General features: G+C 70.4%; 49 protein-coding genes (2 of these 49 running past the window's edge). 28 read left to right on the top strand and 21 right to left on the bottom strand.

Going from position 1 to position 57,671, the window contains the following annotated elements; translation table 11 throughout:
• The 6 genes from AC07VM_RS01080 to AC07VM_RS01055 form a co-directional block, all read left to right on the top strand.
• Window positions 1-933: the 3' portion of a thioredoxin domain-containing protein gene (locus AC07VM_RS01080; protein WP_494909641.1), read on the top strand. 870 nt of this gene lie to the left of the window's left edge; 933 of the gene's 1,803 nt are visible here — the last part of the coding sequence; the start codon falls outside the window, past its left edge; the stop codon is at window positions 931-933.
• An 86-nt stretch (window positions 934-1,019) separates the two neighbouring features.
• Entirely contained in the window at window positions 1,020-1,931 is a 912-nt protein-coding gene (locus AC07VM_RS01075; RefSeq protein WP_494909640.1) for a hypothetical protein, read from the top strand.
• The gene (locus tag AC07VM_RS01070) at window positions 1,928-2,287 is read left to right on the top strand and encodes a GntR family transcriptional regulator (protein ID WP_267415369.1); all 360 of its coding nucleotides are present in this window, start codon (window positions 1,928-1,930) and stop codon (window positions 2,285-2,287) included. Before AC07VM_RS01075 ends, AC07VM_RS01070 begins: the two co-directional genes overlap by 4 nt.
• Before the next feature lie 173 nt (window positions 2,288-2,460).
• The gene (gene hisC, locus AC07VM_RS01065) at window positions 2,461-3,528 is read left to right on the top strand and encodes a histidinol-phosphate transaminase (protein WP_494909639.1); all 1,068 of its coding nucleotides are present in this window, start codon (window positions 2,461-2,463) and stop codon (window positions 3,526-3,528) included.
• Complete coding sequence (locus AC07VM_RS01060) at window positions 3,525-4,928, top strand: amino acid permease (RefSeq protein ID WP_494909638.1); 1,404 nt, start codon at window positions 3,525-3,527, stop codon at window positions 4,926-4,928. Before hisC ends, AC07VM_RS01060 begins: the two co-directional genes overlap by 4 nt.
• 3 nt (window positions 4,929-4,931) lie before the next feature.
• Entirely contained in the window at window positions 4,932-5,414 is a 483-nt protein-coding gene (locus AC07VM_RS01055) for an Lrp/AsnC family transcriptional regulator (RefSeq protein WP_267415366.1), read from the top strand.
• Between the two features lie 4 nt (window positions 5,415-5,418).
• Here the strand turns inward: AC07VM_RS01055 and AC07VM_RS01050 are convergent, their stop codons facing one another.
• A complete protein-coding gene (locus tag AC07VM_RS01050) occupies window positions 5,419-6,972 on the bottom strand; it encodes a dolichyl-phosphate-mannose--protein mannosyltransferase (protein WP_494909637.1) in 1,554 nt (517 codons plus the stop codon).
• A gap of 62 nt (window positions 6,973-7,034) precedes the next feature.
• Between AC07VM_RS01050 and rsmI the strand changes: the two genes are divergently transcribed.
• The 7 genes from rsmI to AC07VM_RS01015 all read left to right on the top strand — a co-directional run bounded on the left by rsmI (window position 7,035) and on the right by AC07VM_RS01015 (window position 15,561).
• A complete protein-coding gene (rsmI, locus tag AC07VM_RS01045) occupies window positions 7,035-7,862 on the top strand; it encodes a 16S rRNA (cytidine(1402)-2'-O)-methyltransferase (protein WP_494909635.1) in 828 nt (275 codons plus the stop codon).
• A gap of 1 nt (window position 7,863) precedes the next feature.
• The gene (locus tag AC07VM_RS01040; protein ID WP_494909634.1) at window positions 7,864-8,961 is read left to right on the top strand and encodes a LacI family DNA-binding transcriptional regulator; all 1,098 of its coding nucleotides are present in this window, start codon (window positions 7,864-7,866) and stop codon (window positions 8,959-8,961) included.
• Window positions 8,962-9,140: 179 nt separating this feature from the next.
• Window positions 9,141-10,760, top strand: coding sequence for an ABC transporter substrate-binding protein (locus tag AC07VM_RS01035; protein WP_494909633.1), 1,620 nt, complete (start codon window positions 9,141-9,143; stop codon window positions 10,758-10,760).
• Window positions 10,757-11,737: an ABC transporter permease gene (locus AC07VM_RS01030; RefSeq protein WP_267415360.1), complete on the top strand. Its 981-nt coding sequence runs from the start codon at window positions 10,757-10,759 to the stop codon at window positions 11,735-11,737. Before AC07VM_RS01035 ends, AC07VM_RS01030 begins: the two co-directional genes overlap by 4 nt.
• Window positions 11,734-12,648: an ABC transporter permease gene (locus AC07VM_RS01025; RefSeq protein WP_267415359.1), complete on the top strand. Its 915-nt coding sequence runs from the start codon at window positions 11,734-11,736 to the stop codon at window positions 12,646-12,648. Before AC07VM_RS01030 ends, AC07VM_RS01025 begins: the two co-directional genes overlap by 4 nt.
• Window positions 12,649-12,653: 5 nt before the next feature.
• Entirely contained in the window at window positions 12,654-14,354 is a 1,701-nt protein-coding gene (locus AC07VM_RS01020; protein WP_494910739.1) for an ABC transporter ATP-binding protein, read from the top strand.
• Between the two features lie 37 nt (window positions 14,355-14,391).
• Window positions 14,392-15,561, top strand: coding sequence for a glycoside hydrolase family 1 protein (locus tag AC07VM_RS01015; protein ID WP_494909632.1), 1,170 nt, complete (start codon window positions 14,392-14,394; stop codon window positions 15,559-15,561).
• Between the two features lie 12 nt (window positions 15,562-15,573).
• On the opposite strand, the gene AC07VM_RS01010 is transcribed toward AC07VM_RS01015, so the two are convergent.
• Window positions 15,574-16,497 (bottom strand): LysR family transcriptional regulator, encoded by a 924-nt coding sequence (locus tag AC07VM_RS01010; protein WP_494909631.1) that lies wholly within the window; start codon window positions 16,495-16,497, stop codon window positions 15,574-15,576.
• A gap of 148 nt (window positions 16,498-16,645) precedes the next feature.
• Here AC07VM_RS01010 and AC07VM_RS01005 point away from each other — a divergent pair, with 148 nt between their 5' ends.
• From AC07VM_RS01005 to AC07VM_RS00970, 8 genes are all read left to right on the top strand, one after another.
• Window positions 16,646-17,800 carry a tyramine oxidase subunit B gene (locus AC07VM_RS01005; protein ID WP_267415355.1) on the top strand — a complete coding sequence of 385 codons (1,155 nt, stop codon included), beginning with the start codon at window positions 16,646-16,648 and terminating at the stop codon, window positions 17,798-17,800.
• Window positions 17,801-17,803: 3 nt separating this feature from the next.
• Window positions 17,804-18,997 carry an FAD-dependent oxidoreductase gene (locus AC07VM_RS01000; protein ID WP_494909630.1) on the top strand — a complete coding sequence of 398 codons (1,194 nt, stop codon included), beginning with the start codon at window positions 17,804-17,806 and terminating at the stop codon, window positions 18,995-18,997.
• 1 nt (window position 18,998) lies between these two features.
• Complete coding sequence (locus AC07VM_RS00995) at window positions 18,999-20,231, top strand: allantoate amidohydrolase (RefSeq protein ID WP_494909629.1); 1,233 nt, start codon at window positions 18,999-19,001, stop codon at window positions 20,229-20,231.
• 60 nt (window positions 20,232-20,291) lie between these two features.
• Window positions 20,292-21,563 carry an ammonium transporter gene (locus AC07VM_RS00990; RefSeq protein ID WP_267415350.1) on the top strand — a complete coding sequence of 424 codons (1,272 nt, stop codon included), beginning with the start codon at window positions 20,292-20,294 and terminating at the stop codon, window positions 21,561-21,563.
• A 28-nt stretch (window positions 21,564-21,591) separates the two neighbouring features.
• The gene (locus tag AC07VM_RS00985) at window positions 21,592-21,933 is read left to right on the top strand and encodes a P-II family nitrogen regulator (protein WP_267415348.1); all 342 of its coding nucleotides are present in this window, start codon (window positions 21,592-21,594) and stop codon (window positions 21,931-21,933) included.
• A 5-nt stretch (window positions 21,934-21,938) separates the two neighbouring features.
• Window positions 21,939-22,526: a HutD/Ves family protein gene (locus tag AC07VM_RS00980; protein WP_494909628.1), complete on the top strand. Its 588-nt coding sequence runs from the start codon at window positions 21,939-21,941 to the stop codon at window positions 22,524-22,526.
• 31 nt (window positions 22,527-22,557) lie between these two features.
• Window positions 22,558-24,150 (top strand): methionine--tRNA ligase, encoded by a 1,593-nt coding sequence (gene metG / locus AC07VM_RS00975; protein WP_494909627.1) that lies wholly within the window; start codon window positions 22,558-22,560, stop codon window positions 24,148-24,150.
• 91 nt (window positions 24,151-24,241) lie between these two features.
• The gene (locus AC07VM_RS00970; protein ID WP_494909626.1) at window positions 24,242-25,120 is read left to right on the top strand and encodes a TatD family hydrolase; all 879 of its coding nucleotides are present in this window, start codon (window positions 24,242-24,244) and stop codon (window positions 25,118-25,120) included.
• Here AC07VM_RS00970 and AC07VM_RS00965 read toward each other — a convergent pair.
• Entirely contained in the window at window positions 25,099-26,385 is a 1,287-nt protein-coding gene (locus AC07VM_RS00965; protein ID WP_494909625.1) for an MFS transporter, read from the bottom strand. The genes AC07VM_RS00970 and AC07VM_RS00965 overlap by 22 nt on opposite strands.
• A gap of 54 nt (window positions 26,386-26,439) precedes the next feature.
• On the opposite strand from AC07VM_RS00965, the gene rsmA reads away from it, so the two are divergent.
• Genes rsmA through AC07VM_RS00950 form a run of 3 tightly spaced genes read left to right on the top strand, consistent with a single transcriptional unit; the run spans window position 26,440 to window position 29,344 of the window.
• A complete protein-coding gene (gene rsmA / locus AC07VM_RS00960) occupies window positions 26,440-27,327 on the top strand; it encodes a 16S rRNA (adenine(1518)-N(6)/adenine(1519)-N(6))-dimethyltransferase RsmA (RefSeq protein WP_494909624.1) in 888 nt (295 codons plus the stop codon).
• Window positions 27,328-27,336: 9 nt separating this feature from the next.
• Entirely contained in the window at window positions 27,337-28,404 is a 1,068-nt protein-coding gene (gene mgrA, locus AC07VM_RS00955) for an L-glyceraldehyde 3-phosphate reductase (RefSeq protein ID WP_494909623.1), read from the top strand.
• A 7-nt stretch (window positions 28,405-28,411) separates the two neighbouring features.
• Entirely contained in the window at window positions 28,412-29,344 is a 933-nt protein-coding gene (locus AC07VM_RS00950) for a 4-(cytidine 5'-diphospho)-2-C-methyl-D-erythritol kinase (RefSeq protein ID WP_494909622.1), read from the top strand.
• 39 nt (window positions 29,345-29,383) lie between these two features.
• On the opposite strand, the gene AC07VM_RS00945 is transcribed toward AC07VM_RS00950, so the two are convergent.
• The 15 genes from AC07VM_RS00945 to AC07VM_RS00875 form a co-directional block, all read right to left on the bottom strand.
• A complete protein-coding gene (locus AC07VM_RS00945; RefSeq protein WP_267415339.1) occupies window positions 29,384-29,884 on the bottom strand; it encodes an RNA polymerase sigma factor in 501 nt (166 codons plus the stop codon).
• Complete coding sequence (locus AC07VM_RS00940) at window positions 29,881-30,507, bottom strand: hypothetical protein (protein WP_494909621.1); 627 nt, start codon at window positions 30,505-30,507, stop codon at window positions 29,881-29,883. Before AC07VM_RS00940 ends, AC07VM_RS00945 begins: the two co-directional genes overlap by 4 nt.
• 91 nt (window positions 30,508-30,598) lie before the next feature.
• Window positions 30,599-31,060, bottom strand: a complete 462-nt coding sequence (locus tag AC07VM_RS00935; protein ID WP_416383346.1) for an Lrp/AsnC family transcriptional regulator — start codon at window positions 31,058-31,060, stop codon at window positions 30,599-30,601.
• 269 nt (window positions 31,061-31,329) lie between these two features.
• On the bottom strand, window positions 31,330-33,000 hold the full coding sequence (locus tag AC07VM_RS00930) for a helix-turn-helix domain-containing protein (protein WP_494910738.1): 1,671 nt from the start codon (window positions 32,998-33,000) through the stop codon (window positions 31,330-31,332).
• Window positions 33,001-33,125: 125 nt separating this feature from the next.
• Window positions 33,126-34,232 carry an o-succinylbenzoate synthase gene (gene menC / locus AC07VM_RS00925; RefSeq protein ID WP_267415335.1) on the bottom strand — a complete coding sequence of 369 codons (1,107 nt, stop codon included), beginning with the start codon at window positions 34,230-34,232 and terminating at the stop codon, window positions 33,126-33,128.
• Window positions 34,229-35,098, bottom strand: coding sequence for a GNAT family N-acetyltransferase (locus AC07VM_RS00920; protein WP_494909620.1), 870 nt, complete (start codon window positions 35,096-35,098; stop codon window positions 34,229-34,231). Before AC07VM_RS00920 ends, menC begins: the two co-directional genes overlap by 4 nt.
• Window positions 35,095-36,228 carry a M20 family metallopeptidase gene (locus AC07VM_RS00915; protein ID WP_494909619.1) on the bottom strand — a complete coding sequence of 378 codons (1,134 nt, stop codon included), beginning with the start codon at window positions 36,226-36,228 and terminating at the stop codon, window positions 35,095-35,097. Before AC07VM_RS00915 ends, AC07VM_RS00920 begins: the two co-directional genes overlap by 4 nt.
• Complete coding sequence (locus tag AC07VM_RS00910) at window positions 36,228-39,560, bottom strand: serine hydrolase (RefSeq protein WP_494909618.1); 3,333 nt, start codon at window positions 39,558-39,560, stop codon at window positions 36,228-36,230. The genes AC07VM_RS00915 and AC07VM_RS00910 overlap by 1 nt, the downstream gene beginning before the upstream one ends.
• Before the next feature lie 19 nt (window positions 39,561-39,579).
• Entirely contained in the window at window positions 39,580-40,623 is a 1,044-nt protein-coding gene (locus tag AC07VM_RS00905; RefSeq protein WP_494909617.1) for an ABC transporter ATP-binding protein, read from the bottom strand.
• Window positions 40,620-42,551: a dipeptide/oligopeptide/nickel ABC transporter permease/ATP-binding protein gene (locus AC07VM_RS00900; protein WP_494909616.1), complete on the bottom strand. Its 1,932-nt coding sequence runs from the start codon at window positions 42,549-42,551 to the stop codon at window positions 40,620-40,622. The genes AC07VM_RS00905 and AC07VM_RS00900 overlap by 4 nt, the downstream gene beginning before the upstream one ends.
• Window positions 42,548-43,546 carry an ABC transporter permease gene (locus tag AC07VM_RS00895; RefSeq protein WP_494909615.1) on the bottom strand — a complete coding sequence of 333 codons (999 nt, stop codon included), beginning with the start codon at window positions 43,544-43,546 and terminating at the stop codon, window positions 42,548-42,550. The genes AC07VM_RS00900 and AC07VM_RS00895 overlap by 4 nt, the downstream gene beginning before the upstream one ends.
• A 20-nt stretch (window positions 43,547-43,566) precedes the next feature.
• Window positions 43,567-45,162 carry an ABC transporter substrate-binding protein gene (locus AC07VM_RS00890; protein WP_494909614.1) on the bottom strand — a complete coding sequence of 532 codons (1,596 nt, stop codon included), beginning with the start codon at window positions 45,160-45,162 and terminating at the stop codon, window positions 43,567-43,569.
• 159 nt (window positions 45,163-45,321) lie between these two features.
• A complete protein-coding gene (locus AC07VM_RS00885; RefSeq protein ID WP_494909613.1) occupies window positions 45,322-46,230 on the bottom strand; it encodes a serine hydrolase in 909 nt (302 codons plus the stop codon).
• Window positions 46,227-47,615 carry a serine hydrolase domain-containing protein gene (locus tag AC07VM_RS00880; RefSeq protein ID WP_494909612.1) on the bottom strand — a complete coding sequence of 463 codons (1,389 nt, stop codon included), beginning with the start codon at window positions 47,613-47,615 and terminating at the stop codon, window positions 46,227-46,229. Before AC07VM_RS00880 ends, AC07VM_RS00885 begins: the two co-directional genes overlap by 4 nt.
• A 142-nt stretch (window positions 47,616-47,757) precedes the next feature.
• Window positions 47,758-49,242, bottom strand: a complete 1,485-nt coding sequence (locus AC07VM_RS00875; RefSeq protein ID WP_494909611.1) for an amidohydrolase family protein — start codon at window positions 49,240-49,242, stop codon at window positions 47,758-47,760.
• A gap of 179 nt (window positions 49,243-49,421) precedes the next feature.
• On the opposite strand from AC07VM_RS00875, the gene AC07VM_RS00870 reads away from it, so the two are divergent.
• The 4 genes from AC07VM_RS00870 to AC07VM_RS00855 all read left to right on the top strand — a co-directional run bounded on the left by AC07VM_RS00870 (window position 49,422) and on the right by AC07VM_RS00855 (window position 54,781).
• Window positions 49,422-50,435, top strand: a complete 1,014-nt coding sequence (locus AC07VM_RS00870; protein ID WP_494909610.1) for a LacI family DNA-binding transcriptional regulator — start codon at window positions 49,422-49,424, stop codon at window positions 50,433-50,435.
• A gap of 202 nt (window positions 50,436-50,637) precedes the next feature.
• Complete coding sequence (gene mmsA, locus AC07VM_RS00865) at window positions 50,638-52,233, top strand: multiple monosaccharide ABC transporter ATP-binding protein (RefSeq protein WP_494909609.1); 1,596 nt, start codon at window positions 50,638-50,640, stop codon at window positions 52,231-52,233.
• Window positions 52,230-53,603, top strand: coding sequence for a multiple monosaccharide ABC transporter permease (gene mmsB / locus AC07VM_RS00860; protein ID WP_267415323.1), 1,374 nt, complete (start codon window positions 52,230-52,232; stop codon window positions 53,601-53,603). The genes mmsA and mmsB overlap by 4 nt, the downstream gene beginning before the upstream one ends.
• 59 nt (window positions 53,604-53,662) lie before the next feature.
• Window positions 53,663-54,781 (top strand): substrate-binding domain-containing protein, encoded by a 1,119-nt coding sequence (locus tag AC07VM_RS00855; RefSeq protein ID WP_267415322.1) that lies wholly within the window; start codon window positions 53,663-53,665, stop codon window positions 54,779-54,781.
• 67 nt (window positions 54,782-54,848) lie between these two features.
• Here AC07VM_RS00855 and AC07VM_RS00850 read toward each other — a convergent pair whose 3' ends face one another.
• From AC07VM_RS00850 to AC07VM_RS00840, 3 genes are all read right to left on the bottom strand, one after another.
• A complete protein-coding gene (locus AC07VM_RS00850; protein ID WP_494909608.1) occupies window positions 54,849-55,409 on the bottom strand; it encodes a P-loop nucleotide/nucleoside kinase family protein in 561 nt (186 codons plus the stop codon).
• Between the two features lie 116 nt (window positions 55,410-55,525).
• Window positions 55,526-56,887 (bottom strand): HNH endonuclease signature motif containing protein, encoded by a 1,362-nt coding sequence (locus tag AC07VM_RS00845; protein ID WP_494909607.1) that lies wholly within the window; start codon window positions 56,885-56,887, stop codon window positions 55,526-55,528.
• Between the two features lie 111 nt (window positions 56,888-56,998).
• Window positions 56,999-57,671, bottom strand: the 3' portion of a protein-coding gene (locus tag AC07VM_RS00840; protein WP_494909606.1) for a spermidine synthase. It continues 269 nt past the right edge of the window; 673 of the gene's 942 nt are visible here — the last part of the coding sequence; its start codon lies off the right edge, out of view — the gene reads right to left on this strand; it ends in the stop codon at window positions 56,999-57,001.

Below are 57,671 nucleotides of genomic sequence, written 5' to 3'. Positions count from 1 at the left end.
TTCCTGATCGACGTGCTGCGTCGCGACGGCGGCGGGTTCGGCGCGGCGCAGGACTCGGAGTCGATGATCGACGGCGCTCGCAACGAGGGCGGCTACTACCTCCGTGCGGTCTCGGAGCGGGCGGAGCTGGAGCCCCCGGCCGTCGACGGCAAGGTGATCACCGGGTGGAACGGCCTCGCGATCGGCGCGCTCGCCCGGGCGGGGGCGGCTCTCGGGGAGCAGTTCTGGATCGATGCCGCGGCGACGGCCGCCGACCGGGTGCTGCGGGTGAACCGGAACCCCGCGGGTGCCCTCGTGCGCACCTCGTTGGAGGGCCGGGCGTCCGCCGCGGTGGCGACCGCCGCCGACCTCGGGCTCCTCGCCGACGGCCTGTTCGCCCTCGCCCTGGCGACCGGAGACGTGGAGTGGGCCGTCACGGCGCGCGGCATCCTCGACGACGCGCTCGCGGGGAGCGGCGGCGACGATCCGCTGCTGTCCGTCCAGGGCATCGCGACCTCGCCCGACCAGACCGACGGCGACCTGCCCTCCGATGCCGCGGCGGTCGCCGGGGCCGCCCTCACCGCGTGGTGGCTGGGAGCGGGGGACCGGTACCGGGAGGCGGCCGTCGCCACCGTGAGCGCGCTCGCCGCGCGGTCGATCGAGCAGCCGTTCGCCCACGGCACCCTGCTGCGGGTGGCCGCGGGGCTCGCCGTTCCACCCCGCCAGGTCGTCGTGGTGACCGCGGCGCGTGACGGTGCGCTCGCCACGGCCGCCAGGGGAGCGGATGCCGAGGTGATCGCGATCGTCGCCCCGGCGCAGGCACACGCCTTCGCGGATGCCGGGTTCGAGCTGTTCGAGGGCAAGGACACGACGGCCGAGCGCGCCTACGACTGCCGCGCGTTCGTGTGTCGGCTGCCGGTCAGCGATCCGTCCGAGGTGTCCGCCGCGCGCTGACGCCGAGCATCCTCGTGTAGCAATGGATTGACACACCAAGTCCCGGTTGTGTACCGTTCCAGTGGTACACGAAAGTGGGGGTGGTCATGTCCGGGCTCGCGGTGATGGGGTACGTGCTGGGCGTCGTCGTGGCGGCCGTCGTGGTGTGGTTCGCGGTGCGGCGTCGGCCGCGCGAAGCTCTCGCCGGGCGCCTCGTCCCGGTGATCCGCGCCGCACGGCGACGCGCCATGATCGCCGTCCTGTTCGCTGCCACGGTGTTCCTGGTCGTCGCGGTCGCCGGGATCACGATGCCGCAGCTTCTCGGGCTGCCGTTCGCGGTCGCACCGCTGATCGCCGGTGCAGCGGGCATGTTGTTGTACGGAGCCACTCCTCCACGCCTGGTCGCGCTGCAGTCAGACGAGCCGCGAGTCGCCCGGCTCGTGCCGCGGTCGGTGCTGTCCGCCCTGCCGGCACGGCGGGCGGGCGCCTTCCTCACCGCGGTCCTGGCACTCGTCGTCCTCCTGATCTTCGGAGGGGTGACGGCCACCCTCGATGAGGACGGACGCTCGCGCGTGCTCTACGTCGAGGCGCACGGTGTCTCGTCCTGGGCGCGTCCATACCCGGGCTGGTTCTACGGGATTCCCGTGCTCATCGCGCTCGCGGTTCTCGTCGTCAGCGTGCTCATCGCGCTGCACCGTATCAGCACGACGCCGGCGTTCCCGCGGCCTTCCGACGCCGACATCGATGCGCGCTGGCGCCGCGGCTCGGTCGAGGTCATCCTCGGGCTCGGCACCGGCTCCGTCCTGTTCGCGCTCGGCGGGATCGCGGCGATGACCGGGATCTCGATGGTGAACGTGATGCTCATGTCGAGCCCCGCGTTCGCCTGGTCCGCGGTGGCGAACACCCTCTGGATCGGCGGAGGCGTGGCGCTCGTGCTCAGCATCGTCAGCGTCGCACTCGCCGGCCTGACTGCCGCCGCGCTCGGCGAGCAGGCGAGCGGGATGCGACCCGTCCGATGATCTCCGTCGATCCGTCCGGTGCGATCGCGCCGTTCGAGCAGGTGCGGTCGCAGATCGCCGACAGCATCCGCTCCGGTGAGCTCCCGGAGGGTTACCGGCTGCCGTCGATCAGGCAGCTCGCCGCAGACCTGCGAGTCGCCGCGGGCACGGTCGCGAAGGCCTACACCGCGCTGGAGGCGGAGGGGCTGATCGAGAGCAGCCGTGCGCGTGGCACGCGAGTGCGAGGGGGGCATGCCCACGGGACGCGCGTGCGCGAGGCGGCCAAAGCCTTCGTCGCCGCGGCGGACGGGATCACTCTCGACGAAGCGCTCGGCGCGGTGCGCGCTGCCTGGGGAGCTGCGCCCCACGGCGGTTGAGCAATCTCCTGTGCAATCTGCCTAGGGATTCGCGGCGAGACGCACGCTGGTTGCGCGAGTTGCGCAGCATCCGATGAGCCGATTGTCCAGTGCGTGGCATCCGTTCTACTGTTGCGCGACAGCAGGCGGTACCACCAGGTCCGCCGCCCGATCACAGCAAGGATGCTCTGACGATGCCCCTCCCCACCCGTGCCGGACTCGACGCCGTTCCCGCGTACCGACAGGGGCGCTCCGCCCCGGCCGGTGCCTCGAAGCTCTCCTCGAACGAATCGCCGCATCCGCCCCTGCCGTCGGTCGTCCGGGCCGTGCGCGAACGCCTCGAGGGAATCAACCGCTACCCGGACATGAGTGCCGCCGCACTGCGCGCGCAGCTGGCCGCGCGGTACGGCGTCGACGCCGCCGAGGTGACCGTGGGTGCCGGGTCGGTCGAGATCGCGTCACAGCTCATACACGCGGTCGCCGGCGACGGCGACGAGGTCGTCTTCGCGTGGAGGTCGTTCGAGGCCTACCCCTCGCTCATCCGCATCGCCGGTGCCACTCCCGTCCCGGTTCCGCTCGACGTCGATCATGCGCACGACCTCGACGCGATGCTCGCCGCCATCACCCCGCGCACCCGGCTGATCTTCGTCTGCAACCCGAACAACCCCACCGGGACCGTCGTCGGTGCCGACGAGCTCGAGCGCTTCGTCGCCGCGGTGCCGCACGACATCCTCGTCGTGGTCGACGAGGCCTACGTGCACTTCGATCGCACCGGGAGTCGGGGTGCCGGCATCGAGCTGTTCCGGCGGCACCCGCACGTGGCCGTGCTGCACACCTTCTCGAAGGCCTACGGGCTCGCCGGACTCCGCATCGGATACGCGATCGCGCCGGCGGCCATCGCCGAGAACCAGCGCAAGGTCGCCGTGCCCTTCGGCGTGACCGATCTCGCGCAGACTGCGGCCCTCGCCTCGCTGGATGCCGAGGACGAGCTCGCCGCCCGCATCGATGAGGTGGTCGCGCAGCGCGATCGGCTGTACGACGTGCTCGTCGCCGCCGGATGGCCCGCCGTCCGCTCCCAGGCCAATTTCGTGTGGGTGCCGTCGGGCGATCGCACGGCGGAACTCGAGAGTCTGCTGCAGGCGGGTGGGGTGGTCGCACGCGCCTTCGCGGACGAAGGCGTGCGCATCTCCTCCGGATCCGCGACCGACATCGACCGCGTGGAGGCCGCGCTCGCCGCCGAGCTCGTCGAGGTGAAAGCATGACCGGCGACCGCCTGACCGAGGTCCCGCCGACCACGACGACCACCAAGGGGCTGCACCCGGGGCTCACCCGCCGACAGATCTCGATGATGGGTCTCGGCGGCGCGATCGGCGCCGGACTGTTCGTCGGATCGGGGCAGGCGATCAGCATCGCCGGTCCCGCCGTCCTGGTGTCGTACCTCGTCGCGGGCGGCATCGTCGTGCTGGTGATGGCGATGCTCGCCGAGATGGTCGCAGCGCGACCGAGCTCCGGCGCCTTCAGCTCCTACGCGCAGAAGGCGATGGGGCGGAGCGCCGGCAGCGCCGTGGGCTGGCTCTACTGGATCCAGCTGGTCGTGGTGATCGCGGCCGAGGCGACGGGCGCGGGGGCGATCGTGGCGAACTGGACTCCCGGCATCCCCGCCTGGGTGTGGGTGCTGATCTTCGTCGTGGCGCTGACCGCGGTCAATCTGTTCGGCGTGCGCAACTACGGCCGCTTCGAGTTCTGGTTCGCGGCGATCAAGGTCGCGGCGATCATCGCGTTCCTCGTCGTGGGCGTGTGCGCGATCATCGGTCTCATCCCGGGAGTGCCGGCCACCGGCATCTCGAACCTCGTCGACAACGGCGGCTTCGCCCCGAACGGCATCACCGGCATCGCCGGCGCCCTGCTCATCGTGGTGTTCGCGTTCGGCGGCACCGAGGTCGTCGCGATCGCCGCCGCCGAGTCGAACGACCCCGCGCACAACATCCGCCGCATCGTGCGCGAGGTGCTCGTGCGCATCCTGGTCTTCTACGTCGGATCGATCTTCGTGATCGTCGCGGTACTGCCCTGGAACGACCCCGCGGTGAAGGCGGGCCCGTTCTCGGCGGTGCTCGAGACGCTCAACGTTCCGGGCGTCGGCCTCGTGATGGATCTCATCGTGATCATCGCGCTGCTCTCGGCCATGAACGCGAACATCTACGGCGCCTCCCGCATGGCCTACTCGCTGGGGGAGCGCGGGCTCGCCCCGCTGGCGGCGACCCGCACGAGCCTCAAGGGTGTGCCGTTCGTCGCGGTGCTGGCGTCGGTGGCCTTCGGGTTCGTCACGGTCGGGCTCAACTGGGCCTTCCCCGACGTGGTGCTCCCCGCCCTGCTCAACGTCGTCGGCTCGACGCTGCTGGTGATCTGGACCGCGACCGCGGTGGCGCAGATCATCCTCCGTCGCCGTGCGGATCGTGCGGGCGAAGCGATGCCGATGCGGATGTGGGGCTTCCCCTGGCTGTCGTGGCTGTGTCTGGTGCTGCTCGCCGCCGTGATCGCCCTCGCGATGATCGACCCGGCCGCGCGCATCCAGCTGCTGCTCACGCTCGGTCTCACCGGCGTGCTCCTCCTCGTCGCCCGCGCGACCCGGAGCATGGCCCGACCCGGCGTCGTGCGGGAGTAGTCGATGCGCATCGATCGTCTCGACGCCCAGCTCATCCGACTGCTCACCGAGTCGCCGCAGCTGCCGATACTGGAGTGCGCGCGGCGGCTCGGGATCGCCCGCGGCACCGCGACGAGTCGCCTCGCGCGCCTGCACGAGGGCGGGGTGATCGAGGCGATCGTGCCGCGCATCGACCCGGCCGGCTTCGGATACGGCGTCGTCGCCTTCTGCCTGGTCGAGATCGACCAGAAGGTCGGGCACGACGACGTGGCCGCGGCCCTCGCGGATGCGGTCCCGGAGATCGTCGACATGCACACCGTCACCGGTGCCAGCGACATGCAGCTGCGCCTGGTGGCGAGGGATGCGACGCAGTTGCAGGAGGTGCTCGACCGGGTCGCCCTGGTGCCGGGCGTCGCGCGCACCGCGTCGTCCATCGCCATGCGCACGCACCTCTCCGGACGGGTCCTCCCGCTCGTGGAGCACGTCGCGACGGACGATGCCGTCTAGCTCGTCACACCCAGCCGGGCATCCAGTTGTGCAGCAGCCAGAACTCGTACGGCACGCTCATGCCGGTCCACAGCGGCAGGAAGAACGCCGACACCAGCACCACGAACACGAGGAAGATCATCACGGTCCGCTCGCCCGACTGGCGGCGGTACAGCGGATCCTCGCGTCTGCCCGCGACGATCCGCAGCGTCATGGCGAGCGCGAGCACCAGGAACGGCATCATCACCACCGTGTAGAACTGGAAGATCGTGCGCTCGGGGAACATCAGCCACGGCAGGTAGGTGACCGCGAGACCGACAAGCGGGATGCTCAGCTCGACGCCGATCGACTGCCGCGTGATCCAGCCGCGCACCAGCCGGTAGAGCAGGTAGACGGCCGCGGCGACCCCGCCGTACCAGATGAGCGGGTTCGGGACGGCGGAGATCACGCCGATGCAGTGATCGGTGCCGCAGCCCGCCGGGTCGGAGTCGACCCAGACCGCAGTCGGGCGCAGCAGGAGCGGCCACTGCCACGCGGGACTCGCATAGGGGTGCCCGCTGGTGAGGCCGACGTGGAAGCCGAGCATGGACTGGTGGTACTTCCACAGCGCGATCAGCGGGTTCGAGTCGCTCTGGCGGTCGTAGCCGCCGGCGGTGACGAACCAGCCCGTCCAGCTGATGAGGTACACCGCGAGTGCGGGGAAGACCAGGAGGACGAACGACACCGGGCCCTGCCGGAACGCGGCGGCCGTCGGCCACAGCACCACGCCGGCCCGACGTCGCGCCAGTGCATCGGTGACGACGATGTACAGGCCGAAGCCCGCCAGCGCGTAGAGCCCCGACCACTTCACCGCACAGGCCGCGCCGAGCGCTGCTCCGGCCGCGATCAGCCACGGTCGGCGCCAGAGCACGGGACCCCAGAACGGGTCGGGCGCCTCGTCGTCGCGCCGCTCGAGCACCGGGATGGTGCGCTCCCGATCGATCAGCACGAACAGCACGCCGAGCAGGAGGAAGAACGTCAGGATGCCGTCGAGCAGGGCGATCCGGCTCATCACGATGCTGAGGCCGTCGATCGCCAGCAGCGTGCCCGCCACACTCGCCACGATCACGGAGCCGCTGAGGCGCCGGGCGATCAGGTACACCAGCAGCACGGAGCCGGTGCCGAGCACCGCGGTCGCCAGGCGCCATCCCGCGCTGTTGTCGGGGCCGCCGATCGCCATCCCGAGGGCGATGAGCCACTTGCCGAGCGGCGGGTGCACGATGAACGAGCCCACGTCCGAGAGCGGCAGGTCCTTCATCGTGAGGAACGCCTCGTTGGCGTTCTCGCCCCAGGTGCCCTCGTAGCCGAGGGTCCACAGCGACCAGGCGTCCTTCACGTAGTACGTCTCGTCGAACGCGAGCTGGTGCGGATGGGCGACGCCGATCAGGCGCAGCAGCGCGGCCAGGGCGGTGATGACGAGCGGGGCGAGCCACCGGATCGCCCGTCCCCAGTCCGGGGCGTGCAGCACACGATCGCGGAGGCGCCCGTAGCGCGTCAGCCGCTCCTCGGGAGCGGGAAGCAGGGGCACGGGCGCGGTCACCGCTCCAGCCTAGACAACGGGCGTTCTCCGCCGGCTGCATCCTGCCCGCCTAAGCTGGGCGGGTGATCATCCTCGCCGCCACTCCGATCGGAAATCTCGGCGACGCGTCCCGCCGCCTCGTGGAGGTGCTGGAGAACGCGGAGGTCGTCGTCGCGGAGGACACCCGGACGACGCAGCGCCTGCTGAAGGCCCTGCACATCGACAACCGCCCGCGTCTGATCGCGCTGCACGACCACAACGAGAAGCAGAAGGCCGCGGAGCTCGCGGCCCTCGCGGCGGAGACCGACATCGTGGTGATGAGCGACGCCGGGATGCCCACCGTGAGCGACCCCGGCTACGGACTGGTCGCCGAGGCGGTCGCCCAGGGCGTCACCGTCACCGCGATCCCCGGGCCGAGCGCGGTGCTGATGGCCCTCGCGATCTCGGGTCTGCCCACCGACCGCTTCACGTTCGAGGGCTTCCTCCCGCGCAAGCCGGGGGAGCGGCGCTCGACCCTGCGCGCGCTCGCGGCGGAGCCCCGCACCATGGTCTTCTTCGAGTCTCCCGCCCGCCTCGCGAGCGCCCTCGCCGACATGGGCGCGGCCTTCGGCGACGAGCGGCGGATCGCGGTGTGCCGCGAGCTCACGAAACTCTACGAAGAGGTCCGTCGCGGCACGGCATCCGAGCTCGTCGCCTGGGCGGAGAACGGCGTGAAGGGCGAGATCGTGGTGGTCGTCGAGGGGGCGGCACGCCGCGACGCCTCACCGGAGGACGCCCTCGCCCAGGTGCAGCAGCTCGTCGCCGACGGCGTCCGGCTGAAGGACGCCGCGTCCGAGGTCGCGGCGCTCACCGGGCTCTCCTCGCGAGACCTCTACCAGGCCGCGCTCGCCGCCCGCTCCGGAGGAGCGTGACGTGAGCAAGGCGGCGACCGTGTACGACGTGGCCGACCGGGCCGGCGTCTCGATCGCCACGGTCTCCCGTGTGCTGCGCTCGCCGGATGCCGTGCGTCCGGTCACGCGGGAGCGCGTGCTCGATGCCGTGGCCGCCCTGGGGTATGTCCCGAGCGGCAGCGCCCGCGGACTCGCCGAGCGTCGCACCGGGGTGCTCGGGCTGTACTTCCCCGGGTTCGACGCGGCCGACGAGGCACCGGCCCTCGATGCGCTCTCCGGAGAGGAGTCCCCGCCGTTCACGGTCGTGCAGAGCGGGGCGGACGACGAGGATCACGCGGCGATGCTGTTCCTCGACGAGGTGCTCCGGGGGGCGGAGCTGGAGGCGTGGAAGCAGGGCTTCGTGCTCATGGTCGGCGTCGGGCGCGACGATCCGGACCGTGCGACGGTGCGCGACATGGCCGGCCGCGTCGACGGCCTCATGGTCCTCGCGAGCAGCGTGCCGGACGAGGTGCTCGCCCGGCTGGCTCGGCGCATCCCCGTCGTGGTGCTGTCCGGCCCGCCGCGCGGTGACCACTACGACCACGTGACGGTGAGCAACGCCGAAGCGATGGCGGAGCTGACCCGCCACGTCCTCGCCCAGGTGGGGGACGCGCCGCTCGCGTTCCTGGCGGGCCCGACGGACTCGCCCGACGGCGCCCAGCGCTGGGAGGGCTTCGCCGATGCCGTGGCGGGCGCCGGTCGCCCGGTGGAGGAGGTCCGTGTCGTCCGCGGCGACTTCACCCGCGCCTCGGGGCGTCGCGCGGCGGAGGAGCTGCTGCGCTCCGGGCCGCCGGCGGCGCTGATCGCCGCGAACGACCAGATGGCTCTCGGGGCGCTGGACGCGTTCCGCACCGCGGGCGTGCGCGTGCCGGAGGACGTGCTGGTCACAGGGTTCGACGGCATCGAGGCGGCGGTCCTCTCGCAGCCGCCGCTAACCACGATCAGGCAGCCGATGATCGAGCTGGGGCGGGCAGCGGTGCAGGTCCTCGCGCGCCGCCTGGAGCACCCCGAGGCCGAGCCGATCATGGCCCGGCTACCCGTGCGGATCCTGCTGCGGGAAAGCTCTCTGCGCCCTTCCTGATCGGCGCGACGCATGCCCCGGCGTCGGTGTCAAGGGGTTGCGATCGCAAAATGTATGCGCTTACACTCGCTGAGGCGGCGCAGGCCGTCGGTCATGACAGAGACGACATGAGGTGGCAGATGTCAGGTGGCAGAACACCGAGAGGGCGCTTGATCCGGCGCTGGCGCAGGGCGGCGATCGTGGGACTCGCGGCAGCCGCGGTCGCACTGAGCGGCTGCAGCATCCAGATCACATCCCAGCCCGATCCATCGATCGGCGACGACACGATGCTGATCAACGCCGATCACGGCAACCCGTTCTTCACCAGGAACTTCAACCCGTATCTCACCAACACGCGCACGGCGTCGCGGTGGATCTACGAGCCGCTGATCCTGATCAACCCGCTCGACGGTGCGCAGAACCCCTGGCTCGCCTCCGAGTGGTCCCAGCCCGACGCGCGCACGATCGTGATGACGATCCGCGATGACGTGAAGTGGAGCGACGGAGAGGACCTCACGCCCGACGACGTGGCCTTCACGTTCCAGCTCCTGAAGGACAACCCCTCCCTCGACATCAAGGGTGCCTGGCAGCACCTCGACAGCGTCGAGACCGACGGGCAGGACGTGGTCCTGCACCTGAAGACCGAGGACGCCCCGTCGCTGTCGATCCTCGGGCAGACCATGATCGTGCCCGAGCACCTCTGGGCCGACGTGAAGAACCCCGACACCTACCGCAACGAGAAGCCGGTCGGCACGGGGCCCTTCGTGCTCGGCAACTACAACGACCAGCAGTACTCGATGGACAAGAACCCCGACTACTGGCAGGCCGACTCCATCGAGATCGAGCACATCGTCCTCCCCGCCACGAACTCGCAGCTCGACACCGTCAGCCGCGGGTACGACTGGGCCTACGCCTTCATCTCCGACGTCGAGGGCACCTGGGGTGCGGCGAGCGACCACAACTCGTGGTGGTTCCCGCCGGGCGGCGTGATCGCGCTGATGCCGAACCTCGAGGTCGCGCCGTTCGACGACGTGAACGTGCGTCGTGGCATCGCGCTCTCCCTCGACCGCGAGGAGATCGCCGAGACCGCCTCCGAGGGATATATGAAGCCGGCCGGTCAGACCGGGCTCATCCTCCCCAACCAGGAGCAGTACCTCGACCCCAGCATCCCCGACCAGGGCATGATCACGCAGGACAGGGATGCGGCGCTCGCGGCCTTCGAGAAGGCCGGTTACACCCTCGACGGCGACCGGCTCGTGAACGCCGACGGCGAGCAGCTCGAGTTCGCCCTCACCACGGCCAACGGCTTCACCGACTGGACCAGGGCGGCGCAGACCGTGCGCAGCCAGCTCGCCGACGTCGGTGTGAAGGTCACTCTCAAGCTCCCGCAGCCGGCGGGGTATCAGAGCGCGATCAGCAACGGCGACTTCGAGATGGCGATCGGCGGCATGGGCAACGGCGACGTCTACCAGGCCTACAACAACCTGCTCTCCAGCGAGTTCTACGTGCCGTCGGGAGAAGCGACCGCGAACAACTTCGAGCGCTACAGGTCGGACGAGGTCGATGCGCTGCTCGCCGAGTACCGCGAGACCGTCGACCCCGCCCGGCAGGCCGAGATCGTGAAGGAGCTGCAGGGCATCGTCTACGACGAGCTGCCCGTGATCGGCCTCTACTACGGCGGCATCTGGGGCCTGTTCAGCGACGCCAAGTTCACCGGCTGGCCGAGTGAGGAAGACCCGTACATGATCCCGCAGAACTACGACTCCGCGCCGCTGGAGATCTTCACGCACCTCAAGCGCGTCAAGGGGGACGACCGATGAAGTACGCGCTCCAGAAGTTCGGCCTGTTCGTGCTCACGCTGTGGGCCGCGGTCACCCTGAACTTCTTCCTCCCGCGCATGATGCCGGGCTCCCCGGCGGATGCCGCGATCGCCAAGCTGTCCCAGAACGGACCGGTGTCCGACGCCACGCGCGCCGCCATCGAAGCGCAGCTCGGTGTCCCGACCGGGTCGCTGTGGGATCAGTACATCGCCTACCTCGGCCAGGTCGTCCGGCTCGACTTCGGCGTCTCGTACACGTTCTATCCGCAGTCGGTGTCGAGCATGGTCTCCACGGCGCTGCCGTACACGATCGGGCTCGTCGGGATCGTCACGGTCCTCGCGTTCGTGATCGGCACCCTCATCGGCGTCGCGGCCGCCTGGCGCCGCGGCACCTGGCTGGACTCGCTGCCGACGCTGACCGGCTCGTTCCTCAGCACGTTCCCGTACTTCTGGACCGCGCTGCTGCTGCTGTTCTTCTTCGGCTACGTGCTGCACTGGTTCCCGACGACGGGCGCCTACTCCGCGACGACGACTCCCGGCTTCACCTGGGACTTCCTCGGGGATCTGCTCAGCCATGCGTTCCTCCCCGCCCTGACGATCCTGCTCACCTCGCTGGGCGGCTGGATCATCGGGATGCGCAACGCCATGATCAACACGCTCGGCGAGGACTACATCACGTTCGGCGAGGCGAACGGCCTGCACGGCCGCACGATCGCCCTCCGCTACGCCGCACGCAACGCGATCCTGCCGAACCTCACCGGCTTCGGGCTCACGCTCGGAGGCGTGGTCGGCGGATCGATCCTCGTGGAGCAGGTCTTCGGATATCCCGGCATCGGGTATCTGCTCTTCAACGCCGTGATCGGACAGGACTATCCGCTCATGCAGGCGCTCTTCCTGATGATCACCGTGAGCGTGCTCATCGCCAACTTCCTCGTAGACATCCTCTACGGGGTTCTCGACCCGAGGACTCGCCGATGACCTCCACCATGAACGTCAAGATCCCCGCCGAGCGCATCGCCGCGCCGAGCCCCTGGCGCGCCTTCGGGCGCATGGTCGCCACGCTCTGGAGCAACGGCAAGGCGCGACTCGGGCTGTGCATCCTCGCCTTCTTCGTGCTGGTGGCGGTGTTCGCCCCCGTCCTCGCTCCGTACGGCGCGAAGGACAACACCTTCGAGCGCAACGCCGACGCGTCCTGGGCGCACTGGCTCGGCACCACCGCCGCGGGGGAGGACGTGCTCAGCCAGCTCATCTACGGCGCGCAGATCAGCCTCCTGGTCGGCTTCGCGGCCGGCATCCTGTCCACCATCGTGGCCGTGCTCATCGGGCTCAGCTGGGGCTACATGCGCGGTTTCGCCGGCGAGGTCGTCGGCTTCATCGTCAACCTGTTCCTGGTGATCCCGGGGCTCCCGCTGATGATCGTGATCGCCGCGTACCTGCAGAACGGCGGCATCCTCATGATCATCGCCGTGATCGTGGTGACCGGTTGGGCGTGGGGTGCTCGCGTGCTCCGCAGCCAGACCCAGTCGCTGCGCGGGAACGACTTCGTCACCTCGGCGCAGTTCTCGGGGGACAGCAGGACGCGCATCGTGTTCCGCGAGATCCTGCCGAACATGACGTCGATCATCGCCGGCACGCTCTTCGGGGCGGCGACGGCGGCGATCCTCGCGGAGGCCGGGCTGGAGTTCCTGGGCCTCGGCGACTCCAGCATCGTCAGCTGGGGCACCATGCTCTACTGGGCGCAGAACTCCAACTCCCTGCTCACCGGGCAGTGGCTGCTGCTGTTCGCCCCCGGTCTGTGCATCGCACTGCTGGCGCTGAGCCTGACACTGATCAACTTCGGCGTGGACGGCATCTCCAATCCGCGCCTGCGAGAGGGGAAGGGCCGATGACCGCCATGGACTCCACCGAGATCCTGCTCGACGTGCAGGGGCTGTCCGTCCAGTACGCCTCGCCCGGCACGACACCCGTCACGGCGGTCGAGGACGTCTCGTTCTCGCTGCGTCGCGGGGAGTTCGTCGGCCTGGTCGGCGAGTCCGGGTCGGGCAAGTCCACGCTCGGCTTCGCACTGACCCGGCTGCAGAAGCCGCCGGCGCGCATCAGCGGCGGACGCATCCTCTTCGGTGGACGCGACATCCGCGAGCTGGACGCCGAGGAGCTGCGGCGTCAGCGCCAGGGCGGCTTCGCGATGGTGCTGCAGTCGGGCATGAACGCGCTCAACCCGGTGCGGACCGTGGGCAACCACTTCCGCGACATCTTCGCCGCGCACGGTCACGTGCCGCGCGAGGAGCGCGATGCCCGGGCTCGTGAGCTGATCGGCAAGGTCGGGCTCGACGAGACGGTGCTGGCGCGCTATCCGGGCGAGCTCTCCGGCGGTATGCGCCAGCGCGCCTCGATCGCCCTCGCGCTGTCGCTGGAGCCGCAGCTGATGGTGTTCGACGAGCCCACCACGGCGCTCGACGTGCTCGTGCAGCACGCGGTCATGGACACGATCAAGGAGCTGCAGCGGGCGGAGCACTTCACCGCGATCCTCATCAGCCACGACCTCGGCATCGTGCTCGAGGCCACGGACCGGGTGATGGTCATGCACGAGGGGCACATCGTGGAGGATGCTCCGAGCATCGACATCCTCCAGCGGCCGCAGGACGAGTACACGCGGATGCTGCTCAGCCACTACGCCGACCCGCGCGCGGAGACCCTCTCGATCCCGGGCTTCGTCGACCTCGGGACGCGGCGCCGCGAAGGACGGTCCCGCACCGATGTCACCGAGACGATGCCGACGGTGTCGCCGCGTGACGCGCGCCGTGCGGACGCGGCGATCGTGGTGGATGGCGTCTCGAAGCACTACCCGGCCCCGCGCCGGGGACAGGACGCCGTGACCGCGGTCGACGACGTGTCGTTCCGGCTCGAGCCGGGGGAGTCGCTCGCCCTGGTCGGCGCCTCGGGATCGGGCAAGTCGACCATCGCCAAGATGCTCACCGGGGTCGAGAAGCCCACCTCGGGCACGGTGCGCTTCGGCGACGTCGACGTGGCCACGCTCAAGCGGCGGGGTCTGCGCGACCTGCGCAAGGACGTGCAGATGGTGTTCCAGGATCCGTACGCGGCGCTGAACCCGCTGCACACGGTCGAGTACGCCCTCACGCGTCCGGTCATGAACTACACGAAGCTGCGCGGACCGGAGGCCAGGGCCCGGGTCCTCGAGCTGCTGGAGACGGTCGGTCTCACACCCGTCGAGCAGTTCGCGGCCAAGCTGCCGCATCAGCTCTCGGGTGGGCAGCGGCAGCGCGTGGTCATCGCCCGGGCGCTCGCGAGCGACCCGCAGGTGCTGATCGCCGACGAGCCGGTGTCGATGCTCGACGTCTCGCTCCGCGCCGGGGTGCTGGCGCTGCTGGAGGACCTCCGTGAGCGCTGGGGCATCAGCATGCTCTACATCACGCACGACCTGCTGAGCGCGCGACTGGTGACGCAGAACATCCTGGTCCTCAACCGCGGTCGGGTCGTCGAGCGCGGCGAGACCTCGGAGGTGCTGCAGCATCCGGAGGATCCGTACACGATCCAGCTGCTGGACGCCGTGCCCAACCCCGCACGTCTTCACTGACCGTCACGACTTCAACCCAAGAGAGAGGAGAGCACTCGTGCTCGCATTCCCCGACGGCTTCCTGTGGGGCGCCGCGACAGCGGCCCACCAGGTGGAGGGCAACAACACCACGAGCAACTGGTGGGCGATGGAACATGCGCCCGGCTCGCCCATGGTGGAGCCCTCCGGTGACGCCGCCGACCACTTCCATCGCTACCCGGAGGACATGCGGCTGCTCGCCGCGGCCGGGCTGAACTCCTACCGGTTCTCGGTGGAATGGGCGCGGATCGAGCCCGAGCGCGGCTTCGTCTCGCGGGCGATGCTCGACCACTACCGCCGCATGATCGACACGGCTCGCGAGAACGGGCTGGACCCCACGGTCACGCTCATGCACTTCACGGTGCCGCAGTGGTTCCAGAAGGACGGCTTCTGGCGCGCCGATGACGCGGTCGATCTGTTCTCCCGCTACGTCGAGACCGTGCTGCCGATCCTCGACGGCATCGACTACGTGTGCACGATCAACGAGCCGAACATCGCCGCGATGCTGGCCGGGGGAGAGGACGCGGCGAACCTCGTCGCCTACGGCCTCCCGAACCCCGACCTCGCCGTCGCCGACACGCTGCTCGATGCGCATCGCCGTGCCACCGAGATCCTGCACTCGGTGCCGGGGGTCAAGGCCGGATGGACCATCGCCACGCAGGCGTTCCACTCCACCGGAGAGCCGGGCGCCGACGAGATGCTCGCGGAGTACGGCGACCCGCGCGACCACTGGTACCTCGACCAGTCCGCCGGCGACGACTTCGTCGGCGTGCAGGCCTACACCCGCACGTTCATCGGGCCGGAGGGCCCCCGTCCGGTGTCGTCCGACGTGGAGACGACGCTGACCGGCTGGGAGTTCTTCCCGGAGGCGCTCGAGATGGGCGTGCGCAGTGCGTGGGAGCGGAGCGGCGGCGTGCCGGTGCTCGTGACCGAGAACGGCATCGCGACCGCCGACGACACCCGTCGCATCGCCTACACGCAGGGGGCGCTGGAGGGACTGCACCGCGCGATCGCCGACGGCATCGACGTCCGTGCCTACCAGCACTGGAGCGCGCTGGACAACTACGAGTGGGCCAGCGGATTCGCGCCCACGTTCGGCCTCATCGGCTTCGACCACGAGACGTTCGCGCGCTCGCCGAAGCCCTCGCTCGCGTGGCTCGGCGAGGTCGCCCGTCGCAACGCGCTGTGACGCTCCACGGCTTCAGGCGCTGACCTCCCGTCGCGTCGACAGGGCGTCGGCGGCGTCGTGCAGGCAGGCGATGAACGCCGCGACGACCGCGCTCACATCGTCGCGGACCTGATGGGCGGCGAGGAGCCGCGTGGTCGGCGATCCGGCCAGCGGGACGATCGCGATCGAGGGCGGCACGAGCATCCTGACCGACTCCGGCAGGATGCTCGTGCCGAGACCCGCGGCGACGAACCCCAACGCGGTCTCCTGGTGCACGACCTCCTCGACCACGCGCATGGTCCCCGCCGCCCCCAGCGTCGCGGTCACCCGATCGACGTATCCCGGCATGAGCGAGCGCGGATAGGCGATCATCGGCACCTCGATGATCTCCTCGGGGGTCACCTCGGTGCGACCGGCGAGGGGATGGCCGATCGGGAGGCACGCGACCAGACGCTCCTCGAACACCACCTGCGTGGAGAGACGCGGGGACGATGAGTCACCGCGGGGGTCCTCGTCGCGCACGATCCCGACGTCGAGCGAGCCCTCCCGCAGCCGGGCGAACTGCTCGCCCGAGGTGAGCGGCACGAGGGAGAGGGCGACGTTCGGGCGTCGCGCACGGAACAGCTGCACGACCTCGGGCAGCACCGTGTAGTTCGCCGAGCTGACGAAACCGGCCGTCAGCTGTCCCGCGAGCCCGTCGACGTAGGCGCGCATCTCGGCGCGGACGTCGTCGACCTCGTCGATGATCCGCCGAGCCCTCTCCTGCAGGTGCCTTCCGGCGGGCGTGAGCGTGACTCGGCGTGTGGTCCGCTCGAACAGCGCCACCCCGGCCTCGCGTTCCAGACGACCCACCTGCACGCTCAGCGGCGGCTGCGACATGTGCAGCTTCTGCGCGGCGCGACCGAAGTGGAGCTCGTCCGCCACGGCGAGGAAGTAGCGCAGTTGACGGAGTTCCATGCGGGCACGATACGGGCTTCGTATTACCGCGCCGTTACGGGCGCATTGCGAGCGAAACGCTATCAATCAGTCGCGGAAATCGTATTTGACCTGGGGTTGCCTGCGCCGGTTATCTGATGTCGAAGCACCCGACACGGAGGACCCGACCATGACTGCAGACACCGCGACCCGCACCCGGATCGACATGCTCTACCTCAGCGAGCCTGACGTCATCGCCGCCGGCGTGAAGGACATGGAGCGCTGCATGGAGGTCATGGAGGAGGTGCTGATCCTGGTCGCCAAGGGCGACTACCGGATGGCCGGCAACTCGGCGAACTCGCACGGTGCGCAGATCAGCTTCCCGTCGTCGTCCCCGTTCCCGACCATGCCGCTGGATGCCGCCGACCGCCGCTTCATGGCGATGGCCGCGTACCTCGGCGGACGCTTCGACACCGCAGGGGTCAAGTGGTACGGCTCCAACATCGACAACCGCGAGCAGGGACTGCCGCGCTCCATCCACCTCATCGTGCTGAACGACAAGGAGACCGGCGCGCCCTTCGCGATCATGTCGGGCAACCTCGAGAGCGCCTATCGCACCGCGGCCGTCCCCGGCGCCGCGGCGAAGAAGCTCGCCCCGGTGAACGCGACCTCGCTCGGCATCATCGGCCCCGGCGCGATGAACAAGAGCGCCCTGCACGCGATGACGGCGGCGCGCCCGACCCTCCACACGATCCGCATCAACGGGCGTCGTCGATCGACCTCCGACGCCTTCGCGGACTATGTCCGTGAGCACTACCCCCAGTTCACGACGATCGAGATCGCCGACACGGTCGAGGCGGCCGTCCGCGACTCCGACATCGTCTCGGAGGCCGTGACCGGACTGGTCGGCTCGGAGAACTACCCGTACATCGACGGCGACTGGATCAAGCCCGGCGCGTTCCTGAGCCTGCCGGCGAACCTGCGCATGGACAGGGAGTACACGCTGTCGGGGAAGGCGCGGCTCATCGCCGACGCCAAGAAGATCTACGAGGCGTGGGCTGAGGAGTACCCCGCCCCCTCGCACGAGACCGCTTTCGGGATGATCGGCCTGTACTGGCAGGACCTGATCGACGCCGGCGAACTCGACGAGTCCCGCGTGGTGAACATCGGCGACGTGTTCGAAGGCACCGTGCCCGGGCGGGAGTTCGACGAGCAGCCGGTGCTGTTCAGCGTCGGCGGCATGGGCGTGGAGGACGTCGCGTGGGCGAAGACCGTCTACGAGAACGCGGTCGAGAAGGGGATCGGCACGACGCTGAACCTCTGGAACGCCCCGGACCTGGCCTGAGCCATGGGCACGAGCGAAGGACTCCCCGTGCACGACTCGGCGAGATTCGCGGTCATCGGTGCCGGGCTGAGCGGTGCGGCCGCGGCTTGGCGGCTGGCGCAGTCGGGCGAGGAGGTGATCGTGCTCGAGCGCGATGAGCCGGCCTCCGCCCTCGGCAGCTCGCACGGGTCGGCCCGCATCTTCCGGTACGCCTACCCCGACCCGTTCTCCGTCGGCCTCGTCGTGCGGGCGAAGGGCGGATGGGACGAGCTCGAGGCCGCGAGCGGACAGCGGCTCATCACCCCGAGCGGCTCCCTCGACTGCGGCGTGGTCCGCGACCCTCGGGGGCTGGCCGCGGCGCTCGCGAGCGAAGCCGTGGAGCACGAGCTGCTCACCGCGGGCGACGCGAAGGCGCGGTGGCCGCAGATCAACTTCGACGGCGAGGTGCTCTGGCACCCGGGAGCCGGTGTGATCGACGCCGAGTCCTCCGTCGAGGCGATGATCGACCTCGCGCAGGTCGCCGGAGCCCGGGTGCGCCTCGGGTGGGAGGTCGAGTCCGTCCGCCGGGCGTCCTCGGGCTACCTCCTCACCTCGACGAACGGCGACACCGTGCACGCGGAGCAGGTGATCGTCGCCGCCGGGGGATGGCTGCCCGCGCTGCTGGGCGGACTCGACCTGCCGTCGGCCTTCGTCGATGCCCTCCCGCAGTTCGAGGTGCGTCAGGAGAACGCGTTCCACTTCCTCTACCGCGACACCGCGGACTGCGGGGAGACTCCGGACGACGCCGCCACCACGTGGCCGACCGTCATCTACAAGGGCGAGCACATCCAGGCGTACAGCCTGCCCGGCGGTCGGGACGCGCAGTTCCGCGGACAGAAGGTCGCCGAGTACAACGGCGGACGGGTGATCCCCTCCGCGCGGGCGCAGGACGGACGGATCGATCCGCAGAACCGGAAGCGCGTCGTCGGGTTCGTCGAGCACTTCACCCCCGGCCTGCTCCCGACCCCCTACGCGGAGACCACGTGCCTCTTCACGAACGTGCCGCGCGAGGACATGATCATCGATCGGGCCGAGGGCATCACCATCCTGTCGCCGTGCTCGGGGCAGGGCGCGAAGTTCGCCCCGCTGCTCGGCGAGCTGGTGCTCGACCTCGTGTCCGGTTCCGAGCGGGCGGTGGAGCGCTTCCGCGCCGCCGGCCAGAGATTCGCGGGGGTCTGAGATGCCGACATCCGCTGATGCGAACACCCTCCTCGCCGAGATCGCGACGATCGGCGCAGACCCCGAGCGCGGCGGCTACTCACGTCCGGTCTTCTCGCCGGCCGAGCTCGAGCTCCGGGCCTGGTTCGCGAGGAACGCGGCCGCGCGGGGGCTGCGGGTCGAGACCGACGGCAACGGCATCCTCTGGGCGTGGTGGGACGTCGCGACCGACGACACCGCGCCGCGCCACGACGCCATCGTGACGGGGTCGCACCTCGACTCCGTGCCCGGCGGAGGGAACTTCGACGGGCCGCTCGGCGTCGCGAGCGCGCTCGTGGCCGTCGACCTCCTGCGCGACCGCGGGATCGTGCCGATCCGTCCGCTGGCCGTCGCGGTCTTCCCCGAGGAGGAGGGCTCCCGGTTCGGCATCGCCTGCCTGGGCTCACGCCTTCTGACGGGCGCCGTGGAGCCCGACCGCGTACGCGCCCTCCGGGACGACGCCGGACGGTCCTTCGCGGAGGCGTCGGCCGATGCCGGTTTCGACCCCTCGACCCTCGGTGCCGACCCGGAGCGACTCGCGGGCATCGCGGCCTTCGTCGAGCTGCACGTGGAGCAGGGGCGCGGGCTCATCGACCTGGACCGTCCCGTCGCGCTCGCCGGGGCGATCATCGCCCACGGGCGCTGGCACGTGCGGATCGAGGGACGCGGCGACCATGCCGGTGCGACGAGGATGGTCGACCGGCAGGACCCGGTGGTGGTCGCGGCCGAGACCATCCGCAGCCTGCGCGTGCACACGCTCGTCGTCGACGGCGCGCGCGGCACCGTCGGGCGGGTGAAGGTGACTCCGGGCGGCACCAACGTCATCGCCTCGGCCGTCGACCTCTGGATGGATGTGCGGCATCGGTCCGAGGAGGCGGTGCGGCGCATCGTCAGCGAGGTCACGGCCGGGACCGAGAGGGCCGCGGCCGCCGAGGGCTGCGTGGTCACGGTGACCGAGCAGTCGTTCTCGCCGACCGTGGCGTTCGACCCCGGGCTGCGCGCCGTGATGCAGGCGTTGCTCCCGGACGCCCCGGTGCTCGACACCGGGGCCGGGCACGACGCGGGAGTCCTGGCCGGCGCCGTGCCCACCGGGATGCTGTTCGTCCGGAATCCGAGCGGCGCCTCCCACACCCCGGCGGAGAGCGCGGAGCCGGAGGACGTCGCCGCCGGAGTCGAGGCGCTCGCCGACGTCCTGGAGCACCTGCTCACCCGCTGATCCGCCAGACCTGCACGATCCGCACGATCCGCAAGACCCCCTACCCGAAAGGAGATCGACATGGACATCACCTCCCAGGTGAACACGGGATGGATGCTGACGGCCACCGTCGCCGTCACCCTCATGCTGCCCGGACTCGCGCTGTACTACGGCGGTTTGTCGCGCACGAAGAACATCCTCAACACGATGATGATCGTGTTCGGAGGATTCGCCGTCACGGCGATGCTCTGGGTCCTGTTCGGCTACGGACTCACCCTCGGGAACTCGGTCGGTGGCGCCGGCATCATCGGAGACCCGGCGGGGTTGTTCGGGATCCAGTCGCTGCTCGGCGCCGAGACGCCGGAGGGCACCGTGCCCGCGATCCTCATCGCCGTGTTCCAGCTGATCTTCGCCGGACTCACCGTCGGCATCATCGGCGGGGCGGTCGAGGGGCGGATGAAGTTCTCGAGCTGGCTGATCTTCAGCGGCCTCTGGGCGACGCTGGTGTACTTCCCCGTCGCGCACTGGGTCTTCGCCTTCGACTCCGCGGACGGCTCGACCATCGGCGGGTGGATCGCGAACAACCTGCACGCGATCGACTTCGCGGGCGGGACGGCCGTGCACATGAACGCCGGCGTCGCGGCCCTCGTGCTCGCCTTCTTCCTCGGCCGGCGGCGGGACTTCCCGCACGTGGGCCGCCCAGGCAACCTTCCGATCGCGATCGTCGGCGGTGGCCTCCTGCTGGTGGGATGGTACGGCTTCAACGGCGGATCCTCCGGCGGGATCAACGACAGCGCGGGGGTGGCCGTCACCAACACGCTCATCGCCGCGTGCGCCGGTCTGCTCGGCTGGCTCGTCGTCGAGCGCACGATCCGCAAGGCGGCCACCTCGCTCGGTGCCATCTCGGGCGTCCTCGGCGGACTCGTCGGCATCACCCCGGCGGCGAACTCGGTCTCGCCGATCGGCGCGATCATCATCGGCTTCCTCGCCGGCATCGTGGCCTTCGCCGCTCTCGGCCTCAAGGAGAAGCTGGGCTACGACGACGCGCTCGACGCCGTGGCGATCCACATGTTCCCCGGCATCTTCGGCACCCTCGCGATCGGCTTCCTGGCCGACCCGGCCTCGCCGGCCGGTGCGGCGGGGATCTTCTTCGGCGGCGGCGGGGAGCTCCTCGGCACGCAGGCGCTCGCGACCGCCTCGGTCTTCGTGTACACCTTCGTCGTGACCGCGCTCATCGCCTGGCTCATGAAGATCACGATCGGCCTGCGCGTCCCCGACACCGCCGAGATCGCCGGTCTCGACACCACCCTCCACGCCGAGACCGCGTACGACCTGGACGATGTGCGCTCCTGAGCGCCGTTCCCCGAGAAAGGACAAGATCATGAAGCTCATCAGCGCCGTCGTGCAGCCCAGTGCCCTGGAACCCGTGAAGACCGCCCTCGCCGAGATCGGCGTCGCCGGGATGACGATCCTCGACGCCAAGGGCCACGGCACTCAGACCGGCAAGGTCGAGGTGTACCGGTCCCAGCGGATCAAGGTCGACTTCCTGCCGAAGATCTACATCGAGACGGTCGTCACCGACGAGGTGCTCGACGCCGCGCTCGACGCCATCCAGGAGGCGGCCCGCACCGGGGCGATCGGCGACGGCAAGATCTGGGTCACCGAGGTGCTCCAGGTCATCCGCGTCCGCACCGGCGAGACCGGCCCGACCGCGATCCGCTGACGCACATGCGGTACCGCACCCGCGCCGACCTCCAGATCGTCCGCCCCGGCGACGTCGATCCGGAGCCATGGGCCAACGGCCTGGGGGTCACGCGGGTGCTCGCCGCGCGTCCGGCCTGGCGGATCAGCCTCGCCGAGATCGAGGGGCGGATGCCGTTCTCGTCCTTCCCGGGCGCCGACCGCGTGCTGATCCCGCTCGACCCCGCCGGGGTGACGCTGGAGGTCGCGGGGGTGGAGATGCGCGTGCCGCCGCACTCCGGCGTCGCCTTTCGCGGCGAGGACCGCGTGGTCGCCGAGACGGAGGGGCGCCGGGTGTCGGTGGTGAACCTCATGTCGCGGCGATCGAGCGGACGGATGCGATGCGAGATCCGCCGCGCGACCGGACCGATCGACGCGGAAGTCGACGCCCTCGTGGTGCTGGGCGGGAGGGTGTCCGCCGGAGCTGATCCCCTGCCGCGCGGGACCGTGGTCACGGCGGAGGCGACCTCGCGCGTGGTCGTCGGGGCGGGCGGCGTCATCGCGCTCCTGCGCGTGCGACTTCGGCCGTCCGGGGCTTCCGCTCGCAGCGGAAGGGCAGCCGGGGACCGCGCGTAACCACCCAGGCCATCCCACCTAGAATTGCTCCATGCCCGCAGGCGAATCCTTCTACATCACCACGCCCATCTACTACCCGTCCGACGTGCCTCACATCGGTCACGGGTACACGACGGTGGCCGTCGACACGCTCGCACGGTGGCACCGCCAGGCGGGGGATGACACCTGGATGCTCACCGGCACCGACGAGCACGGCCAGAAGATGCTGCGCGCCGCTGCGGCCAACAACGTCACGCCGCAGGAGTGGGTCGACAAGCTCGTCAGCGAGAGCTGGTTCCCGCTGCTGACGACGCTCGACGTCGCCAACGACGACTTCATCCGCACCACGCAGGAGCGCCACGAGACGAACGTGCAGACGTTCTTCCAGCGCCTGTACGACCGCGGCTACATCTACGCGGGCGAGTACGAGGCGCTCTACTGCGTGGGCTGTGAGGAGTTCAAGCCCGAGTCGGAGATCGTCGACGGCACCGGTCCCTTCGAGGGGCTGAAGGTCTGCGCGATCCACTCGAAGCCGCTGGAGCTGCTGCAGGAGAAGAACTACTTCTTCAAGCTCAGCGAGTTCCAGGAGCGCCTGCTCGAGCTCTACAAGACCGAGCCCGACTTCGTGCGCCCCGACTCGGCGCGCAACGAGGTGGTGTCGTTCGTGAGCCAGGGCCTCAAGGACCTGTCGATCTCGCGCTCGACCTTCGACTGGGGCATCCCGCTGCCGTGGGACGAGTCGCACGTCATCTACGTGTGGGTCGACGCCCTGCTGAACTACGCCACCGCCGTCGGCTACGGCTCCGACGAGGAGACGTTCGCGCGCCGCTGGCCCGCCTACCACGTGGTCGGCAAGGACATCCTGCGCTTCCACGCCGTGATCTGGCCTGCGCTGCTGATGGCGGCCGGTCTCGACGTGCCCAAGGGCGTCTTCGCGCACGGCTGGCTGCTGGTCGGCGGTGAGAAGATGTCGAAGTCGAAGCTCACCGGCATCGCGCCGACCGAGATCACCGACGTCTTCGGCTCCGACGCGTACCGCTTCTACTTCCTCTCCGCGATCGCGTTCGGGCAGGACGGCTCGTTCTCGTGGGAAGACCTCTCGGCCCGCTACCAGGCCGAGCTCGCGAACGGCTTCGGCAACCTCGCCTCGCGCACCACGGCGATGATCGAGAAGTACTTCGAGGGCATCGTGCCGCCCGCGGCCGAGTACACCGAGAAGGACCTCGCGATCCAGAAGATCGTGGCGGATGCCGCGGCGAACGCGGATGCCGCCGTCGCGCAGTTCCGCATCGACGAGGCGATCTCGTCGATCTGGACCATCGTCGACGCGCTCAACGGCTACATCACCGCGAACGAGCCGTGGGCACTGGCCAAGCAGGCGAACGGCGGAGACGAGGACCAGCGCGCGCGCCTCGGCACCGTGCTGTACACCTGCGCCGAGGGCCTGCGCGCCCTCGCGGTGCTGCTCTCGCCCGTGATGCCGCAGTCGACGGAGAAGCTCTGGATCGCTCTCGGCGCCGCGGAGACGCTGGGCCGTCTGCAGGACCAGCCGATCCGCGAGGCCGGCGCCTGGGGCGTGCTGCGCCCCGGCACCAGCGTCAACGGCCTCGCGCCGCTGTTCCCGCGGGTGGAGTCCACGGCCTGACACGGCGTTTCGTCTCGCTTCGCTCGCTCAACGACCGGGACGGACACAGCTCACCGGTCGTTGAGCGACGAGCGAAGCGAGGAGACGAAACGTGGCCGAGACCTACGTGCGTGAGCGTTCGGGCGACGGACGCAAGGATCTGAAGTATCCACCCGCCCCCGAACCGCTCGCCGTTCCCGTGTACGACAACCACGCGCACCTGGAGATCGTCGACGGCGATGACCCGCTGTCGCTGACCGAGCAGCTCGACCGGGCCGAGGCCGTCGGCATCGCCGGCGTCGTCCAGGCCTCGGGCGACATCGAGTCGTCGCGGTGGGCGGTCGAGGCCGCGGCATCCGATCCTCGCGTGCTGGCCGCCGTCGCCATCCACCCGAACGACGCCCCGACGTACGCGGAGGAGGGCCGGCTGGACGAGGCTCTCGCGGTGATCGACGAGCTCGCCGCGCATCCGCGCACCCGGGCGATCGGCGAGACCGGGCTCGACTTCTTCCGCACCGAGCCCGACCGGCGGGGTCCGCAGTTCGCGTCGTTCGAGGCGCACATCGCGCTCGCCAAGAAGCACGGCATCGCGATGCAGATCCACGACCGTGACGCGCACGACGCGGTGCTGGAGACGCTGACCCGCGTCGGCGCCCCGGAGCGCACGGTGTTCCACTGCTTCTCGGGCGACGACGCGATGGCCCGCATCTGCGCCGATGCCGGCTACCATCTGTCCTTCGCCGGGAACGTCACGTTCAAGAACGCCCAGAACCTGCGCGATGCGCTCAAGGTCACCCCGCTCGATCGCCTCCTCGTCGAGACGGATGCGCCGTTCCTCACCCCGGTGCCACTGCGCGGGCGCCCGAACGCGCCCTATCTCGTGCCCATCACGGTGCGCTTCATGGCGGCCGAGCTCGGCATCGACGTCGGCGAGCTGTGCGCGCAGCTGGCCGAGAACACCCTGCGGGTCTACGGTTCGTTCGACGCCTGACTCTCGGGTTGCACGTCTTCCGGCCCGGTCTCGGCGACCGGCTTCGCCGACACGATCTGCGAGATCGGCTTCCACACCAGCAGCAGGGTGAGCGCCGCGCCCACGAAGGCGAACCACCACGGCGCGGTGAGCCCCCACACCTGGGCGATCACGCCGCCGAGCGCCTGCCCGATCACCATGCCGCCGAAGACCCCGACCATGTTCACGGACGCGACGCGCCCCTGCAGCTCGGCGGGGACGAGTCGCTGCCGCACGGTCGTGGAGATCGTGCCCCACACGAACGCGTAGGCGCCGAAGAAGAACATGATGACCAGGGCGACCCAGCCCGTGGTGGTGAGCGCGAACGACAGGTGCATGAGCACTTCGAGCGACAGGACGATGCGCATCAGCGTCGCGAACGACACGTGCCGCTCCAGCCAGCCGAAGCTGAACGTGGCGAGGATGCCGCCCGCCGCCGACGCCGTGGTGAGAGCCCCGTACCCGACGGCGCCCATGTGCAGGTGCTCGGTCGCATACAGGACGAGCACACCCCACGGCGCCGCCCAGGTCACGTTGAACACCAGGATGATGAGCACGAGCATCCGCACCGGCGGGTTGCGCCACAGCCAGCGGAGGCCCTCGGCGATGTCGGTGTGCACGGGCGCGTGCGCATCGGTCTCCCGAGGCGGGACGGGCGTCTTCGCCATGCGCGAGATCAGCACCACGGCGAAGCTCACGCACACGACCTCGAGCAGGAACGGCCAGGCGGTGCCGGCCGCGAACAGGAACGCGCCCAGGGGCGGACCGGCGAACTGGTTCGCCACCAGGTAGCCGGCCTGCAGGCGGGCGTTGCCGAGGCCGAGGTCGGCCGGCTTCACGAGCATCGGCAGCAGCGTGCTGCCCGCCGTGTCGACGAACACCTCCGCCGTGCCGTAGAGGAAGGCGACCGCGAGCACGATCCAGATGTTGGCGACGCCGGTCACGAGGAACACGCAGAGCGCGGTGAGGACGACGGCCCGCGCCGCGTTCGCGAACATGACGAGTCTCCGACGGTCGAACCGATCGGCGATCGCGCCCGCATGCAGTCCGAAGAGCAGCCAGGGGAGGAACTGCAGGATCGCGCCGGCGGCCACCAGGATCGGCGACGAGGTCATCGAGGCGATCAGCAGGGGAGCGGCCGCGAGTGCGACGCCGTCACCCACGTTGCTCGTCCACGACGACGCGAGCAGCCAGCGGAAGTCACGGCCCAGACGGCGGGGCGCGACGAGTTCACCGAGGGAGGGCACCAGAGAAGAATACTGACGGCGGGGGACATCGGAGGAGTGGGGGAGAATGGGGGGATGACCGTCACCCTGCTCGGCGCCACCGAGATCCGCCGCCTCGCCGCCGAGCTCGACGTCACCCCCACGAAGAAGCTCGGCCAGAACTTCGTCACGGACGCGAACACCGTCCGCAAGATCGTGCAGGCCGCCCGCGTGCAGCCGAGCGAGCGTGTGGTCGAGGTCGGTCCCGGGCTCGGTTCCCTGACCCTCGCGATCCTCGAGACCGGGGCGTCCGTCACCGCCGTCGAGATCGATCACCGACTCGCCGCCCGCCTGGCGCAGACCGCCGCGGAGCACGGCGTCGAGGCCGACCGGCTCACGGTCGTCGACGCGGATGCGCTGCGCATCACCGAGCTCCCGGGTGAGCCCACCGTGCTGGTGGCGAACCTGCCCTACAACGTCTCGGTGCCGGTGCTGCTGCACTTCCTGGAGAGCTTCGCGTACCTGCAGCGCGGCGTCGTGATGGTCCAGGCCGAGGTCGCCGAGCGGCTGGCCGCGAAGCCCGGCTCGAAGATCTACGGCTCGCCCAGCGTCAAGGCCGCCTGGTACGGGGAGTGGAAGCTCTCCGGCACCGTGTCCCGCCAGGTGTTCTGGCCGGTCCCGAACGTCGACAGCCTGCTCGTCGGCTTCGACCGCTCCGAGGGGGAGCGCGGCACGGAGGAGGAGCGGCGTCGCACCTTCCAGATCGTCGACGCGGCCTTCAACCAGCGCCGCAAGATGCTCCGTCAGGCGCTGTCCGGCATCTTCGGCAGCTCCGCCGCGGCCTCCGCGGTGCTGATCGCCGCCGGCGTCGCCCCGACCGCCCGGGGTGAGGACCTCACGGTCGATGACTACCAGCGCATCGCCCAGCACGCGGCCGTGGCCGCAGCCGCCGCACTCACCGACGACGTCGCTCCCACCCAGTAACCTGGCACCGTGACCGAGTCCCCCCGCTTCCGCCCCGATGTCCCCGAGCTGCACCGTCCGTATGCGGCGGACGAGAGCCGCTATCAGCAGTTCGCCTACCGCCAGGTCGGCACGTCCGGCCTCTACCTGCCCCCGATCTCGCTCGGGCTCTGGTGGAACTTCGGCGACAACATCCCGCTCGACAACCAGCGCGCACTGCTGCGCCACGCGTTCGACCGCGGCATCACCCACTTCGACCTGGCGAACAACTACGGCCCGCCCTACGGCTCGGCCGAGAAGAACTTCGGGCGCATCTTCGCCGAGGACCTCCGTCCGTACCGCGACGAGCTGATCATCTCGTCGAAGGCCGGCTGGGACATGTGGCCCGGCCCCTACGGCGACTTCGCGAGCCGCAAGTACATCCTCGCGAGCGCCGAGCAGTCGCTGACCCGGATGGGCCTCGACTACGTCGACATCTTCTACTCGCACCGGGTCGACCCGGTCACCCCGATCGCCGAGACGGTCGGCGCGCTGGACACGCTCGTGCGTCAGGGCAAGGCCCTCTACGTCGGCATCTCCTCCTACAGCGCCGAGCGCACCGCGGAGGCCGTGGCCGTCGCGAAGGATCTCGGCACGCCGCTCGTCATCCACCAGCCGGCCTACTCGATCCTGAACCGCTGGGTCGAGGACGGCCTGACCGACACCCTCGAGCAGTCCGGCCTGGGCGCGATCGCCTTCACCCCGCTGGCACAGGGCCTGCTGACCGACAAGTACCTCGGCGACGGCACGGCCGAGCGCGCGCAGAAGCGCGGCTCGCTGCCGGACGGCCGCCTCACGGATGAGGCCGTGCAGACCCTGCGTTCGCTGAACGAGGTCGCGCAGGGCCGCGGTCAGTCGCTGGCGCAGCTGGCCCTGCAGTGGACGCTGCGCAACCCCGTGGTCGCATCCGCGCTGATCGGGGCCTCGCGCCCGGAGCAGCTGGACGAGAACATCGCCGCCGTGAACGGTCCCGCCTTCACCTCCGAGGAGCTCGCCCGCATCGACGAGCTCGCGGGTGCCATCGACGTGAACCTGTGGGCGAAGTCGTCGGAGCTGTGACCCGATCATGAGCCATGCCGCGTTCACCGACTCCGTGCACGTGCGCGCTCCGGGGAAGATCAACGTCTTCCTCGGGGTCGGCGGGCGGCACGACGACGGCTATCACGCGCTGGCCACGGTCTTCCAGGCGGTGTCCCTCTACGAGGACGTGATCGCGCGCCCGGCCGACGACTTCTCCCTGACCGTCTCCGGGGTGGAGGACATCGGCTCGGTCCCGCTCGATGATCGCAACCTCGCGATGCGCGCGGCCAAGCTGCTCGCGGTGGCCGCCGACCACCGGGGCGGCGTCGCGCTCGAGATCCGCAAGAGCGTCCCTGTGGCGGGCGGCATGGGCGGAGGGTCGGCGGATGCCGCGGCCGCCCTGGTCGCCTGCGACGCGCTGTGGGGGACGGGCCTCTCGCCGGCGCGCCTGCACGACCTCGCCGCGCGTCTCGGCGCCGATGTGCCGTTCGCGCTGCACGGCGGTACGGCGGTCGGCACCGGCCGCGGGGATCAGCTCAACCCGGCGCTCGCGCGGGGGCGCTTCGACTGGATCCTCGTGCCCAGCGATCGGGGCCTGTCGACGCCCGTGGTCTACGAGCGCCTCGACCTGCTGCGTGAGGAGGAGGGCGCCCTCGCCGACGACCCGCCCCTGTCGCTCGACGTGCCGATCCCGGTGCTGCAGGCGCTCCGGTCGGGCGACCCGGTGCAGCTCGCGGAGACGCTGTTCAACGACCTGCAGGCCGCGGCCCTCTACGAGCGGCCCGACCTCGCCCAGACGATCGCCCAGGGCGTCGCTGCCGGCGCGCTCCAGGGCATCGTCTCCGGTTCCGGCCCCACGGTGGCGCTGCTGTGTCCCGACCCCGAGACGGCGCAGGACGTGCAGTCCTCGCTGCGGGAGATCGGACTCGACCCGCTGCACGTGCACGGTCCCGTCCCCGGCGCCCGCATCATCGGCTGACGCGGACGCCGTTTCGGCGGGATCCGGCCGTCGGCGCGCTCAGGCGAGCGCGCCGAGTGCCGCCCGCAACTCCTGCTTGGCGCGGGCGTAGCGCGAGCGGGCCGTCGCCGCGGGGACGCCGACGATCTCGGCGGCCTCCCCGATCCGGAACCCGTCCCAATGCACGAGCTGGACGATCTCCGCGAGCTCCGGGCGGAGGCGGCTGAGCGCGTCGCGCACCTCGTCGCCCTCGTCGGCCGCGGGGGTGTCCGACACCCGCGGCATGTGGGCACGGATCCGGTCGGCCAGGGCCGCGCGCCGACGCTCGCCCCGCGCGTGGTTCTGCAGCGTGCCTCGGGCGAGCCCGAACAGCCACATCCGCGTCTCGAGCGGATTCTCGGGCAGGTCGTCGACGCGGCGCCACGCGATCAGGAGCGTCTCGCCGAACAGGTCGGGAGCGTCGACGGGTCCGACGCGGCGCTGCAGATAGCGAAGGATGTCGCCGTTGGACTCCCGCAGCGCCGCGGTCAGGAGCTTCTGTGTGCGGATGGAGGCGTTCACGGGGTCACGGCCTCGCACAGCAGCTGAGCATCCGAGGTCCACCAGCCGTCGATCCCGGCCGCCGCCGAGAGCCGGTTCGCCGCCTCCCCCAGCACGACGTAGTGCGCGGTCGCGGACCAGTCGTCCTCGGTCGGCTCGACGCCCGGCTGCGGATCCTGCCACGAGCCGTCCGCGCCGAGCACCTGGATGATGGCATGCGGGTCGGAACGGATCTCGTCCGCACGTCGGTCGACGACCGCCGGGTCGATCGTGAGGGCACCGACGTCGGCGACGAACGCGTCCCAGTCGCCCTCCGGCTCCGTCTGCTCCAGGACGATGCGCGCCTCGCACTCGCGGCCGCTGGGCAGCGTGAAGGCATAGGCGACATCGGGATCCTGCGCCCACGGGAGCCAGTCGAATCCGCCGGCGGCGACGGCGGCTCCGGCCCCGCCGCAGAGCAGCACGGCGAGTCCCAGGCCCGCGGTCACCCGGGGGATGCGCCGCACGGGCCGACGCTCGGCGGCGACCTGTGCGCGTGCCAGCGCCGCGACGGCGTCCATGTCGCGGGTGAGGGCATCGTCGATGTGCACCGCATCGGGTGCGGTGCGCTCGAGAAGAAGATCCAGTCGGTCGGGGGTGTCCATGTCTCGCTCCTGTCGTGAAGGGCCGTCACAGGGGATATGTCCACCACGGCCGTCCGTGATGACGCCCCTGCCGTTTCGACGGGATCCGGCCTCACTCCGCGTTCAGGAGTGCGCTCACGCGGTAGGGGATCACCTCGCGCAGGAACAGGCTCGTCGAGGTGCGCAGGATGCCGGGGCACAGGCGCACCACCTCGGCGACGCGGTAGAGGTCGTCGGGGTCCTTCGCGACGACGCGCAGCAGCAGGTCGGTGTCGCCGGCCGGCGCGAAGCACTCCAGCACCTCGGGAACACGGCTGAGCGCATCGATCGCGGCGGTGATCTTGTGCTGATCGAGCTCGACGAGGATCGAGGCCGCGACGCCCCGGCCCAGTGCCTGCGGGAGGATGCGCGAGCTGTGCGCGCGCAGGTATCCGCCGGACTCGAGGCGGTCGAGGCGCGCGTGCACGGTACCGCGGGCGAGGCCCAGATCCTGGGCGATCAGCGCGACGGGTCGGCGGGGGTCGCCGTCGAGGACCGTGAGGATCCTCCGGTCGGTCTCGTCGAGGTTGGCCATTTCGATCACCATCGCCTTCTTCGTCTCACTCAGATTGATCGGATCGATCAATCGAAACTCACTCTATGGTCTGAATGACCTGTGCATGATGCAATGAGTATCAGATACGCAGGATGTCGGCCACGAGCGGGCATCACGCGCACTCGACGGAGAGGCCACGAGCCGCACGCGCCGGGTGCCGACGGCGACGGGCCACGAGCCTCAGCCGGCCCCGTCTCCTCAGCTGCCTCGTCGCCGAGGGGCGGGGCGGGCGCTGTCCGTCGTGGGCGTCAGTCGCCGGGGACGAGCAGGCGCAGCTGCACCATGGCCGAGAACCGCGCCTCCGGATCGGTGAGGTCGAGTCCGCTGATCTCCGACAGCCGGCGCAGGCGGTATCGGAACGTGTTGGGGTGGGTGTACACGCGTCCCGCCGCCACCGCCACGTCCCCGAACGCGTCGAGCCAGGCCCGCAGCGTCTCGACCAGGTGCGTGCCCCGCTCCCGGTCCTGTGCCAGCAGCTGCGCGACGGGACCGGTCGGCTGGTCGCCCCGCGCCCGGACGAGGTCGCCGAGCTCGACCAGCAGCGCCTCCATCTGCACCGCCGTGAACCGGGCGACGGGCTCCCGCCCCGGCGCCTGGCGGACCACACGGAGCGCACGGTCGGCGTTCGCCCGGGACGAGGGGATGCCGGCCGCGTCGTCCGCCACGGTGCCGACGCCGATGCGGATCTCGCTGGTCGCCCCGAGGCGGCCGAGGAAGTCGGTCGCGACACGCGCGGCACGGCTGTCGGCGTCGCTGTGCCCCGCTCCGGACTCGGCCTCGCCCTGCTCCGGACGGATGCCGACGACGGCGTACACGACGTTGCCGATCACGGCGACCGCGGAGCGCAGGTAGACGGCGCCGAGGTGCACGGCGAAGGCGTCGGCGATGCGCTGCCGCTCGGCGATGCCGCGAGCACCGGCGGAGGGCTCGTCGTCGCTGTCGTCCGCGGCGGACAGGGCGAGCACGACGCAGCGGTGGTCGCTCAGGCGCAGTCGGGCCGTGGCGTCCGCCGCCCCGGGCCCGCCCTCGAGGATCGTCGCGAGCAGGTCGGCCCGCAGGCGCCGCTCGACGTCGGCGCCGGCGCGCAGCCGCAGCATGTGCAGGGCCACCAGCCCGGCGGAGTCCTTCAGCGCGCGCACGCGGTCGGGGGAGAGGGGCTCCTGGACCGCGGCCCAGATCGACCCGAGGATCTCGTCGCCGGCGCGCACAGCCAGGGCGACGCGCGGGAAGGAGGGCAGTCCCTCGGTGTTGTGCACCGGACCGACGTCGATCGGATCCGCGCTGCGGTACAGCTCCTGGAAGACCCCGCGCTCCTCCAGCTGTCGGGCGAAGCGCTCGGGCACCTGTCGGCCGAGCACGGTCTCGATGCGCGCGGGATCGGCCTCGTGCTGCCGCCCGGAGAAGGCGACGACGCGGGAGTTGCGATCCTCGATCGTCACCGGTGCGTTCAGCAGGGTCGCGATGGCATTGGCGAGGGCGAACAGATCGCCCGAGGGCATGCCGCCGAGAGTCGTCGCCCCCTGCTCGCCGACATCGCCCTCCGCGATGAGCGACCGCAGCATCGCCGCCAGCTGCGCCCAGGACGCGCCGCGGGTCAGGGCGAGGACCGGGATGCCGGTGGCCTCGGCCGCGTCACGGAACGGCTGCTCGGTGCGCACGGGTGCGCGCAGCACGAGGGCGGTCGCCTGCTGGGCGGCGAGGGTGTGCAGGAGCTCGGCGATCTCGTCGGGATCGCTCAGCCCGACACCGAGCACGAGTGCCCCGCGCATCGGCATCGCGTCATCGAGCACGTCGTGGATGACGACCGTCTCGATCTCGGCGTCGTCGTCGGCCGCACCGCTCACCACCTCGAGCAGGGTGTTGCCGAGGTCTTCGATGACCCGGCCGAGGCTGGCGCGGGGCCTGGTCGTCACGGACATGAGCACAGGGCCCAGGCTAGGGCGCGACCGCCGGTGGGGGAGCTGTGGGGCACGACGAAATCGTATCGACTCTTGGTCGATCTCGACAGGATCATCGTGCCCCCGTGAGGGACGTCAGTCCGCGCTCAGAACGTGATCCACTCGGTGCGCACCGTGACGGCGTCGAGCGCGTCGGCATCCGGGGTCACGCCGATGCCCGGACCCGTCGGCACCGTGAGCGTGCCGTCCTCCACCACGAACGGTTCGGTGATGTCGCGGGCGTAGTAGCGCCCCGAGCCGGAGGTGTCGCCGGGGAGCGTGAAGCCGGGGAGAGCGGCCAGGGCGACGTTCGCCGCGCGTCCGATCCCGGTCTCCAGCATCCCGCCGCACCAGACCGGGATGTCGTTGGCGACGCACACGTCGTGGATGCGACGGGCTTCGAGGTACCCGCCGACGCGTCCCGGCTTGATGTTCACGATCGAGCACGCCCCCAGCGCGATGGCGTCGGCGGCGGCCCGGGCCGACACGATCGACTCATCCAGGCACACGGGTGTCGTGATGGCCTTCGCCAGCTGCGCGTGACCGAGCAGGTCCTCCTCGTCGAGCGGCTGCTCGATCAGGAGCAGGTCGAACGGGTCGAGCTTGGCGAGGTGTCGGGCGTCGCCGCGATGGTACGCGGTGTTCGCGTCGACCTGCAGCAGCACGTCGTCGCCGAAGCGTTCGCGCACGGCGCGCACGGGGTCGATGTCCCACCCCGGCTCGATCTTGAGCTTGATGCGCACGTACCCCTCGTCGAGGTAGCCGCCGACCGCGTCCAGCAGCTCGGGGATCGAGTCCATGATGCCGACCGAGACACCGCAGTCGACGCGGTCGCGCACGGCGCCGAGCTCACGCGAGAGCGGGACCCCCGCGGCGCGCAGCTCGGCGTCGAGCACAGCCAGCTCGACGGCGGCCTTCGACATGCGATGCCCCTTGAACTTCGCGAGGGCCGGAGCGACACCGGCGGCGTCGAGATCCTTCCCCTGCGCGAGCGCGGGCAGCAGGAACCGGGTGATGACGTCCACGCTCGCCTCGACGTACTCGGAGGAGTACAGCGGGTCGTTCATCGCGACGCCCTCGCCCCAGCCCTCGGCCTCGTCGGTGACGGCGCGCACGATCAGCGCCTCGCGCACGGTCTGCACGCCGAACGACGTGCGGAACGGCGACACCAGCGGCATCTCGATCACACGCAGTTCGAATCCGGTGAGCTTCATCCCTGTTCTCCTCTGTCGATGGTGTACGCGCCGGAGCGGTCGAAGGAGAGCACGCGCCCTCCGCCCTCCAGCGCGGATCCGAGTGTCTCCCGCAGCGCCAGGCGCCACGCGGTCGCCCGGGCGGGCTCGGCGAGGCGCAGGGACTCGATGTCCCGCGGCAGCGCCACCCGCACGAGTCGGGCGTCGGTGCGGTGCCGGAGCGGCCCGAGGTCCTCGCCCACGCTGAGCAGGGGTGCGGCGTCGTGTTCGCCCGCGGATACCGGTTCCCCGTGGCAGGCGGCGACGACGCGCGGATCCCGCACGTACCAGGTCACCAGCATCCGATCGGTGTCGTCCGCGCCGTTGAGCGCATCGGCCATGTGCCCGTAGAAGTTGCGGTGGTACGACGTCGGCGTCGCGGCCAGCTTCACGAGGTTGAAATGGGCATTGCGGCTGATCAGCGGATCGAACGTCCACGAGATCTCGTCGAGTCCCTCCTCCAGCGCCCAGGCACGCTGGTGCACCTTGAGCGCGAAGCCGACGCTGCGACCGCGCATCCGCGCCGAGACACCGGCGATGTGGCTGTGCAGGGCGCGCTGATCCGGAGCCGCGAAGAATCCGAAGCAGGCCCCGACCAGCTCGTCGTGCTCGAACGCGCCGCCCACGTAGCTTCCGGCTTTCGACAGGGCGCGCAGCGTCTCGACGTTCACGGGGGAGGCCTCGCCCTGCTTGGTCCAGATGCTCTGGAACAGGTCGGCGACGCGGGTGAACTCGTCCACGTCGCCGAGCAGGCGGATCTCGACCCCGGCTCGGCAGGCGGCGGCGCTCGCGGCGTCGGCGGCCTCCTCCGGCGAGGCGCTGTACGCCGTGGCATCCGTCATGCTCATGCCCTTCCTCCGGCCGATGTTCCGTGTCCGGTCAGTGCCCCGGCGACTAGTTCCTGCAGCAGCAGGAGGCGCTCCGGGATCATCGCGACGAGCACATGCTCGTCGTCGGCGTGCGCCCCGCCCCCCACGGCGCCCAGGCCGTCGAGGGTCGGCACGCCGAGACCCGCGGTGAAGTTGCCGTCCGACGCCCCGCCGACCGCGACACCGTCGAACGGCGTCAGACCGGCCTTCTCCGCGATCGCGACGGCCTGCGCGAACAGTCCCGCCGACGACTCGGGCTCCATCGGGCGGCGGTTGGGGCCGCCCTCGACGCGCACGTCTGCTCCGGGCAGCGTCACCGGGAGTGCGCGCAGCGCGGCATCCACCCGGTCCTGCTCCGCGACGGTGCGCACCCGCACATCGACCGCGAACTCGGCGGCGGCGGGCACGGTGTTCGTGGTGCTGCCGGCGCGCACGAGCGTCGGCGTGACGCTGGTCCCCGCGGACGCGTCACCGAGTTCGGCGACCGCCAGGAGCAGGTGCGCGGCCTCCACCGCGGCGTTCACACCGCGCTCCGGCTCCAGTCCCGCATGGGCGGCGAGCCCCACGACGTGCACACGATAGAGCGAGACGCCTTTGCGCGCGATCTTGACGGCACCGCCCTCGGCCGCGGCCTCCAGCACGAACACGGCGGCGCAGCCGTGTGCCTCCCGCTCGATCAGCGCGCGAGAGCTGGGGGAGCCGAGTTCCTCGTCGCCGGTGATCAGGATGCTGACGCCCGTGCGGTCCGGCAGCGACGCCACGGCGTGCAGGGCCATCACCACCCCGGTCTTCATGTCGAAGCACCCGGGACCGCGGAGCACGCCGTCCTCGATACGGAACGGGAGCCGCGGCAGCGAACCGAGCGGCCACACCGTGTCGTGGTGACCGAGCAGCAGCACGGTCGGCTCGCCGAACCGCCAGCGCAGGTGGGTGCGGCCGTCGATCACGATGCGCTCCGGCGCGACGCCCAGCAGGCGCTCACCGAGGGCGGCGACGACCTCCGCGCTGCGGGCGACGGCGTCGAGGTCGTCGGAGGGCGACTCGCAGGAGACGAGGGTCTCGATGTCGGCGAGGATCAGATCGAGATCCACGTCCGCCTGCACGGTCATCAGGACACCTTCGGCGCCGCGCGGACGCCGTGGTGCAGATAGCGCTCGCCGCCGGGCAGGGAGTAGAAGACCACGGCGTGCCAGGCCTGCTCGCCCTCCGGACGCATCACGAACTCACCGGGACGCACGGGCACCAGCGGATGCTCCTGCACCGGGTCGGGGAGCATGGCGGCGAGCGGTCCGTTCAGGGTCGTGCGCATGCGCAGCCCGTCCTCGTCGCGGAAGATCTCGGTGCGCACGCCCGAGCGGTCGTAGACGCCCTCGAACTCGGAGAAGTCATCGGTGAACGGCTCCTCGGGCGGAGTGAGGCCGGCCGGCAGCTCCAGCGCCGCCAGCTCGCGGAAGATCTCCCCGAACAGCTCGACGTAGAGATCGTGGGTGTTGCCGCCGTTGGTCAGCAGCGTCACCGCGAGGCCCTCCTCGGGGAGGATGCGCAGGAACGACGCCTGCCCGATCGTGTTCCCGTCGTGCCCGATGAGGCGGTGGCCGTCCCAGTCGAACAGGATCCAGCCCACGCCCCACGCGTCTCCGAGCGTGTACGGGTCGGGCATGTCCACCTCACGCTCCTGCATCCGGGCCACGGCGGCCTCGGACAGCACACGCGTCCCATCGGCGGCCAGTCCGCCTGCCAGGTGCATGCGGGCGAAGGCGAGCACGTCGGCGGCGGTGGAGTTGATGAGTCCGGCCGGGCCCATCGATCGCGGGAGCATCCAGGCGGGTGCGAGGTGCGGACCATCGTCGTCGACCACGGTGTGCCCGCTGGCCGCCCGGAACATGATCGCCTCCTCCGGGAGGGTCGAGGAGTGAGTGAGTCCGAGGGGCGTGAACACGAGGTCGCGCATGGCCTGATCCCAGGTCGTTCCGGTGACCTTCTCGATCACGCGCCCGGCCAGCGAGAATCCGGAGTTGCAGTACGACATCGTCGCACCGAGCGGGTGGTTCTGCGCGACGCCGTCCAGGAGCGCGACGTATTTCTCGAGTGTCTCGTCGCCGCGGCCGGTGTCGGTGAAGACGTCGCCGTCGATCCCACTGGTGTGATTCAGGAGGTGACGCAGCGTCACGGTCCGGGTGATCTCCGGGTCGGAGGACGAGAACTCCGGCACGTATGAGACGACCGGGGCATCGAGGTCGAGGACACCCTGATCGACGAGGCGCATGATCGCGGTCGTCGTCCACACCTTGCCCATCGAGCCGATCTGGAACACCGAGTCGTCGGTGGTCTCGATGCCCGTGCGGACGTTGAGTATGCCGTGATGCGCATATACCGGTTCCTCGCCGAGGCGGAGGATGCCGAGGGTCGCGCCCGGGACCTTGTGCGCCTCGGCCAGGGCGCTCAGTCGCTGCTGCCAGTGCCGCGCGTCGAGGCGGGCGCGCACCGGCTTCCCGGCCGGCGGGGCGTACTGCTCGACCCAGTCGATCACGCGCTGCGAGTAGTCGGCGCGGTGCGACGGAGGGCCGGAGAGCAGGAACAGGTGCGAGCCACCGGGATACAGGACCAGACGCGTGGGCACGTCGCGCTCGCGCAGCGCCGTGAACCACTGCTCGGCCTGACCGACGGGGCAGCGCTCATCCGCCGCACCCTGCAGGATCAGCGTCGGGGTGGTGACCCGGTCGACCCGGGTGAACGGCGACTGCGCCGAGATGCGCTCCGCATCGCGCCAGGGAAGTCCGCCGTTCTCCTTCGCCGAGAGGTAGTGCCCGAAGTCGGAGGTACCGCCCATCGAGAGGAGATCGGTGACCACGCCTCCGCCCACGGCCGCGGCGAAGCGGTCGTCGCGCGAGGTGAGGAAGCAGGTCATGAATCCGCCGTAGCTGTAGCCGGTGACGGTCAGCCGCGTCGGGTCGGCGATGCCCTCGGCCACGAGCTGATCGAGCGGCTCGAGGAAGTCGTTCGCGTCGTTGACGCCCCAGCCGCCGGACACGGCGGAGAAGAACGCGTCGCCGTAGCCGTCGCTGCCCCGGGGGTTCAGGGTGAGGATCGCCCAGCCGCGGCGCGCGAGCACCTGGTGGTACGGGTGAATGAGGTCGGCGGCGCCGTTCCAGGAGTTGTGCGGACCGCCGTGGATGTCGAGCAGCAGGGGCAGCGGGCCCGTGGCGGCCGGGTCGCGGCGCAGCCATCCCGTGACGACGGTGCCGTCCGAGATCGTGAAGCGACGCTCCTCGGCGACGACGAGGTCGAGGTCGGGTGTGCCGTGGTCGGTGAGGACCCGTGTCGTGCCGTCGGCGAGGTCGAGGAACGCGACATCACCGAACGACTCCGGTGTCGCGAGCACGATGGCGGCGGAGGAGGCCGTCACCGACAGCCCCGACACGTTCGCGGTGCCGTCCACGAGCGCCGTGGCGCCCGTGCCGTCCTGTGCCACGCGGTACACGTGCGTGTACCCGTTGTCGCGGAGGCAGAACACGAGGTCCCCGCCGGCCGTGAACTGCGGCATGCCACCGGGATAGCCGGGACCGCCCGGCATGACGTTGCGGTCGAGGCTCCCCGTGATGCTGCGCGGTTCGCCGCCGTCGACCGGGAACAGCAGGATGTCGGCGTTGCCGATCTCCGTGTCGAGGCGCCCGGCTGCGACGACATGGCGGCCGTCCGGCGTCCAGCCCACGGCCGTCGCCTGCACGTCGGCGGCGCTCACCCGCACGGCCTCGCTGTTCGGGTCGGTGGAGGAGCGCACGAACACGGGGATCCGCAGGGTCAGGTCCGCGTCGTCCTCGACGCTCGTGGAATAGGCCAGGAGTGTGCCGTCCGGCGACCAGAACGGGTCGGAGGCGTGGGAGCGCCCGTGGGTGAGCGCCGTGACCTTCCCGGAGGCGACGTCGAGCACATGCAGCTGCTGCACGAGCGTTCCGAGGTTGCCCGCGCCGTCCGCCTTGTAGCCCAGGCGGTCGGTGCTGGCCGGCGCCGAGCGTCGGGCGAGGATGGTCTCCGCGCTCTCGCCGGGAAGCGCCGCGCTGTCGACCGGGGCTGTGAAGGCGATGCGCTCGCCGTCGGGGCTCCAGGCCGGAGCGCCCGCGCCGAGCGGAAGGGTCGTGAGACCGCGCGCCTCGCCGCCCGCCGCCGGGAGGAGCCAGATCTGCGCGGGGCCGTCCTGCGCACGCAGGAACGCCAGCTGGGTGCCGTCGGGGCTCCACGCCGGGGTGGAGTCGGCCGTCGCGTGCGTGAGCGGGGCGGGGTCGCCGCCGGTGGTCGGCACCTGCCACAGGGCGCGCGTGTCCCGGTCGCCGTCGCGATCCGTCGTCCGCAGCACGAAGGCGATGCGGGCGCCGTCCGGTGACAGTGCCGGTTGCTCGGGGGTGCGGACGGCGAGCAGCTCGTCGACGGTGACGCGGTTCATGGGAGCTCCAATCGGATGGTCAGTTCACTGTGTCCGCTGAGAGCGGGGTCGGTGTTGTGGGCGCGGCCGAAACCAGGGGGATGCTTTGGGAGACGGGCACAGTCCCGATCGGCGCATCGGCCGGCCGTCCCGCGAAATGACAGGCCGCGCCCGCTGCGCCCGTGGGCAGCGGAGGCTCCGCGATCACGCAGAGCTGCCGGTCGGGGCGAGCCGCCGGACCGATCGGGCACCGCGGGTGGAAGCGGCATCCGCTCGGCGGCGCATGCGGATCGGCGGGCTCCACGTCGACGGGGGCGAGCGGGTCGACCGCCAGCAGGTTCCCGTGCCGGGTCGGCGCCGCCTGGAGCAGGTCCCGCGTGTAGGGGTGCTGCGGGTCGGCGAGCACCTGCTCGGTCGGACCGAACTCGACGATGCGGCCGAGGTACATCACGGCGATGTGGTCGCTCAGGTAGCGCACGACCGAGAGGTTGTGCGAGATGAACAGCATCGTGAGGTCGAGCTCGCCGCGCAGCTCTCGCACGAGATTGAGCACCGAGCCCTGCACCGAGACGTCGAGCGCGGAGGTGATCTCGTCCGCGATCACGACCTCGGGGCGGGCAGCGAGGGCCCGGGCCAGGGCGATGCGCTGACGCTGTCCGCCCGAGAGCGCCGCCGGGAGCGACTGCGCACGGTCGGCGTCGAGGCTCACCAGGTCGAGCAGACGGGCGACCTCGGCACGGCGAGCCGTCGCACCGCGGATGCCGCGCGGGAGCGCCTCGGCGATGGATTCGCCGATCGTCATGCGCGGATCGAGCGAGGAGAACGGGTCCTGGAACACCATCTGGATGGGGCGTCGGCGGCGGAAGCTGCGCACGTCCACGCCGTCGAGGGTGATCGAGCCCTCGCTGATGGGCGCGAGGCCGATCGCCGCGCGGGCGAGCGTGGATTTACCGGAACCCGACTCTCCCACGAGTCCCACGACCGATCCCGACGGGACCGTGAGGCTCACGTCGTCGACGGCCGTGAGACCTGCGCGGTGCGTGCCGTAACGCACGCTGACCCGGTCGAAGCGCAGTTCGCTCATCGCCGCACCGTCTCTTCCTCTTCGGCAGCCGTGGCGATGGTCACCGGCACCGCCGCCTCGCCGCTGACCGGATGCCAGCACGCGACCCGGTGGCCTTCGGCATCCGCCACGAGCTCGGGATCGGTCTCGCGGCAGAGCTGGGTGGCGAGCGGACAGCGGGCGGCGTACGCGCAGCCCGCGGGGAACGCGCCCGGTGCCGGGGGACGGCCCGGGATCATCTTCAGCGGCTCGCTGCGGTCGGCGTCGAGCTCGGGCACGACCTCGAGCAGGGCGCGGGTGTACGGGTGCCGGGCGCCGGTGTGGAGGGTCGCTGCGGGCAGGTCCTCGACGATCCGCCCCGCGTACATGACCAGCACCCGGTCGCAGGTCTGCGCGACCACGGCGATGTCGTGGCTGATGAGCAGGATCGCGGCGTCGGTGTCACGGCGCACCCCGGCCAGCAGCTGCAGCACCTGCCGCTGCACGGTCACGTCGAGAGCCGTGGTGGGCTCGTCCGCGATGATGAGGCGCGGATGGTTCATGAGCCCCATGGCGATCATCGCCCGCTGCCGCATGCCGCCGGAGAACTCGTGCGGGTACTGGCGGGCCCGTCGTGCCGCGGCGGGCACCCGCACCGACTGCAGGCGTTCGATCGCCCGGTCCATCGCCTGCTTCCGCGTGACGTCCTGGTGCTCGGACGCGGCCTCGGCGAGCTGCGAGCCGATCCTCCTGGTCGGGTTGAAAGAGGTCATCGGGTCCTGGAAGACCATGGCGAGCGAGGTGCCGAGCAGGCTCCGCACCGCGCGGTCGGACGTGGTCAGCAGCGGGGTGCCGCAGAAGTCCAGGCGTGCCGCGGCCACGTGGCCCGGGCGCTCGATGAGTCGGGCGGCGGCCAGGGCGGTGAGGCTCTTGCCGGATCCCGATTCGCCGACCACGCCGATCGCCTCTCCGCGGGACACCGTGAACGAGACGCCGCGCACCGGGGTGACCCATCCGCCGGGGGTCGGGAACGAGACGCGCAGGTCGTCGACGAGGAGCACCGGGGCCTCGTCGTCGGCCGACACGGGCTGGGCAGCGCCGGGCAGGGCGATCGCCGGCAGGCGGTGGCGACGGCGGCCGGATCGTCCACCGAGGGCGGCTGCGGCGGTCTCACCGAGCAGGTTGAAGGCAAGCCCCGCGATCACCACGGCCACGGCCGGGCCGACGGCGGCGGCCGGATTCAGGTAGATGCGGTTCAGGCCCTCGCCGAGCAGACGGCCCCAGTCGTACTCGGGCACCTGCACGCCGAGGCCGAGGAACGACAGGCCAGCGAAGGCGAGGAGTGCGGAGCCCGCGGCCACGGTGGCGTTCACGATGAGGGGCTCGCCGACGTTCGGGAGGATGTGCCGGATCAGGATGCGGAACCGCGAGACCCCGGCGACCCGGGCCGCGTCGATGAAGTCGCGTCCGGCGATCGCGGCCGACAGGGTCTGCGTCAGCCGGGCGAACTGCGGCGCCATCGCGAAGCCGATCGCGAGCACGGCGCCGGTGGACCCGACACCGAAGATGACCGCGAAGAACAGCGCGAGCAGGAGCCCGGGGAACGCCACCGCGATGTTCACGAAGCCGACGATGGGCCGTCCGAGCCAGCGTGGGAGCACCGACGGCGCCGTGCCGAGCAGGGTGCCTGCGACCACGCCGATGATCACGGCGATCACGGCGAGGACCACGGACAGCCGGGTGGCGACCAGGACGCGGGCAAGGACGTCGCGACCGAGGGCGTCGGTGCCCAGGAGGTGCGCGGCGCTCGGCCCCTGCGAGATCGCGGCCGGATTCACGAGCTCGGCCTGCGCGCCCCAGGTGACCGGGGCGAAGATCGCGGCGAGGGTGACGAGCGTCATGAGACAGAGCGCCGTGATCCCGAGCGGGGACCGGACGATGCCCGACCAGGCCGTACGTGCCGACATCATGCCTCCCGGATGGTGGATCGAGGGTCGAGGAGGGCGAGGATCACGTCGATCGCGAGGTTCACGACGAGCACCGCGACCCCGTAGACGAGGACGATGCCCTGCACGACCGAGTAGTCCTTGGTCAGGATCGACTGCACGATCATGGTGCCCAGGCCCGGCCAGGCGAACACGTTCTCGACCAGCACCGTGCCGGCGACCATGCCCGTCAGGAGCAGACCGGTGAGCGTGAGCGTCGCCGTCATGGCGTTCGGCAGCGCGTGGCGGGTGTAGATCCGGCGCGGCGCGAGGCGCTTGGCCCGGGCGGTGCGGATGAAGTCCTGCCCCAGCACCGACAGCACCTCGACCCGGATGATGCGCGAGAACACCGCGATCGGTCCGACGGCGAGCGCCACCACCGGCAGGACGAGGGAGAACGGCGCGGTGTTGCCTGCCACGGGGAACCAGCCCAGCGAGACGGCGAACACGGAGACGAGTCCGACGGCGAGGAGGAACTCGGGGATCGCGGCGAGGATCACGGATCCGGTGGCGAACCCCAGCTCGAGGCCCCGTCGCCGTCCGCCGCGCGTGGCGACGGCCATCGTCACGCCGAGCGGGATGGAGACCAGCAGGACCAGCAGGACGGCCAGCAGCGCGAGCTGCAGGGTCGCGGGGAGCCGGGTCGCGATGATCTCGGAGACCGGTTGGCCGGTGATCATCGAGGTGCCCATGTCGCCGGTGAACAGACCGCCGACGTCCTGCAGATACTGCGCGAGGAGGGGCTGATCGAGCCCGAGGGCGATCCGACGCGATTCGACGAGCTCGACCGGCGCATTCATGCCGAGCGCCGCCCGTACCGGGTCGCCCGGCACCAGGTGGATCATGAGGAAGGCAGCCGTGACCAGCACCCACACCGAGAGCAGGAACTGCCCTCCACGACGGACCAGGAAGGACACCCAGGGGTTGTCCGACCGTGCGGATCTGATCAGTATCGCCTGCGTGGCGGTGGTGCTGGCCATCGGCTGCCTCCGGTCTTCGACTAGTCGTACATCCGGATCGAGGCGGGGTCGATCCCGTCGCCCTCGGTGAAGGTCGCCTTGTTGCCGAACGTCGTGAGGACGTTGTTGACGTAGGGGACGACCGAGACCGAGGTGAACAGGGCCTCCTCCGCGGCGTTCCAGTCCGCGCATCCGTCGGTGCCCGGTTTCGACGCCGCCGCTGTGACCGCGGCGGTGTAGGCGTCATCGGTGACGGACGCGAAGTTCGATCCGTTCGGCGGTGTGGGTCCGGAGTAGAACGGCACGAGCATGCTGGGCAGGGAGACGCCGAGCGGTGCGGCCGAGATGTCCCAGTCGCCCGTGGCGAACAGGGCCTCGCTCAGGGCGGGGGAGTCGAGCGTCTTCACGGTCGCGGAGACGCCGAGCGCCTTCCAGGTCGACTGCATGAGCTCCGCGGCCGCGCTGCCGCCGTTGCCGAGCGTGGTCGGGGTCACGAGCGTGAGCTCCATCGCGACGTCGTCCTTCTCGCGGATCCCGTCGGAGCCGACCTTCCAACCGGCGTCGTCGAGACTCGCCGCTGCGGCCTTCGCGTCGAACTCCGGGAGGAGTCCGTCGACGACGTCGGCCTGGCACGGGTTCGGTGCGATGGTCACGAGGCTCTTCGCCTCGGTGCCCTCGCCGCTCGTGAGCACCTGCCCGAGCTGGTCGAGGTCGAGCGCTTGGGTGAGTGCCTCGCGGACGGCCTGGTCGGCCGTCGGGCGACCGTCGCCCTGGTTGAAGAACAGCTGACCGGCGGCCAGGGGCAGCTCCGTGGAGAAGAGGCCGGCGTCGCGGAGCCGCTGCCGGTCGGGGCCGAGGACGAGTGCCGCGTTCACCTCGCCGGACAGCACCAGGTTCGCCGCGGTGGTCTCGTTCGGGATCACGCGGTAGACGACCTTGGCCGGCAGGCCCGGCTGCTCGGGATCCCAGTCCCCGGGTCCCCAGGTGACGTCGTCGCGTCGGGTCAGCGTGTACTGGCTGTTCGGCGCGATCTCGGTGAGGGTGAACATCCCCGTCGCGCCCTTGCCTGCCGCGCGCGCGTCCGCATCGTCCACGACCGTGCCGCAGACGATCGAGATGCTGCCGATGTTCTGCAGCAGGAACGCGTCCGGCCTGCCGCTCGTGACGGTGACGGTTCCGGCGTCGTCGTCGCCGACGGCCGTCGTGCCCGGCTGCACCTGCAGGCCGGCCAGGGGCGAGGCGTTGGCCGGGTCGCCGATGAAGGTGATGTTGGCGGCGACGTCGGATGCGGTGAGCGGCGAGCCGTCCTCGCAGGTCAGCCCGTCGCGCAGGGTGAAGGTGGCCGTCGCGGTGTCGGCCTCCCAGCTGGTCGCGAGGCCGGAGAGCACCTCGCCGTCGTTCTGCACCTCCACGAGGCGACCGTACAGGTAGCGGTCGATCTGTCGGGCCGAGCCCATGACCGTGGTGAACGGGTCGAGCGTGCCCGGGTCGGTCGCCGTCACGGCGGTGAAGGTCTTGCCGTCGGCGAGGACGCCTTCGGCGCCGTCCTTGCCTCCGGGAGGGGCGCCGGCCGCGCAGGATGTCAGGGCGAGCGCCGCAGCGCCCAGCAGCGCGATCAGCGGGGTACGAGAACGCATCAGAAGCCTCCAGCAGTGTTCGGGATGGTGCAGGTGGATGGTGCAGTGTTCGGGATCGTGCAGTGTTCGGGATGGTGCAGTGTTCGGGATGGTGCAGGTGGGTCGTGCAGTGGTGGTTCGTGCAGCAAGTGGATCGTGCAGGGGCGAGACGGGTGCGGGTCAGCCGGCGCGCAGGTGTTCGACGGCGGCGAAGCCCGCATGACCGATCGAGGCGTCGACGAGCGGCTGCCGTTCGGCCAGCGACGCGGCGCGGGTGAAGACGGCCACGGCGTACCGGCGGCCGTCCGGATAGGTCACGACCCCGGCCTCGTTGCGCCAGGTGGGCAGCGTGCCGGTCTTCGCCGCGATGCGCACACCGGAGGGGAAGCCGGAGCTCAGCCGGTGCGGCCAGATCTGCTGCGCCATGATGTCGCGTGCCTGGCGGCAGGCCTCGGCCGGTGCCGCCGTGTCGGTCCACAGGGCGTTCAGCAGCGTCGTGACATCACGCGGGGTGGAGTGCGAGGTCTTGACCGGATGCACCGCGTCGAGGGCGAGGATCTGCGCGGCGCTCGCCCCCTCGAACAGCTCGTCGAGATCGCTGTCGGGTGTGCCGCCGAGATCGGAGACAACCGAGGCGAACAGGTCTTCGCAGCACCCCACGAGCCGCGTCTGCCGCAGCCCCAGGTCGCTGATGACCCGGTTCACGGCAGTGCTCCCGAGCCGGTGGTATACGACGTCGGTCGCGGCGTTGTCGCTCATGGTCATCATGTTCTGCGCGAGGTCGCGCCAGCTGGCCTCGACGTCGTCCGAGAACCCGGCGGTGCCCACGCCGCCGATGCGGTAGCGCGCGGTCACGGTGGTCCGCTCGGTCGGGTCGAGTTCACCGGCGGCGACGGCGCGCACGTAGGCCGTGAGCACGAGGATCTTGAACACCGAGGCGAGCACCACGGGCTCGTCGGCGCCGACGCTCACCTCCGCTCCGCCGTCCACGCCGACCTCCCGCGCGTGCAGGAAGCCCTCGGCGCCGGCCGCCGTGAAGATCTCCGCGATGGTCACCGCGGTGTCCTGCGGGAGCGCCGCGGTGGTCACGCGCCCACCCGGCGGTCGGCGCGGCCGGTGTGCAGGTACAGGGCGCGTCCGCTGCCGTCGTCGCCCACGAACGCGTGCGGCATGTGCATGCCGTGCTGCCGCTCGCGGGGGAGCAGGGTGTCGCCCGACCAGCCGACCAGCTCGACGGGCTCGGGGGCGGGTCCGAGCTCGGCGAAGATGCCCTTCATGGTGCGCTCGAGCCAGATGCGGCCGTCGTCATCCACCCGCACGGTCGAATCCGACACGGAGGAGGAGTAGGTGCCGAGGATCCGCTCGACGTCGACCGCGACCGGCGTCTCGGGGAGCGCGGGCAGTGCGGGCATCGTCACGTCGGCGAGGGCCTTCAGCACCTTCGACGTGATCGCCTGGAAGGCGTCGACGGTCTGTCCGCCGTTCGTCAGCACCGCGACGGCGACGCCCGCCGACGGCACCATGCGCAGGAACGCGTTCTGGCCGATCGTGCCGCCGTCGTGGCCGATCACGGGGCCGCCGTCCCAGTCGAAGATCTCCCATCCGAGGCCCCAGGCGTCGCCCATGACTCCGAGCTCGGGCAGCTCGACCTGTCGCTCCTGCATCGCGCGGACGCTCTGCTCGGAGAGCACCCTCGTCCCGTCGGCGGCGACCCCGCCGTCCAGGTGCATGCGCCCGTAGGTGACCAGGTCGCGGGCGGTCATCGCGAGCATCGAGCCGGCCGGGACGTTGGAGCGCACGAGACTCCACACCGGAGCGGGCACGGGCTCGTCACCGCTCTCCGCCGGGATGTGCCCGAGCGCGGCGCGGAACATGATCGCCTCGGATGCCGAGGTGGCGACGTGCGTCAGCCCGAGCGGGGTGGCCAGGTAGGTGCGCAGCGCCTGGTCGTACGACATGCCGCGCAGCACCTCGACGATGCGGCCGAGCACCACGAACGCGGCGTTGTTGTACGAGAAGCGCTCGCCGGGGGTGAAGAGCTGCGGGGCGTCGGCGATCGTCGCGAGGTACTTCTCCACCGCGTCGTCGCCGACCCCGGTGTCGTTGAACAGGTCGCCCTCGAACCCGCTGACGTGGCTCAGCAGCTGCCGGGCGGTGATCGTGCTCGCTGCCGCGTCGTCGCCGATCGCGAAGGCGGGGACGGTGTCGCGCACCGGGGCGTCGATGTCGAGCAGCCCCTCGTCGACGAGCTGCATGATGAGCGTCGCGGTCCAGGTCTTCGTGATGGAGCCGATCTGGAAGACCGAGTCCTCATCGGCCTCGACGCCTGTGTTGCGGTTCAGGATGCCGGCGGCGGTGGTGAAGATCTCGCCGTCGGCCAGGATCGCGACGGATGCCGCGGGGATGTGCGCGTCGGCCAGCATCGCGGGAAGGCTCTCCCGCACCCAGTTGCCGATTTCGTTCAGGTCGGACACGTGCGCTCCTCTTCGTCGAGTGGGCCGTCGTCGTTCGGGGCGACGGCGATGGGCCGAGACTATTCGCGTGCTCGGCCGGCCCGTTGGTGCCGGGCGACGAGACTTGTGCGGACCTTGGTTCGCGCCGACGAAGGATCCCTGCTCAGGCGTCTCCGCGCACGGGGCGCCCCGGAAGGGCGTCGGCGATGATCTCTCCGGCCCGCACGACCGGCGTGCCGTTCACGTAGAGCGCGCGGATGCCCTGCGACGGGCGGGTCGGGTCGGCGTAGGTCGCGCGATCGGTCAGGGTCGTGGGGTCGATCACGACGATGTCGGCGTCGGCTCCGATCCCCAGGTGCCCCTTGGTCCGCATGCCGGAGGCGACCTCGTCGAGCACGCGCGCGGGCAGATGGGAGCAGCGGCGGAAGGCCTCCAGCCAGCTCCAGGTCCCGCTCTCCAGGACCATCAGGCGCAGCGACTTCGTGAACGTGCCGGCGGTGCGGGGATGCGTATGTCCGCCCGCCGGGAGCGGCCATTCGCGCTGCTCGTGGATCGCCCGGCCGTCGGCTCCGGTCCACGAGATCGGCATCGCGTCGCTCGCGACGATCGAGTCCGGATAGGCGAGCGCACGGTGCAGGTGCGCCCGGTCGAAGGGGTCGGCCTCGTCGAGGAACGTCACGATGCAGGTGGCGCCGGGGTCGGTCGCGCGCACCTCGCGCAGCCGGGCCTCGTCGGCGATGCGCTCGCCGGTCTCGACCAGCACGAGGGAGGAGGGGGTGATGCCGAGGCCCGCGAGCTTCTCGGGTGCGAGGAAGAACGCCCCGATCGCCGTGCTCCCGGCGCCGTACGGGTACGCCTCGACGGTGACGCGGGAGCCGGCGGCGCGGCTGCGGTCGAGCAGGGCCAGCACGCGGTCGACGTGACGCAGCGAGGTGCTGTTCACGTGGCAGTGGTGCATCGCCGCCCCCGTCTCGGCGGCGGCGCGGACGAGCTCCTCCGAGCCGTCGATCGGGGTGCGCGGATCGGCCTCGATCAGCTCGCGCACGTGGGTGAAGGTCGGAGCGTGCGCGGCGGCCGCGAGGCGCGCGAGATCCAGGTACTCGTCCGGGTCGGAGCGCGGCGCGTAGCCCATGAGCACGCCGATGCCGAGGGCGCCGGCTCCGAGTTCGTCCTCCAGCAGCCCCAGCCAGCGGCGGCGTTCGACGGGGGAGGAGGAGCGCTGCCAGTCGGGCGTGCCGAGCAGGTCCATCGACGCGGTGAAGTCGGCGACGGGCACGCGCTCGAGGTGCGCGTATGCCCGCGCCTGCGACCAGGACGCCGAGAAGCCGTAGTTCAGGGGGCGCCCGTCAGCGGCGGCTCGGGCGAACGCCTCCGCGATGGGCATCAGGCCCGCCTCCAGATCGAGCGCCGTGGTGACGCCGTCCATCGCCTGCAGTCGCTGTCCCGCGATCGAATGGACGTGACTGTGCAGGTCGACGAACCCCGGGCCGACGATGAGGCCCGCCGCGTCGACGACGTCCGCACCCGTCGGGGCCGCGAGTCCGTCACCGATCGCGGCGACGCGTCCGTCCGCGATCAGGAGGTCGGCGACCCGGTCGGTTTCCGTCTTCGGGTCGATGACGCGCCCGCCGCGCAGCAGAGTGTCCACGTCGCCACCCTGCCATGCTGAAGGGGGCCGTTCCGGTGCGGCTCGACGAAACCGTGGCGTCGATCCGGTGCCCGCGGACAACCCGTCACGCCCGGAAGCGGCCGTGCGAGGTGCACGCACGCGCCCGGACAGACATAATGTATCTACGATGTGACCGTGCACACGCAAGGAGGCAAGTGATGTCCACCGCCTCCGAGCGTGCGCGGTTGCCGAGTATCCGCGACGTCGCTCGACTCGCCGGTGTGTCCCATCAGACCGTGTCTCGGGTGCTCAACGATCATCCGAGCATCCGTCCGGAGACCAAGGCCAAAGTCCTCGACGCCATCGCGGTGCTCGACTACCGTCCGAACCTGGCCGCCCGCGCGCTGGTGACCAGCAAGTCGAACATGCTGGGGATCCTCTCCGCGACGATCGGGGAGTTCGGCCCGACTTCGTCTATCGCCGGCATCGAGGACGCGGCGCGCGAGGAGGGGTATTCGGTCTCGACCCTGAACCTCGCGGACACCACTCCGGAGGCGATCGGCAATGCGGTGCGCCAGCTCTCCCGGGAGCAGGTCGACGGCATCGTCGTGCTCGCCCCGCAGGTGCGCGTGTTCCATGTCCTGCGCGGCATGTCCGTCGCCATGCCCTTCGTCACGCTGCAGACGGCGTCGGGGTCGGACGGCGTGAGCCTGTCCGCCGACCAGGTGGCCGGCGCGCGAGCCGCCACGGAGCACCTGATCTCGCTCGGCCACAGCGACATCCTGCACCTCGCCGGGCCGCAGGACTGGATCGAGGCGGAGTCGCGGATGCGCGGCTATCTCGACGGCCTGCGCGAGGCGGATCTGCCCACGTTCCCGCCGATCCGCGGCGACTGGACCGCGGATTTCGGCTACTTCGCCGGCAAGGAGCTCGCGCTGCGTCGGGACTTCACGGCCGTGTTCGCCGCGAACGACCTGATGGCGATCGGACTGCTGCACGGCTTCCGGGATTCCGGCCTGCGCGTGCCGCACGACGTGAGCGTGATCGGGTTCGACGACATCCCGGTCGCGGCCCACGTGGCGCCCACCCTCAGCACCGTGCACCAGGACTTCCCGGAACTCGGACGGCGTGCGGTCCGCATCCTCCTCGCGCAGATCCGTGGGGAGCAGATGCCGGAGTTCGGCCCCCTGAAGACGATTCTGCGCGCCCGCGAGTCGGCCGCAGCCCGCTGAGACGGCGGCGGACGGGACCGGGCGAATGCCCGGTGACCGGCGCGCGACCGGCGCGCGACCCGCGCGCGACCGTCGCGCGACGGCCCGAGATCGGGCTCGCCCGCCCGTCGCATCACGGTAGCGACACGAAATCCGCCCCCGGACTTGACAGCGGTTCGTCGTGAGTGGACGATGTAATCCAATGTGAACGGTCACATCGAAGGTGACCGCACGTCGCGAGGAAAGATCCGTGAGCACCACAGCAACGTTGCCTACCGTGTCAGGCCCGATCCTGGAGATGCGCAGCATCACCAAGGAGTTCCCGGGTGTCAAGGCACTCGCCGACGTCTCCATCACCGTCCGCGCCGGCGAGATCCATGCGATCTGCGGCGAGAACGGTGCCGGGAAGTCGACGCTGATGAAGGTCCTGTCCGGGGTGTACCCGTACGGGACCTACGACGGGGAGATCCTGCTCTACGGCGAGGAGCAGCGCTTCCGAGACATCGCCGCCAGCGAGCAGGCCGGGATCGCGATCATCCACCAGGAGCTCGCGCTGATCCCGGAGCTCTCGGTCACCGAGAACATCTTCCTCGGCAACGAGATCCAGCACCTCGGCCGCATCGACTGGCAGGCGCAGAAGGAGCGGACGATCGAGCTGCTCGCCCGGGTCGGTCTGAGCGAGGACCCCGACGTGCAGATCAAGACGCTCGGCGTCGGCAAGCAGCAGCTGATCGAGATCGCGAAGGCGCTCAACAAGGAGGTCAAGCTCCTCATCCTCGACGAGCCGACCGCCGCGCTCAACGAGAACGACTCGCAGCACCTGCTCGACCTGATCCTCGGCCTCAAGGCCAAGGGCATCGCGTCGATCATGATCAGCCACAAGCTCAACGAGATCGAGCAGATCGCCGACGAGATCACCATCATCCGCGACGGCCGCACGGTCGAGACGCTCGACATCTCCCGCGGCGAGATCAACGAGGACCGCATCATCCGCGGCATGGTCGGCCGCTCGCTGGAGAGCCGGTACCCCGACCGCACGCCCGAGATCGGCGAGGTGTTCTTCGAGGTCAAGGACTGGTGGGTGCAGCACCCGACCGTCTCGGAGCGCATGGTCGTCAAGGGATCGAACCTCAATGTCCGTCGCGGCGAGGTGGTCGGCATCGCGGGCCTCATGGGCGCGGGTCGCACCGAGTTCGCGATGAGCATCTTCGGCCGCTCCTACGGCACCTTCCTCTCCGGCACCCTGATCAAGGACGGCGAGGAGGTCGTGCTGCACGACGTGGCCTCGGCCATCAAGCACGGTCTCGCCTACGTGAGCGAGGACCGCAAGGTGCTCGGGCTCAACCTCCTCGACACCATCAAGCGCTCGATCGTCGCCGCCAAGCTCTCCAAGATCGCCAAGCGCGGCGTCGTGGACGCCCGCGCCGAGTTCGCGGTGGCGGAGGAGTACCGCAAGGTGCTCCGCATCAAGACCCCCTCGGTGGAGGAGGGCGTCGGCAAGCTCTCCGGCGGCAACCAGCAGAAGGTCGTGCTGGCGAAGTGGATGTTCACCGACCCCGACCTGCTGATCCTCGACGAGCCCACCCGCGGCATCGACGTGGGAGCGAAGTACGAGATCTACGCGATCATCAACCAGCTCGCCGCGCAGGGCAAGGGCGTCATCGTCATCTCCAGCGAGCTCCCCGAGCTCCTCGGCATCTCCGACCGCATCTACACCGTCTTCGAAGGTCGGGTCACCGACTGCATCCCGGCCGATCAGGCGACACCTGAGGACCTCATGCGCAGCATGACCTCCGCGACCCAGAAAGCATCCGCATGACCACCGACACCACCGCAACGAAGCGCGGCTTCCACTTCAAGGACATCACGAAGATGTTCGGCGGCGGGCAGTCGACCCTCCGCCAGTTCGGCATCCTCGGCAGCCTCGTCGTGATCCTCGTCGTCTTCCAGGTGCTGACCTGGATCTTCAAGGGCACCGGCCTCACGCTCTCCTCGGGCAACCTGATCAACGTCGTCAACCAGTACTCCTACATCCTGATCCTCGCGATCGGCATGGTGATGGTCATCATCATGGGGCACATCGACCTGTCGGTCGGCTCGGTCGCCGCGTTCACGGGCATCGTGGTCGCGAAGGCGATGGCGGACTGGAACCTCCCCTGGCCGCTCGGCGTCCTGCTCGGCCTCGGTGTCGGCGTGCTCGTGGGCGCCTGGCAGGGCTTCTGGGTCGCGTACGTCGGAGTACCCGCGTTCATCGTGACGCTGGCCGGCATGCTGTTCTTCCGCGGTGCGAACCAGTGGGTCGGCGACTCGCAGTCGATTCCGGTGCCGCAGGGCTTCAAGGTCATCGGCGCCGGGTATCTTCCGGAGTTGTCGTTCATCCCGGTGCCCTTCAACGTGCTCACCATGCTCCTCGCCCTCCTCGGCGTCGCCTGGATCGTGTTCTGGGAGATCCGCACCCGTCGCATCCAGCACAAGATGGGGGCCGACATGGCGCCGCTCTGGGTGAGCGTCACCAAGGTCGTGCTGATCTCCGTCGTGATCCTCGTCGCCGGCTGGCTGTTCGCGACCGGTCGTGAGGGCACGAGCTTCCCGATCTCGGGCATCATCCTGCTCGCCCTCGTCATCCTGTACTCGTTCATCACGAACAACACGGTCTTCGGTCGGCACATCTACGCGGTCGGTGGCAACCGCCAGGCCGCCCGCCTCTCGGGTGTGAAGGATCGCTGGGTCGACTTCTTCGTGATGATGAACATGTCGGTCCTCGCCTCGCTCGCCGGCATGATCTATGTCGCACGCGCCACCGCCTCCGGCCCTCAGGACGGCAACGGGTGGGAGCTCGACGCGATCGCCTCGGTGTTCATCGGTGGCGCGGCCGTCTCGGGCGGCATCGGCACCGTGATCGGCTCGATCATCGGTGGTCTCGTGATGGCGTTCCTGAACAACGGTCTGGCGCTGCTGGGTGCCGGTGCCGACGTGGTCTCGATGATCAAGGGTCTCGTGCTGCTCTTCGCCGTCGGCGTCGACGTCTGGAACAAGCAGCAGGGCCGCCCGTCGATCACCGGGTTCCTGACCCGTCGCTTCGGTCGCAAGCAGGACCCCGCGACCGACACCTTCGATCCGACGAAGACGAACTACCCCACCAGCCAGAAGTACGAAGCCCCCGCCGTCGACGAGACGCGCGGAAAGTAGGGGTCGAATCGCGTGCCGCACGCGTGACGAGACCTTCACACACCAGAGAAAGAGATCACATGAAGAAGATTCTTCTGTCGGCGACAGCGCTTGTCGTCGCGGGCGCCTTCGCCCTCACCGGCTGCTCCTCGGAGCGCGGCGGTGACACCGGATCCGGAGCGGGGGAGGAGACCGCCAAGGGCTTCGCCGCCGACGCCACGATCGGTGTCGCCCTTCCGGACAAGACCTCGGAGAACTGGGTCCTCGCCGGTCAGCTGTTCACGGACGGCCTGACCAAGGCCGGCTTCAAGCCGGACGTTCAGTACGCGCCCGCCAGCAACACGGTCGCCGAGCAGCAGAACCAGATCCAGGCGATGGTCACCGGTGGCGCCAAGGTCATCATCATCGGTGCCAAGGACGGCAAGCAGCTCGCGACGCAGGTCGAGGCAGCCCGCGACGCCGGCGTCACCGTCATCGCCTACGACCGTCTGATCGAGAACACGGAGGCCGTCGACTACTACGTCGCGTTCGACAACTTCAAGGTCGGTCAGCTGCAGGGCCAGGCTCTGCTCGACGGCCTCGCCGAGCGCGCGGGCCACGAGGCTCCGTACAACATCGAGCTGTTCTCGGGTTCTCCGGATGACGCGAACTCCGCCGTGTTCTTCAACGGTGCGATGGACGTGCTGCAGCCGAAGATCGACGACGGCACGCTGAAGGTCGTCTCCGGCCAGACCGAGATCGCCCAGACGGCGACCGAGGGCTGGAAGGCGGAGAACGCACAGCGCCGCATGGACTCGCTCCTCACGTCGACCTACAGCTCGGCGACGCTGGACGGCGTCCTGTCCCCGAACGACACGCTCGCTCGCGCCATCATCACCTCGGTGCAGGGCGCCGGCAAGGATGTCCCGGTCGTCACCGGTCAGGACTCCGAGGTCGAGTCGGTCAAGTCGATCATGGAGGGCATCCAGTACTCCACGATCAACAAGGACACCACGCTCCTCGTCGAGCAGTCCATCAAGATGGTCGGCCAGCTCCAGAAGGGCGAGAAGGTCGACGTCAACGACACCGAGCAGTACGACAACGGCGTGAAGGTCGTTCCGGCCTACCTGCTCGACCCGATCATCGTCACGAAGGAGAACGCGGCCGAGGCTTACGCCAACGTCCCGAGCCTCCTCGAGATCGTGAAGTCGTACCAGTAAGTCTCACGACACCGTCCACACGGACACACGAACCGTCCGGGCCTTCGGGTCCGGGCGGTTCGTCGTGTCACGGATGAGGGGTGGTCGCGAGCGCCGCGAGCTCTTCGTGGGGCATCGCCGCGGTGATGAGGAGGGGCGGATCGGCGAGGTCCGACCACGCGGACAGTTGCCGCTCCATCCGCTCCAGCTCGGCGACGCCGCCGGCGTCCGTGAGCAGGGCGAGGATCCCGCGCTCCACGGAGTGGGCGGGATCCTGTCGTGCCCGCGCCTGGACGCGGCGCCAGCACTCGGCGACGTCCTCGCGGAGCAGCGTGCGTCGTATCCTTCCGCCGCTCGCCAGGACCGCGTCCTCGAACGCGGAGGCCTCCGCGGGGATGAAGAAGAGCTGTGGGAAGATCACGTTCCCTCCGGAGATGATCTGCTCTCTGAGGACGGCCAGGGCGAGCGGCTGGACCTCCGCACCGGCCTGAACGAAGTCCACAGACGCCGTACCCAGGAGTCCGCGCAACAGGTCGACGTCGAGATTGAGCCATCCGCGCCGGGCGTTGACGAAGTTCCGTGCGTAGGTGGACTTGCCGGATCCGGGGAGGCCGTTGACGAAGATGCAGCAGCCGCCTTCCGTCCTCACCGGAGCTCCGGCCTCTGCTGTGTGGTCGTGGTCCATCGATTCCCCCCGGCTCACACCCTATTCGCCGTCTGCCGGTGATTCCGCAACCCGGATGATGCGCCGACTCCAGGCGCAGCTCAGAACGGAACGGGCATCTCGTCGGCGCTCGTGAAGGTCACCGTGTGCTGCGGTGGCGGGCGGTCGATGTACGCGCGACCCGTCGGACTCGTCCACGCCAGCATCCCGCCCGGGCGCTGTTCGACGTGCCAGGGGGAGTGGTGCTTGAGCATGTGATGTCGTCGACAGAACGCGGAGAGGTTCCCATCCGCGGTGGCACCGCCTGCCGATGCCGCATGATTGTGGTCGAGGTCGCACTTCCGCGCCGCGATCCCGCATCCGGGGAACCGGCAGCGCTGGTCTCGCGCGCGGAGGTGCCGTCGCAGCTGCTCACCCGGACGGTAGCGGTCTACCGCGAGCAGTCCGCCCGAGATCGGATGCGTCAGCACGCGGTCCCAGCCCGTCGCCGAGCCAGCGAGCGTCCGAGCGGTCGCCGAATCGATCGGTGTCACACCGTCGAGCTCGGCAGGAGGAGACGTCGGCGAGGAGCCATCGTCCATCAGGGTGAGCACCGGCACCGTGACCTCGACCCTGGCGCGGATCTCGCTCAGCAGTCCGTCCGTCGTGTCATGCCCCACAGGGGTTCCGGTGAGCACGAGATCGGCGAGCAGGTCGGCGCGCAGCTGGTCGATCGTCCGCTCATCCACGGGAGGCTGTGCGGTGCCGGCAGCGGCGCGGGGATCAGCACCGGGATCGGCACCGGGATCGGCGCCGGCATGCTTCGCCGCCCTGCCGTTCTCCTCCTTCACCGCATGCGCCATCTGCGACAGACGGTCGAGCATCCCGTGCAGGAGGACGGCGGGTCCCCGCGCTCCGAGCTCGGCCATCCCGTCGTCGAGGTCTTTCACCCACACCCGCCGCTGGGCGCGCGCATCGAGATGCCGCTCGGTGACGCTGCGTTCCTGGAACCGTTCGGCAAGCCGCCGTGCGATCCGGCGCAGACGATTCGGAGACTCCGTCGCGGCGAGCTCCACCACTTCCGCGGCATACGCGGCGCGATCCTCGGCATCGTCGAGATGCGCTCCCGCGTCGACGATCACCCGCGAATGCGCCGCGCTGATACGTCCTTCGCCCTGCGCCTCCCACACCGTCGGGAACCGCTCGACCAGCCAGGAAGCCTCGGCCATCCTCCGCTCGATCGTGCGGTCGCTCACATGCTGCGCCGCACCGATCTCGGCGGCGACCGTGCGGATCGCCATGTCGCCATGGTCGGGATGCGCGGCCTCACGAGCGATGTCGACCGCGAGGCGCCCGGCCATCGCGAGCATGCCGTCGCGGGCCGCCTGCATGCTGCTCAACGTCGATTCCGCCGCCTCGAGCGACGCCACCAGATCGGCGAGCATCGCCATCTGGGAATCCGTCGCGTCGAGCAGTGCTGTCATGACCTCAGTCCATCACGGACCACCGACATTCGAAACTATGTTCACCGGGATGCCGGCATCCGATCGACACCGGCCCACCGATCCGCGGGGAGGGGTTCCGCGAGCTGAGCGCTAGTTCCAGATCGGGTCGTCGGGGTCGGGGGAGTCGGTGCCGTCGGCGTCGGTCATGATGCGCGCCTCGCCGATCCACGACCGCAGCGAATCGCCGTGGAGCATGTGGGGCTGCGGTGTGCCGAGGAGCTCCGGGGTCGTCACGACGGGCAGCGGCTCGTCGCTCGCGAAGATGACGACGTTGCCGAGGGGTCCTTCGTCATCGTTCGGCTCGGCGTCGAGAACGACGGCGAGGTGATCGAACACGGTGCTCAGGGTGGCCGCCTGCCGCCGTGAGTACTCGAACGGATGCCCGTCGAGCAGGTTCACCGCCACGACGCCGCCTGCTGCCGAGCGCGCGGCGACGCGGCGGTAGAACTCCTGGCTGGCGACGCGATGCCGGATGACGGCGGCGTCCCAGAGATCGACGACGGTGAAGCGCGCGTCCACCCAGTCGGTGTCGACCGCGGTCCGACCGGTGGCTGCGACGCCGAGCGCGGGGGACGGGGAGGACGGCAGGGACGATCGCTCCTCACCCGGAAGGTCCTCGCCCGGAAGCTCCGCGTCCGCCACCGCTCGTGCATCGCCGAAGATGACCCGCAGATCCGTGCCGGCGGGCAGCGGCAGCGCGGCGATCACCGCTTCGTAGAGAGCGGGTTCGAACTCGACGACGAGTTGAGGCGATCCGGTGCGC

It is taken from the genome of Microbacterium sp. GW821-FHT01D02 (genome assembly GCF_059422585.1).
The sequence above is the reverse complement of the archived record's forward strand: the minus strand, read 5'-3'. Positions and strand labels throughout refer to the sequence as shown.

Coding starts and splice junctions, on each gene's coding strand:
- AC07VM_RS01025 (WP_267415359.1), top strand. CDS start 11,734: ATGACCTCCACCATGAACGTCAAGATCCCCGCCGAGCGCATCGCCGCG.
- rsmA (WP_494909624.1), top strand. CDS start 26,440: ATGACCGTCACCCTGCTCGGCGCCACCGAGATCCGCCGCCTCGCCGCC.
- AC07VM_RS00870 (WP_494909610.1), top strand. CDS start 49,422: ATGTCCACCGCCTCCGAGCGTGCGCGGTTGCCGAGTATCCGCGACGTC.
- AC07VM_RS00995 (WP_494909629.1), top strand. CDS start 18,999: ATGCCGACATCCGCTGATGCGAACACCCTCCTCGCCGAGATCGCGACG.
- AC07VM_RS00985 (WP_267415348.1), top strand. CDS start 21,592: ATGAAGCTCATCAGCGCCGTCGTGCAGCCCAGTGCCCTGGAACCCGTG.
- AC07VM_RS00905 (WP_494909617.1), bottom strand. CDS start 40,623: ATGAGCGAACTGCGCTTCGACCGGGTCAGCGTGCGTTACGGCACGCAC.
- AC07VM_RS00895 (WP_494909615.1), bottom strand. CDS start 43,546: ATGGCCAGCACCACCGCCACGCAGGCGATACTGATCAGATCCGCACGG.
- hisC (WP_494909639.1), top strand. CDS start 2,461: ATGCCCCTCCCCACCCGTGCCGGACTCGACGCCGTTCCCGCGTACCGA.
- menC (WP_267415335.1), bottom strand. CDS start 34,232: ATGAAGCTCACCGGATTCGAACTGCGTGTGATCGAGATGCCGCTGGTG.
- AC07VM_RS00915 (WP_494909619.1), bottom strand. CDS start 36,228: ATGACCGTGCAGGCGGACGTGGATCTCGATCTGATCCTCGCCGACATC.
- AC07VM_RS01005 (WP_267415355.1), top strand. CDS start 16,646: ATGACTGCAGACACCGCGACCCGCACCCGGATCGACATGCTCTACCTC.
- AC07VM_RS00950 (WP_494909622.1), top strand. CDS start 28,412: ATGAGCCATGCCGCGTTCACCGACTCCGTGCACGTGCGCGCTCCGGGG.
- AC07VM_RS00890 (WP_494909614.1), bottom strand. CDS start 45,162: ATGCGTTCTCGTACCCCGCTGATCGCGCTGCTGGGCGCTGCGGCGCTC.
- AC07VM_RS01000 (WP_494909630.1), top strand. CDS start 17,804: ATGGGCACGAGCGAAGGACTCCCCGTGCACGACTCGGCGAGATTCGCG.
- AC07VM_RS01075 (WP_494909640.1), top strand. CDS start 1,020: ATGTCCGGGCTCGCGGTGATGGGGTACGTGCTGGGCGTCGTCGTGGCG.
- AC07VM_RS01030 (WP_267415360.1), top strand. CDS start 10,757: ATGAAGTACGCGCTCCAGAAGTTCGGCCTGTTCGTGCTCACGCTGTGG.
- AC07VM_RS00990 (WP_267415350.1), top strand. CDS start 20,292: ATGGACATCACCTCCCAGGTGAACACGGGATGGATGCTGACGGCCACC.
- AC07VM_RS01055 (WP_267415366.1), top strand. CDS start 4,932: ATGCGCATCGATCGTCTCGACGCCCAGCTCATCCGACTGCTCACCGAG.
- AC07VM_RS00930 (WP_494910738.1), bottom strand. CDS start 33,000: ATGTCCGTGACGACCAGGCCCCGCGCCAGCCTCGGCCGGGTCATCGAA.
- AC07VM_RS00900 (WP_494909616.1), bottom strand. CDS start 42,551: ATGATGTCGGCACGTACGGCCTGGTCGGGCATCGTCCGGTCCCCGCTC.
- AC07VM_RS00940 (WP_494909621.1), bottom strand. CDS start 30,507: ATGGACACCCCCGACCGACTGGATCTTCTTCTCGAGCGCACCGCACCC.
- AC07VM_RS01020 (WP_494910739.1), top strand. CDS start 12,654: ATGGACTCCACCGAGATCCTGCTCGACGTGCAGGGGCTGTCCGTCCAG.
- mmsB (WP_267415323.1), top strand. CDS start 52,230: ATGACCACCGACACCACCGCAACGAAGCGCGGCTTCCACTTCAAGGAC.
- AC07VM_RS00910 (WP_494909618.1), bottom strand. CDS start 39,560: ATGAACCGCGTCACCGTCGACGAGCTGCTCGCCGTCCGCACCCCCGAG.
- AC07VM_RS00920 (WP_494909620.1), bottom strand. CDS start 35,098: ATGAGCATGACGGATGCCACGGCGTACAGCGCCTCGCCGGAGGAGGCC.
- AC07VM_RS01010 (WP_494909631.1), bottom strand. CDS start 16,497: ATGGAACTCCGTCAACTGCGCTACTTCCTCGCCGTGGCGGACGAGCTC.
- metG (WP_494909627.1), top strand. CDS start 22,558: ATGCCCGCAGGCGAATCCTTCTACATCACCACGCCCATCTACTACCCG.
- AC07VM_RS00845 (WP_494909607.1), bottom strand. CDS start 56,887: ATGACAGCACTGCTCGACGCGACGGATTCCCAGATGGCGATGCTCGCC.
- AC07VM_RS00980 (WP_494909628.1), top strand. CDS start 21,939: ATGCGGTACCGCACCCGCGCCGACCTCCAGATCGTCCGCCCCGGCGAC.
- AC07VM_RS00935 (WP_416383346.1), bottom strand. CDS start 31,060: ATGGCCAACCTCGACGAGACCGACCGGAGGATCCTCACGGTCCTCGAC.
- AC07VM_RS01060 (WP_494909638.1), top strand. CDS start 3,525: ATGACCGGCGACCGCCTGACCGAGGTCCCGCCGACCACGACGACCACC.
- AC07VM_RS01070 (WP_267415369.1), top strand. CDS start 1,928: ATGATCTCCGTCGATCCGTCCGGTGCGATCGCGCCGTTCGAGCAGGTG.
- AC07VM_RS00855 (WP_267415322.1), top strand. CDS start 53,663: ATGAAGAAGATTCTTCTGTCGGCGACAGCGCTTGTCGTCGCGGGCGCC.